Source organism: Halobacillus dabanensis (assembly GCF_900114165.1).
In the GTDB taxonomy this organism is placed as follows: domain Bacteria; phylum Bacillota; class Bacilli; order Bacillales; family Halobacillaceae; genus Halobacillus; species Halobacillus dabanensis.
This window is the reverse complement of sequence record NZ_FOSB01000004.1, coordinates 1-56761: the sequence shown is the minus strand read 5'-3', so window position 1 is coordinate 56761 and position 56761 is coordinate 1. Positions and strand designations below refer to the sequence as shown.

Below are 56761 nucleotides of genomic sequence, written 5' to 3'. Positions count from 1 at the left end.
ACCTGTCGCAGATCTTGCAGTGACTCGTTTTTATACAACGGCAAAGATCTATCAAGTGATGAAACGGATTCATGAATTTGACCGGGAACTACGCCGAGCCTTTGAACGTGGCGGCCATCACCGTGGTGTCGTATTCATTCAACGAGATTCGGGGGACTCTATCCTTCCATGCAGCCCGAACAAAATTTTGCTTTCAAGCCTAACCATGCTCAAACCTCATAAACGAATGTTACCAGTCGGGTTCCAGACAGGATATAAGACACATATTCATAAGACGGTCCGTGAAATTGACTGTATAGTTGAACAAGTACAAAGAAAAGCAGTGGAGTCAAAAGAAGGGGCAGTGTTAATTCCTTTATCAGTGGCTAAGCAGCTCCTGAAGCTTGTGCACCAAACGTTAGAGATGGAGGAAGGATACGATTTCCAGCTTGATGAATACGAAGGGGTTCTCAATTATTTGAGTTCACAATCCGATGAAGGTGCTTACGTTTGGCTGTTCATAAGGCACAAACGTCAGATACGGCGTTTTAAAAAAGATGGTAAATATGAAAATTCCCCGGACACTCCTGGTAAAGGAACTGGGGAATTGACGCTAGCCAGGAAGGTAGCACAAACTTTTCCCGCCTTAATCATGCTTCGTCAAGAAGGAAAGAAAGAGCATGGGTGGCGCGGGTCACCATTCTGGTGGCCTGTATTAGTCGCACAAGCAGAAATGTCCCCAACGGTTTACGCGAATAAAAGTGTTCAATAGAAGGACTTCTTATGGAGTGCAGATTTTTCTTTAGGGAAAGATTTCCCTTTTTCTTCACATCCTATTAATTTGGATAAGGTAGATTAAAAGAGATAGGAGTTTTTATAAAAAGACTCGGTGGTAAACCTTTTTCCGTATTCCATCGGTATGGTGCGAGGTGGAAAGAATAATGAGTGTGGACCTTCCCTATGGCAAGGTGGGGGAGCGTAGCTTGAGAAGGTTCAGCAAACGCCCGCGGAAATCGCCGTTGTAGACATGACTGGATAAGCAGAATATCCCCTCTCTTTAAAACATTAGTACCGTGAATTCTGGGTAACTCATACATTGAATAACAGCTTATCCAAAGAAAAAGGACCTGCATCGAGGTCCTTTTTCTTTTTATTATTTTGTTGTTTTTTCAATGGGTTCATCGAATAAGTCCGTGAATTTGGCGACGTTCTCGTAACTAAATTCAAACGCCATCCTCACTTCACCGAAGCCCGGTTGATAAATATATCCCTGGACCTCATACGTGCTTGCATTTTCCCTGACTTTAGTAAGGTGGAAATATCGCTGGATGAATTGTGCCATTTCCTCCAACTTTCTGTTCCGTACCTTTATCCATTGCCCTTTCAATTCTTCTGTGGGAAAATCAGTTTCCTTTAACATTTGCTCACTCCTCTACGGATATCAAAGCTATCAAACTGTTTGTTACCATTATACTATAAAAGCTACCCATTATTTTCAACTACTAACCGGAAATAAAAAAACATTCACCTTAAAGTCTTTAAAACTTATGTCTTCCACTTAAAAATTATAAGTCTATTTCAAAAATAACTTTACTTTTACGTTACGTCAACGTTTAAAGTGGACTTAGGAGAGGTGATTCGATGAGAATTAAAGAAGTGGCAAACCGATTGGGCACGACAACAAGGACCATTCGCTTTTATGAAGAAAAAGGGTTAGTCAAACCAGAAAAAGGTGCAAATGATTACAGAAATTATAAGGAAGAAGATGTAAAAGAGCTAAAAGGAATATTGGCTTTGAGGGAAGTAGGAATGTCGACGGTGCAAATCAAAAAGTTTTTAAAAGGAGAAGTCGATCAATTTTCTTTTCTTGATATGCAGAGATCTGTTTTATATGAAGAAATGATTCAAATCAGAGACATGATTGGCGTATTGGATAAGATGATGGAGGGAGACTTGACCGGCTCCGAAGACACTATGGAGCTTGCACAAAAGTTGAAGGAAATCAAACAGATGCGAAAGAATTGGAAAGATCGCTGGGACTTTGATGCTCAAGCGGAGCAATACGATGAAAATATTAAAACAACAGGCTATGGCTTTAATGTCCATCAGCAGTATGAGGAAGCATTGACAAGGGTCAGAGATTGTATTAATCCACTACGTCATGAGCTAGGACTGGATATTGGAGTTGGAACTGGGAATTTGGCGGAGCTCTTTTTAGATAGAGGTACACAGATGATCGGGGTGGATCAATCAGAAAGAATGCTGCGCGTCTGTCTAAATAAGCATCCCAATATCGATGCTAGACGGGGTCATTTTTTGTCATTGCCTGTAAGTGATAAGGGCGTTGATTTTGTTGTATCTAGTTATGCTCTCCACCACCTTACTGATGAAGAAAAAGAACTCGCACTGGCGGAAATGGATCGCGTCCTAATAAATGGAGGCCGGCTTGCGATTGCTGATTTGATGTTCGAAAATCAAGCCACGAAAAAATCTATTTTGCAACAATACTTAGATGAGGGAAATGATGAAGCCATTGATGCGATAAATGATGAGTATTATGCTGATCGATCCAGGTTAGTGTCTTGGCTGATTGATCGCGATTACAGGGTGGAAACCCATCAATTCAACCGCATCCTCCACCTTGTCTTTGCTTCGAAATAGGCAACAGATTTATACTATAAGATTGAAGTAGGGAGGTGGGAGAATGACCGGATATATTGAAAGGATGCGTGAAATGGTTGGTACTGAAACTTTGCTGACTGTTGGATGTGGAGCGATTATGGAAGATGAGTATGGCAGAATCCTTTTACAAAAAAGAACAGATCGTGGTACATGGGGCATTCCCGGGGGCTATTAGAGATTGGGGATACATTCGAATCTACAGTGAAGAGAGAGGTAGAAGAAGAGACGGGGTTAATGCTTCGGGATTTGCAGCTTTTCGGTATTTATTCAGGGGAGAAAGGTTATGCTACCTACGAAAATGGTGATCGAGTATTCAGTCTCCAAATTATTTTTTGCACCAAAGGATTCGAAGGGAAGCTAACTATCAATCATGAGAGTCAAAAACAACGGTTTTTCAGTAAAGAAGAAATATTTGAAGAGAAGCTGAATCCGCATCAAGCCCCTTTTATCAAGGATTGGATCAGTGGTTCAGCGCCGCCATTCATTAGGTGAATAATTCTTCAGATACTTTCCACAAATTTTCCACATTTTCTGTTTTTCTCTCTAAACACAATTAAAAATGCTGTCATGACGGGGGTTATGATATATTCTTCTTTTGATTCCTGTCTTCTTGCAGGGGGAGGGAGTGTTTACAGAATAGGGGACCGTGTTACAATGGCTAACACAACGATGAATAAAAGGAGAAATGACATTGAATAAAAAATGGTTATTAAGTTTAGTATTTGTGGCGTTTGTTTCTTTGCTAGCTGCCTGTAATGGTGATGAAGGAGCATCAGAAGATCAAGAAGGGAAAGCAAAACAAGAGGAAACAGAAAAAGAGAAATCTGAATCTGGTGATCAAAAAGAAGCACCTAAGCCGGATCTTAAAGGCGTACCAGATGTCGTAGCAAAAGTAAATGGTACAGAAATTAAAAAAGAAGAGTTTGAAAAGACGTATCAGGGCCAATTCCAACAAGCAGCTATGCAGTCACAAATGAGTGGTCAAGAACTGGACCAAGATCAATTGAAACAGCAGGTAGCAGAAAATTTAGTTGGTCAGGAATTGCTGATGCAAGAAGCAGAAAAGCGCGAATATAAAGCTTCTGAAGAAGAAGTTAACAAAATGCTGGAAGACCTAGCAAAGCAACAGCAGGCAGGTTCAGCGGAAGAATTCCTTACTGCTTTGGAAGAACAAGGCATGGGTGAAGAAGAAGTGCGAAGCCAACTGCAATCTCAAATTAAAATCGATAAGCTTGTAGCAGAGGAAGCTGGAGATGTCCAACCTTCTGAAGAAGAGATGAAAGAAGCTTACGATAAAATGAAAGAACAACAAAAACAAATGGACACAGAGCAAGAAGTACCATCTTTCGAAGAGGCTAAACCAACAATTGAACAACAGTTGACTCGTCAGAAAGAAGGCCAAGCTACGCAAAAGCTTGTTGATAGCCTGCGCGAAGAAGCAGACGTAACCGTTAATCTATAAAGCATTATTTAAACCAGACCTTCATTCGGAGGTCTGGCTTTTTTTAGTATGTTATTTCCTCAAATTGTAAGACCTGGTCACCCATAAAATGGGTGACCAGGTCTTACAATTTATGGTAAATTATTTTTATTTTTTGCTATGAACAACAAAAACGTCACTACCTAATCAAGGTAGTGACGTTTTTAATAATGTTCAGTTCTACTGAATTCAAGGAGCTTGGTGTCTTGTATCGGGATTCTCTGTTCCAACAAATGTCATGGTATAGTTTAATGTAGGGAATGGCAAGCTTCTCTAATTATTAGAAGGCACCAGATCCGCCACCGCCTCCCCCTACACCAGCACCGCCACCACTCACTCCGCCTGAAGAGGCAGAAACAGTTGCATGCTTATCTGCTGATTGAAAGCTTTCTTGTATGGAAGCCCCGAGAATGAGGAACATCATCCAATCCCCGTTAGATGGGGCCAGGGAAGGGGAGGTGGTTTTTAAAAGATCACGTTTTCCCATCCCGATCTGGTACAACAGGGCAGGAACTTGGTCTTCTTCTTCCCACGATTTCCAATCATCACTGATCTTTATTGGATATAATTGTTCTTTAATCATACGACCTTTCTCATTCAACGGACGGTAAGCGATACTGAATCCGGTAAAAAATAAAAAGAGTGAAATGGATACGAACATCCATAAAAATAAGTCGTAATAAGGAAACAGAAAGATAAATGGAAGAGTTACTAGTGCCGCTATTGCAGCAGTAAACCGGGGCACTGGTGCGTTTTCTACTAAAGTATATTGTTGAAGTTCCTGTTTCACTTCTTCTTTCCATGCGTTTATCCTTAATTGGTATTTTTCATGATTACTTTTATCTTCAGCATAAGTTTCAACGTCTTCAAGGTGAAGTGTATCACTAGAAGCTATCTCATCAAAAAGCCATGTGATCAGACGGTGTTCGTGCTTATAGTCTGTATCCCGGTGGACCAGTTTAAATTCTTCTTCTGTCACCTTTTCAATGTTACCTTTAAGCACAAGGTCTAATAGAGATGCGGTCAAAGCAGAAGTCGGCAGATGACCATGGTTGGTGAATGACATCATCGCTGGTAGACTCATCTTTTCTTTAGGAAATCCGCTCACACTTCTTCTTCGTCTATCAACTTCCCGTCCTGTTTCACTCCGTTTCCTTGCAGCTGAAATTAAGAGGGTGAGGACAAGGATAAAGAGGGCAGCACTGAAGTATAAAGCAAAGTTTCCCCACCGTTCACTCGTCTCTGCGCGTGCGGCTATAATTTCGTCCATTTGCTTTTTGTCTGCTTGAATTTCTTCTAACATCGGTTCAAAGCTTTTAACAGGAGCGTTAGAGAAAAGCGCAGCATCGTATGCTGCACGAATATCTCCATTCTCTCCACTGTCCACTGTTCCTAAGTGAAAAACGACCTTGCCGTCCTCAGTCGTTGAAACAGTCTCATAGGCTGCATCAAAACCATAAGCGGCCTTTATATCCGCAGGCTCGGGTGGCTCTATGGTAATCGTCATATTTTGGTAAGAGGATTCATTACTTTCATCAAAAAATGGCCAATAAAACTGTCCAACATCTTCAAATACTTCTACACCATTCTGTATTGTGTAAAACAGCTCAATGGTGATGGATTCATCTGAACCACTACGGTGGATTTTATACAAATTCTCTTCTTGTTCAACGGGAAGCTCTGTTCCATTTTCCGAAGCATGCACATTTGTAATTGCTGACTTTTCTTTCGGAATCAGCGTTCTGGTAATCCCATTGAATTCTCCGTCGAATTTGTAGGTATGGGTCTCTTTCACTTCGACATTTCCGTCTGAAAGGAGCTTAGCATGGATATCTGTATCCGCAATCGTGAATTCAACCGCAAAAGCCTGAGTCGGGAAGAAGACAAGGAGGATGAACAGAAAAGCGCCTAACCTTTTTTTCATTAACGTCACCTGCTTTCCCTTTTATCTACGTTCGAAATCGAAAAAAGGTTTCAAAACAGTCGACCCTTAGGACCCGGGGGGATACTAAGGCACCAACTGGGATCCGGAGGATAAAGAGGCAAGTAAGTAATACAAGGGATGATCAGGCTGGAAAAGTACTGGATTAACAGGTCGCTAATGGCAAGCCCACACGATCAGTAAGAAAGGGATTTTTTGCTCACTCGCACACGATATTAAACTTCTCTGCCGCCCTTAGTAAGTCATCCACCAGTGCACGAGACAGTTTTGGTAAAATACAAATAGTTATACATTTGGACCCGCTGTTTTATAACCATTTAAAAGGCATGGAAAGCTCGTAAATAGTAGAAGGAAGACCATGAAAAGGCGGATCGACATTAAACATTTCCTTATATCAGGATGTTTCTGGAATGTGTATTAGAACATAGGGGAATTACTACGAGGATATAGAAAGATGTTATTTTCCCTGATTAAATGTACATAATAGGAGTTTGGAGGTTGGTGATGAAAACATTGAAAAAAGCATTGCTCATAGTCGTCGGTTGGTTATCCTTTGCAATAGGAGTAGCCGGGATTGTCCTTCCTCTAATTCCGACAACACCGCTTCTTCTGTTAGCGGCTGCTTGTTTTATCCGTAGTTCTAACCGTATGTATAATTGGTTGCTATCAAACAAGTATTTCGGCAAATACATTCGTTATTACCGTGAGCACCGGGGAATTCCACTGAGAGCCAAATGGATGGGAATCAGTTTACTGTGGATCTCTATTTTATCTTCGGCAATTTTCTTCGTTCCATTGTTATTCGTTAAGATCCTTATGATTGGCGTAGCTAGTTATTTCACTTGGTTTATATTAAAATTGAATACGATTCGCTGAAAACGAACACACGTTTCATGTAATATACTCTACGTAAAAAAGTGCCCGATACTAATAACCTCCCCTTACCTCTCCGCCTTAGCTAATAGAAACGGTAAGATGAAGGTGCAGAGAACTAGGACATTATCCTGCCAAAATCCTTCATGTTACAAAAGGAGTAGGAAAGGGTACAATCATTCTACAAATAGACTGGCAAAAAACATTGACATACATAATCAAGGAGGAATTCACTCGTGATCATTGCGATCATTTTACTATTGTTTGTTTCGCTTTTCTTTTCCGGAAGTGAAACGGCGCTAACAGCAGCTAATAAAATGAAACTTCAATCTAAAGCTAAAAAAGATGATAAAAAGGCGGAAAAACTATTAATTTTAATATCAAAGCCTAGCGAATTCATTACTACGATTTTGATTGGTAACAATATCGCAAACATTTTATTACCGACATTAGTGACTACATTGGCTATACAATATGGATTCAGTGTTGGAATTGCTTCTGCTGTATTAACGGTGATGATCATCATCTTTTCAGAAGTTATTCCGAAGTCTGTCGCGGCTGCCTTTCCTGACCGGATTGCGATGGCAGTCTCCCCAGTCATTCGTTTTTTTGTTTTTATTTTCAAGCCGATCACTGTCGTATTGAACTGGTTGACTGGCTTTATTACGAGGGCTTTAGCTAAAGGGCAGTCCTATGAAACGTCCATCTCTAAAGAAGAACTGCGGACAATGGTCGATATCGCGGATTCAGAAGGGACTTTCAATGAAGCAGAATCCCATCGAATCAAAGGGGTACTAGACTTTTATAACTTGAATGTGAAAGACGTTCTAAAAACACCAAGAGTGGATGTAATCGCTATTGATAGTGAAGCAACATTTGAAGAAGTCCGTGATATGGTCATTCAACACCCGTTTACAAGATATCCAGTTTACGGAAAAGATATGGATGATATCATTTCTGTTTTTCACTCCAAGTATTTGATCTCCTGGGCTATGGAACCTGAAAAACCTCTGGAGAATTATACGTACAAAGACCCTTTAGTTGTCTATGAATTTCATAAAATTGAATGGGTCTTCCGAAAAATGACAAAAGAGAAAAAGCACATGGCGATCGTTCTTGATGAATATGGCGGCACAGAAGGGGTACTGACTCACGAGGATGTTATTGAAGCAATGATCGGATTAGAAATTGAAGACGAAATGGACATAGAGAGTGATTCGATTATTGAAAAAGTATCGGAGACAGAATTGATTTGTGATGGAAAAATCACATTACGCCGATTGAATTCTATTTTTGACACAGAAATTCCAGAAGAAGAGGATGTTCTAGCTGGATATTTATTAAAAGAGTTCAATGAATTCCCGAAGGAAGGGGATGTACTGGAGCGTAATAATTTGACCTTCAAGGTACTGGAAATAGAGGGACGCATGCTCCGGAAAGTCCAAATCATAAAGTAGGTTAGTAAAAAGACCAGAGTGCTGTTCCCATGCACTCGGGTCTTTGGCTCTCTTGTTTATTTTTTAACCGGAGCATTCAACTCATGATCTTTCACTTCTGCTTGAGGCAGTAATGTTTTTTCAAAATCGAATGCGTTCAGTTCTTCGCCATCTCTTACTTTGTGGGGTAAGTCCGGGTTCGCTAAAGCCCCGGTTCCGATTGCAATGAGATCTGCTTGCCCGGAATCGAGAAGACCTTCTGCTTTGTCCCGATCTTGCAATTGTCCATTGGCAATGACAGTAATCCCGCCATAAGTCTTTGCTGCGCCGGTAAGTGTTTTGGATCCCTCACCAAAGGAAGGAGCCGTCGCATCACCGTCTGTAACGTGGATGTAATCTAGTCCTGTCTTTCCTAAAGTACCGAAAATCTCTTCTGCTTCATTTTCGCCACCGGCCCATTTGTGTTCCTGATCGGCAACTTTCCCTTGGGATATACGAATACCAACGATAAAGTCTTCACCGACTTCTGCAATCACTTCGTCGATAACTTCAAGTATAAAGCGCAAGCGGTTTTCAACAGATCCTCCATATTGATCATCGCGCTTGTTCAGGTAATCTGTCAAAAATTGATCCAGCAAATAGCCGTTGGCTCCATGAAGTTCTACTCCATCAAAACCTGCTTCCTTCGCCCGAAGGGCACTGTTGACGAAATCCATTTTTACTTCGAGGAAATCCTGATCATCCATCGCTTTTGGTGTCTGAAATGGTCCAGAACCTCCATAAAAGCCTAACTGTTCCCCTTTTGGAGCAATGGCAGATGGAGCGATGGTTTCATCGGTATAAGCATTTCCCTGGCTTTGCCCACCCGCATGCATCAGTTGGGCAATCATCAGACTTCCTTCTTCATGGACCGCTTCCACGACCGGCTTCCAAGCGTCTGCCTGGATGTCTGTAGCCAATCCAGGTTGATTGTTGTACCCCTGGCTGAAGGATGTATCTGGATAAATCCCTTCTGAAATGATGGTACTAAAGCCACCTTTAGCAAAACGCTGATAATATTTTTTCATCCGATCATTGGCACGGCCGTCTGCTTCTGCACTGATCCGGGTCATCGGTGCAACTACATAACGGTTTTTCAGTTGTTTATTGTCTAATTTATAGGAATCAAAAAGCATGCTGCATCCACCTTTCCTTTCTTTGTCTGTTTCAGCATAAAATTATTTTGTCTCAGTTTCAAAGTAATTGCTCACTTACTCCTTAAAATAGAGTACCCATCCGATGGATTTCTATAAACCTGCACCCATGTGAGGATAAAAATTAATAGAAATTTTCTTCAGAAATTAAGTTGGTTGTGAAACAGGGAAGGGAAAGGGGATTTCATTACCTTCATAATATGTAAGACAGAGTGCAGAATAAGGCTCGTCCATTAGGATATCCTTGCAAACTATCGCGATAACATCGATTTTTCCAACGGGTGAATTTCACTGAGGACAATTGAAGATATCAAGAAGGTGATGTATTGTGCGGAAACAATACCAGCCCATTTGAGAAGAACTTAACAGTAGAAGGCTGATATAAAAATCACCCCCATCCATCTGGATTAAGGGGTAACTTTATTTATAAAGGAAGGGAGGGCAGCTCGTTTGTTCTTCTGAGGGTTTAACTTTTGATCGTTATCCATCGTTTTTCGTTTATCAGAATCCTGCATTGCCCGTGATTTCCTCCCTTTTCAACCACGTAAATTGACCAATACTATATATTAAAACTCCTCTTGGTTGAATCAGGAGTATATTTATAATTCATATAATAATTTCATTTAAACGATCATTTTTCTCATTCGGAGGTGAGAAAATGTTTAGGATCTCTTTTTACCGCAGCATCCGCCCCGTTTAACGGCACGCTTATTATTAGATGCCGACGTATTAATAACAATCGGTTCATTTGACTTTTTCACTGGACTGAGTCGTCCCTGTTTTTTCACTTCTTTTGCCTTCAAGAATATCTCTCCTTTTCTTTTATAATGTATTATAAGTACTTTTGGTTAAAAGGGAAGGGCTATTAGGAAGTTATGATGGAAAATGGGTATTGTTCATAGGTGGGAGCATTAATAGTGAAGCACCTTACTTCAGGAAGAGTTTTCTTGAACGATACAATAATCATTTTTATGTCTTCATCGGGATGATGGTGAATGTCTGTATAGGAGGGATAAGGTGCTGTCGTAGGGTGTGAGTGATAAATCGCCAACACCTTTTGTCCCCTTGATGCAATTTGTTTTAACGTTTTGCTGACTACCTTCTTACTTACATAATAACGAACTCGAGATTCATTTTCATTCTCAAGTGGCCAGACTGACAAAACATCATTTTGGTCATTTCCAGCGAGCAATCCACATGCTTCATACGGTAATTGTTTGTGTCCGTGATCAATCATTTGATCGTAAAGAGGTTTTGGAATATTCATGTTCATCCCTCTTTAATTCTTCTTTTGAAAAATCGAAAAGAATGAGGGGAATTCCATTTTTTTTGCTGGTTTTTCAATCGCTTCTTTGCTTTCCTCTTCCAATTCATACGCTACCGTGGATTCCGCATCAACCGGGTTTTGGTTTGAATTAATATTTTCCTCTTTTAGAATGGCTTTATTTTCTTTCTCCTGAGCGTTTGTTGAATAAGTCTCCATCGTACTTGTATTCTTATTCTCATTACTTGGTATAACCTCATTTGAGCCCGACTTTTCAGCATCAACATTGTTAGTTTCTTTTAGTGGCTCAGTGGGTTCATCGTCTTTCTTTTGTGAGAAGGTATCTTGGTCCTCGTTCTTCCACTCGACCGTTTCCTTTTCCGATTCCTTGTGCTTTTTGAATTGTACATTGACCTCTTTTTTATCAATAGAGCGGCTTACTGGTTTATCTAATTCCTGGGCGGATTCCTCAACGTTTTTTTTTGAATCCGTTCGGACGACGCTATTTTGATACATTTCCATTTGAGGGTTGATGTATGTGCGATTTTTGCTTGTCGAACCCCTCGATTTTCCAAACTTAGGAATTGGTGGTTCGGTGTGGTTTTTGTTTTTTCGTTGGAAAGTTGGCTGGTTAGGATTGTAGGAACGGTTTTGATTCATTGTCGGGTAATAATCATTTTTTCCAGGATTAAATTGCCTGGATGATTGCAACATATTTTGAAGTTTCCGGAAATCGGATGTTTTTGATGAAGTTTTTTGCCCCTGCTGTATATACGCTTCCTGAGCAGTCGCTTGCTGGTGAGTAGAGATCATTTCCTTTTTTAATTTTGCGAGTTCTTCTTTCAAATAATCGACTTCATATTCCTTTTCATTTTTCACGGGATGCTGTTGTGTGTCTATGATTTGATTCATCTTTCCTATGAGATCGTGGACTTGGAGACGATCCATTTTTTCTTTTATTAAAGCAATATCATTTTTCAAACCACTTACGGTTTCAGTGACAGACTGAATCTGTGCAGACAGTTGTTTTGTCCTTTCTTCAGATCCATAATGATAATCCTCCATTTTTTTCATTACTCCTTCTGAAATAATTTTAAATTCGTATGATTCTGTTTTTGATAGAAGGTAGTCTTCAAGTACGTTTCCTGACTTTATTGAGCGCAACATCCCTTTATAAATATTTAGTTTTTCCTTCATTGCTGTGAGTTCTTCCGTATCATTCAATCTGTATCGGTCCATCACTCATCACCCTTTTGCAGCACATTAATATACTATTGATGATTCACCAATACGTGACAAATGTGCCGGTTTTTAAATCCCTTACTAACAAGTGATCCGTCCATTCCTTTTATTTATCATTCTATGCTTGAACATCTTAAATATTAGACGTTTTCCGGGGGAAGGATTCACAAAAATCCGAGTAATGCATCTAATATAGGTGTTCGCACAAAATGTAAAAAAAAATCAAATATCAGCGATAGTACTAGACCCAACAGTATATCCGTTCATATGCTACGAATGAAAGAAAAAATCTTATTCGGAGGTGTTTGCAAATCATGCAAGCAAAAAATTTAACTGGGGGTCAAGAGCTCCTTTGTATCAACACAGAGAAAGTTTATGATTGGATTATTAATGAGGCATCGTTTGATCTTACTGTCGATGACTTAGAGTTGCCAGTCGGTCCTGATGGCACACCATTAGAGTGTGACGATATTGAAATTGACACGGTAACATGTACAGTAGCACCTACAGAAGATGATCCAATCGAAGTACTAGGGCGCGTAGATCAAGAACTGATGGTAGACGGTACGTTGTTGACACTACAAATTGTCAATATCCGTAAGAATTTCGAGGTAACGATCTTTGTCGATCTTGTACCTGAATTGGGTGGAGGAACAGTTGAAGTAGGAACAGCTACATTTACACGCTGTGAACAAGTGCTTCTTTGTGCACCGGAAGGAACAGATGTCGACGTCACATATACTGATCTTGACTGCTTTGTTTGTACAGCTACTTGTGTAGAAAACGGGACAGAAGCTGATGAACTTGACGTAACTGTTACTGTCCGTCTATGCCAAAGCATCCAATCCACATTTGATGTGACTCTAGAGTTGGTAGCAGACTTCTGTCAGCCAAGAGACATTCTTCCGATCCCACCTTGCCCTGCCCCAACAATCCCGCCACAATGCCCGGTATTGTTCCCTAATGGGGATGACGATAACGGTGATATTGGATAATCAATCGGCATAAGATTTTAGAGAGGATTCTTTCCTCTCTTTATTTTTTTGGAGGTGAAAAAATGGACCCTACCTCAAGGAAATTATTGGAATGGAGAAAGAAGAATATGGATCATATAGAGGAAATAAAAGAAAGGATTTCTCAATTAAAGAAGCAGACAAGAGGATTGAAGGTGATCAGTTTTTTTACATATTCGACTCACTTTTTCTATGATTCCAGCAGTGAAAGTATGATTTTCGGCAGTTACCATGTTCAAAATCTTGGTGATCGGCCTTTTATACAGCCATATATATGTTTGAAAATCTCTCCTGAATCTCCTTTTCATTTTTCAGGAAAGTATGTGTATAAGGATTCCATTCAAAAAATGAAAATGTCAGGGGCTTGGGAACGTTTGAACGAAGCGACAGAAAAAGAAGAATATTGGTTGAGACCTTCTGGTAAAGACAGCATTGAACCTGGTGAGACACTGACTTTTTCCAATTTCCAATTAAAGTGGACATCTGAACAAAAATACGCAGGAAGCATGATGGGATTCACCTATGGAGAGGAAGAAACAAGTGGCATTGCTGCCCTGAATAATATTAATGTTAGTGGGACACCTGTGGGGCGGGAGGAAAAATCTAATGAATGACCGCGAACTTCAACTCTTGTTGAAAAAGTGGCTTAAAGAGTGGATGAGCCAACAAGTAGATGATTTAAAAACGAGTAAGGATCAAAATAATCAGAGTTTCGCTTTTTTAGACGACCGTACACTACAAATGTTGTTGATGATGTTTATGATGAACAAAAACCAGACACAAGAAGGCGATAACAAGATGTCTTCTTCTGAGTCATCAGAGGATTGGGAGCAAGTCATGAAGGAGACCGAACAAGGCTTTAAACAAATTCTTGACCTTTTAGAGTAGATGATTTCTATCGTATTAGATTACGTGGTGGATAATTTGTTTGAGGAGGTTTGGGTATGGAGAAAGATACAATCTTATTACAGCAAAAAATCATCCATTTTAAATCCGAACTAGCCAAATATAAAGAAAAAGTCAAAGACTACCAGGAAAATTACCATTACGCTTTACTAGAAAAGTTGAAAAAGGAAAATGCAAAGTTGTTAGAAGAACAAAACGCATTGAAAAAAGATCGGAATGTGACCTCTCAAGAATTGAATAAGCGCATTCAAGGTTTAGAAGAACAATTGGCGAAGGCAGTTAAGCTTAAGGAAGAGCAGGTACACGAAACAAAACTCTGGAAAGAAAAAGCCAATCAGTATCAAGAAAATTATCAGGATGCTTCTCAAAGGGTCATTGTGCTGCGAAAGGAATCGTCGTATTTGCAGGACCAACTCAAACAAAAACAAGAGGAACTAAAAACAAGAGACGGAGAATTGCAGAACCTTCAACAACAGTCCAACAAAAAAGCAGCAGAATATCAATCATGCATACATGAATATGAAGAAGAATCAGTAAGTTTGAAAAGCCTTATAAATGAACTGGAAGCAACTATCAAGGAATATAAAACTATTAAACAAGAACAAGAGACTCAATTGGAGTATATTAATGAGGGAAAGAAACAATTAGAGCAGAAAAATGAAGAACTCTACCAAAACGTTCAACGTTTGAAAAAACTATTATCAGAAGCAGAAGAGGAATCAAACGAACAAAAAGCATTACAAACAGAAACTATTAAAAATGCAAATGAAGAAATAAATCAACTGAAGCAACGGAATCAAAAGCTAACGAATACCCTTGATGAGTGGAAAGAAAAACAATTAACGTTTCAAAAGCAAGAAAAGGCATGGAGCGAAGAAAAGAAAGCCTTAGAACAGAAACAAGAAGATTTGAAAGAGGAGGTAAAAGAGAAAGTTAATTCACTAACTATTCTTCAGGAAACGAATGAACAACTGAAAAGGCAAAATGAAAAAATCTTAGGGATCTATTCCGAAGGGGATGTAGAGGGGGAGTCGGGCGATCTACTTGCTCTCTTAGATCAACAAATGAAAAATATTCTAGGCCAGACGTTTGAATATGAAGAACAATTGGACTCTAAAATGGTTTTCATGAAGACGCTGGAAGAAAAAATAGAGCAATTAGGGGAAGAAATTTTGCTGATAGAGAAAAATGGTGAGGATGATTCAATTAGTGATGAATAAGAATATGGAGTGAATTTTCGGCTTAACACGCCTTTGTGTAGTTTTTTGTTGCTTAAGTAAATGCTTCTGCTGCTCCAAAATATGATACCGCCCCACCATAGAGGGGCGGTTCTTTTCATTTAAGCAAACTGTTGTAATGCACGATACATTTCCTTACCTTCGTCATTCAACACGTGTCCATTACCGTGGCAACGACCGCATTCCGTACTGTAACTCGTTTCTTCAATCGCTAGCTTCCATGCGTGCGTGTCATTGGCATGATTGGTGCGTTGATAATGATCCATGATCATGTTTGCTTTGCTGTCGTCATATTCCAGGTAGGCACCGTTTCCGTGGCAAAGGGGGCAGACGTTGTAAAGGTGGCTCACTGTTTTTGTATTCAAAAGAACACTTCCTTCTGATTTGATATAGTTAAATTATGATTGATTTTATGGAATATTCAGACTAATTGCAATAGATTTTATACATATAAAAAAGAAAAAAACTTTTCCGTTCACAATTCTGTTACAAACAACCTTTTAGGGTGACCTTTCCCACCAAAGCAGGAAGGAACAAAAAAAGCCACCGGAAATGGGCCCGGTGGCTCATGCTCAAAGCATCTATTATTTACCGATGAACATTTGAGTCCAGTAGTTACCGTTTTCGGCATGACCCACTCCAATGTGTGTGAAGTCAGGGTTCATGATATTTTCGCGGTGCCCTTGACTGTTCATCCAGCCTTCAACAACTTGTTCTGGGGATGTTTGTCCCATCGCGATGTTCTCACCAGCTGTACGGTAGTCTATGCCATAAGAATTCATCATGTCAAATGGAGAACCGTGGTTAGGACTGTTGTGAGAAAAGTAATTGTTTTGTTGCATATCGAGAGACTTGTCTTTCGCTACTGTACTTAGTTCCGTGTCTAATTTCAGTGGCGCTAGTCCTTGTTTTTCACGCTCCTGGTTTGTCAATTCAACGACTTGCTTTTCAAAAGCGGAAACTTCAGAAGTTGCTTGTTCTTGTGTGTTTTCTTCTTGTTGTACTTCCTCATCAGAAGACTGCTCTTGTGTCGGGGCTTGTTCAGCTTCTGGTTGGGGAGCAGGTTCTTCTTGTTTAGGTGTTTCTTTTTCAGGTTGTTCTTGTTTCGGTTGTTCTGGAGCTTTTTGATATTTTTGCACGTATTGATCAATGAAAGATTGGAAGTCTTCTTGCTGAAGGTTATTGCTCTTCAAAGCATTTTCATTTTTACTGATCCAGTCGTTCAATTGCCCGGAATCTATTTGAATAGTTTTTGTTTCTACTTGTACGTTTTGCTGTACTTCTCCTGTTGATGCTAGAGACGTAGCTGGAGAAGCTAGTAAGGATAGGGCAACTGCTCCTGTGATAATCAATGATTTTTTCATCATGTTAAAAATTCCTCCTTGAAACCTTTGTTTTTTGGAACGACTTAATCGTACCATCGGACTCTTGTAACAATGGAGGATATCTTTTCCATGTGATGATGGAGGAAGGAAATAAGTAATGTAAGAACCGACTTTAGTCCCTGAAATAAAAGCACTTTTCTGAAAGAGACTGTTTGCATTGAATTGGAATGAATATCCTACGGAAAAATATTTTGTTAGTTAAATAGGGTTGACAGACTTTTTAACAAGGTATGTTTTTTACGAGTGTGACAGGGCTTTTACAAATATTAGTTTCATATTAAAGCTCTTTCTAGGAAAGGAGTGGCAGATAAGGGTGCTGTGCTTCTTCAGGAATTCTTTTTAAAGACGTTTCCACGTGTGGTATAGTTAAAGAAAGAGGGAGGCTGGTATGATGAAAACGATTCTCTTAAGCAGTTCGCACAAGAAAAACGACCTATGCCTGACACCCGCCCGTGTTGTATTCTATGAACAAATGCAAGTAATAGAAACTTACGATGACCAAGCAGCATGTTATATGCTCTTTTTTTATAAGCAAAAGTTCCTCACAGCTGTGAAAACAAAGCGGATGAAAGTTCATTCCTATCTCGCCCGCTCATTCAGGGAAGGGACCGTTTATGAAGCCCCACATCCATTTTTACAAGCATTGGTTGATTCCAACACCCCACTCCGAAAAATCAGCTACCCTCAGTTGAAAAAGAAAATGGAACGTGATTTTTCCAGACAGGAACAAGCGAAAATCCTCACCTACTTTGAATCATTCATTCCTAAGAAACAATTATTCCAGGATATCAAAGCAATCTTCTATCACTATCGCCGAGAAGGAAGCATGTCCGGAGCTTATCGTATTATCCGGGTTTTAATCGATTTTGCACCGAATAATCGCTTCGTCAAAGAAGTGGCAAACGATTTGTCCTTCAGAAAAATTCAAGGATTATACTTAGAAGAATCAAAAACCATCTTCGAACGTGACTCATTATTTGCAGAAGCGAAAGCAGCCTATGATGACCGCTTGCTTCTCTTGGAAAAAGAAAAACGGTGGATTGAAGTGAGTGCGTACTTAATGGCTGCCCTTTATGATCATCCTACAAGTGAAAGGTATCAAGCGTATAGAAATTTTACACAAAAGTATTTCGATCCGGGCAGTCGCGCTTTGTTACTTGAACAGCTCTCTCGGTCCATTCCTGCTTTGGAAGGAGTGACGGAAGACCTTTTGCAACAGTACTTATTAGATGAAAAGTTGAAAGAGATTGCCTTCCTGTTTAAAGAGCGTGACGTGGTCCTGGATGAGAAGCAGCTAGGCAAGGTGGCTTTGTTGCTTGAGAAAGATGGTTTCCGTACAAATCCAGAACAGTTCTCTCCGATTATGAAGCGGTTGTACTCGGAAAATCCTGATCAAGCAGGAGTACTTTTTGAAAAGTATGTGGCTGGCCTTTTAGAGGTTTTGGAGCTAGAAGATGTACACAATAAACTTCAAGAGTTCCCGCAAAAATCTCCTTTAGCTAGAAAAATAGAGAGAATGAATCAAATTAGAGAGGATCTTGATTGTATGCAGGAACTAGGAGAACTATATTATGAATTCAATCAGTTAGATCGCGCTCTCGAATGCTTTCAAATGGAAATGGAATTGAAACCGAGTGACCCGGAACCTTTACGCTGGTTGTCAAAGGTTTATGCAGATAAACAGATGATACAGGAATCGAAGACTTATCAACAATTGTGTGTCGATGTGCAAAAATGGGCATAACCTCGAAAGCTTTCACTTAATTGTTTTATTGACTATTGGAACTGAATACTATATAAAAGACGAGAGAGAAATAGAACATTATTGAGAGTAAGATAATAGAAAGTGGGGAGAAGGGAATTAAACTGCGCCATTTTGTTGAACATAAAGGTTTTTCGCGATTTATCTTAGCTGTTATTTTGTTTAACGCAGTTCTTATCGGTATCACCACCGATGAAGTGATTTATGAAAACTATCAATCCATATTTATTTTTTTGGATGTATTGATTTTATCGATTTTCACAATTGAAATTATTCTTAAACTAGTAGTCTATCGCCATGAATTCTTCAAAGAAGGATGGAATATTTTTGACTTTGTCATCGTTTTCGGTAGCCTCGTCTTATATAACACTCATTTTGTTGGGGTGTTAAGGATTTTGCGAGTATTACGAGTGCTAAGGACGATTTCCATTGTTCCATCTTTAAAACGTTTGACGAATTCACTATTTTTAGCGATTCCTGCGATTGGATCCGTTACGATTCTCATGGGCATCATTTTTTATGTTTATGCGATTATCGGGACAAGTTTCTTTGGGGACATTTCACCGGAGTATTTCGGGGATGTGGACCTGAGTGTTTTGACTTTATTCCAGGTTTTCACATTAGAAAGTTGGGCAAGTGGCGTTTTTCGCCCTATATTTGCTGAAGTAACCTGGTCCTGGTTATATTTTGTGTCTTTCATTGTTGTATCCACGTTCATCATATTGAATTTGATTGTTGGTGAAATCGTCAATAACGCTCAACAGCTCTCAGAGCATGCCCGACAAGAGAGTGAGGATATGCAAAGGGTTATGAACGATTTGGATGAATTGAAACAAATGATTCGAAAACAAGATCACCAGCATAACAAAAGCAATAAAACAGGTTGAAGGAAAGAAAGACTGTATCTCATAACAGAGATCCAGTCTTTCTTTATGTATAGTGTGGAAAAAAATGTATGACCTGGTACGGATGAAAATTCCGTACCAGGTCATACATTTTTTTCCATAAGTAACCGCTAAAAAACCAGGTCGTATATCCACGACCTGGTTTTTTAGTTTATGGCTTCAAAATAACTTTAATATTTCCATCTTCTTTTTTATCAAAAATGTCATATCCTTTTGCGGCATCTTCCAATGGCATGCTATGAGTAATGATGTCTGTTGGGTCGAACTCATTATTTTCGACCATATTATACAATTTCGGCATTAGGTGAATGACGGGAGCTTGACCCATTTTCAGTGACACGTTACGGGAGAAAAAGTCACCAATAGGGAAACCGTTCGCTTCTGTTCCATATACACCGGTCAATTGGACCGTACCGAATTTTCTCACAGCTTGAGAAGCAGTTTTGATTGGACTGATTGTTCCAAACTGATTATCGAAATCTGAACCGAATTTTTCATCTTGAGGTACGGTACCGTCCATGCCTACACAATCGATGACGACATCGGCTCCTCCTTGCGTTTCCTCATGCAAGAGTGCCCCGATGTCATTTTCTTTTTTGAAATTGAAAGTTTCGACATTATTTGTGCGCTTGCCGTGTTCTAGGCGGTGATCAATCTGGTCAACACCAATCACTCGTTCGGCACCTTTTAACTTGGCAAATTTTTGAGCCATGAGTCCAATAGGTCCACTGCCGAGGATCACAACAGTATCGCCTTGTTTAACTCCACTATGCTCTACACTCCAATACGCTGTTGGTATGACATCAGATAAAAACATCACACTTTCGTCATCCAATTCGCTTTGCTCCGGTACTTTAAAAGAGGTGAAGTCTGCATAAGGAACTCTTAGGTATTCGGCTTGGCCACCTGGATAACCTCCGAACATTTCTGTGAAACCGAAGAGGCCACCTGGTTCTCCGTGGGGATTGGATTCATCGCACTGGCTTTCCATCTGATTTTTACAAAAGAAGCATTCGCCACAGCCGACGTTAAATGGAATGACGACACGGTCGCCTTTTTTTAAATTCTTTACGTCTGGACCGACTTCCTCCACAATGCCCATTGGCTCGTGACCAACGACATAATCTTCCTGAGGTTCGATTCCGCCTTTATACAAGTGGAGGTCAGATCCGCAAATCCCTGAAGCGGTAATGCGCACAATCATATCACTATTTTCCTGTATTTTTGGTGTTTCTACTTCTTTTACAGTCATTTGTTCTTTTCCTTGATAGGTAACGCCTTTCATGTTGATCCTCCTTTTTATGTTGTATGGAACTCTTTCCTTTTATTGGGTTTTTGAAACATATGGTTTAAAAGAAATGCTAGATTCTTCGATTCAATATCCAATATTTGTATGACCTGGTGCGGAAAGGATTTCCGTACCAGGTCATACAAATATTGGTAGTACAACAGCCTGAAAGTGGATATGTTGTTGTCAAAAGTTAGAAAAAGTAATATACTACATTACAACACTAATGTACCCATTCGGAGAGAAGGCGATATTTTGATTCTCGATACAGACGGCATGAAACCGATCTACGTCCAGATTGCAGAATGGCTGGAAAGCGAAATTTTGCATGGTAACTTCAAAGCAGATGAAAAAGTTTATTCCCAGTATAAACTTTCAGATTTATATAACATCAATCCAGCGACAGCAGCTAAAGGGCTGACAAAGCTTGCAGAAGAGGGAATCCTCTACGACAAGCGTGGGATTGGAAAATTTGTGTCTCCACATGCCAAACAGATGATCATGGATAAACGGAAAAATCAGACGCTTAAAACATTAATCGAAGACCTCGTCAGGGAGGCAGGGTATTTGGAACTGTCGGAGGAGGACGTCATTCGACTTGTAAGGGAAGCTTGGAAGGGAGAAAAAGGATGAAGGCAATTAAATGTGAAGCATTGACCAAGACCTATTATAGAAAAAAAGCACTCAACGATCTTACCTTTTCTGTAGAAGAGAATAAGATTGTCGGATTGGTTGGTCGTAATGGGGCAGGAAAAACGACGTTGATGAAGATCTTGTCTGGCTTTTCAAAAGCAAAAACAGGAGTTGTGGAAGTATATGGGAGAAGGCCCTTTAATAACCTTTTTGTTTCGGCGAACACGATCTATATCGATGATCAAATGAATTTTCCGACAACCTTGATGTTGAACGAGATTTTGGAAGAAGGACGCCGTTTCTATCATAACTGGGACCATGACCTTGCCCTCCGGTTATTCGAATACTTTGGTTTCCATAGGAAACAGCATCACAATGAATTATCAAAAGGGAAAGAGAGTACATTCAACATGATAGTGGGCCTTGCATCTCGTTCCCCACTTACAATTTTTGATGAGCCGACGACAGGGATGGATGCTGCTGTAAGAAAAGATTTTTACCGGGCATTGTTAAAGGATTATTTAGCACATCCTAGAACAATCTTATTGTCGACCCACCATTTGGAAGAAATGGAAGATGTTTTGGAAGAGGTGGTGCTCCTGCATGAAGGTTCCTTGCATTTACACATGTCCATGGATGACTTGAAGGAATATAGTGTGGGGCTATCCGGAAAAATTTCTGAAATGGAACCATTCTTACAAGGCAGAGATGTACTTTACAAGCAGAACCGTGCCGTGGATGATTGTTATGCTGTTATCAGAAATGACTTGACCGGCGGTGAATATCGACAAATGCAGCAAGCGGGTATTATCACGAGTCCGGTATCTGCAAGTGATTTATGTGTTTATATGACGAGTGAAACAAGTGGAAAGGGGAGTGTGGATGATGTCTTTGAACGAAGTGCAGACCGCTGAAATTGTAAAGCGGCAGATTGGGTATAAGTGGAGGGCCTATACCGGTGTCTTTACCTCCCTTGTCATCATCCAGCTCCTCGGGGTACTTTTTTCACTGAATGGCACTGGATCTATGAATAGTGGCAGAACAGGCTATGACATTAGTATCAGTTACTTTACTGCTGATATCGTCATAGGTTTCACGATTTTTTGGGGGTTCATTACCGCCTTCCTTTTGACAACGAAAGCATATCGGGAAGATGATTTTGCTTTTATAACTAATCGGAAAAGCAGCACCTTTTCTACTATTATTTATTTATTTCTATTATGTAGTATTGCATCGATCACAGCGCTTCTATCCAGCTTTTTACTAAAAGTTGTTGCGTTTATTTTTCTGCCTGGGGAAGAAAAGCTTCTCCTCAGTGGCGCAGAAAGCCCAGGAGTATGGTTTTCAGGCATGTTGGCTACCCTTCTGTTGGTATTTATGTTCAGTAGTATGGGGTATTTGGCGGGGATGATCATTCAATGGAACAAAATGTTTGTGATCTTGTTGCCGATCCTATTGTTTGGCTCGATGTTTCTGTTTTCAAAAGGCGATTATCCAATCCAGGTTCAATTCTTTAAATTTATTTTCGAGGAAAGTAGTTTTCTTATCTTTACACTGAAAACAATCGCGTTTTCAGCCATCTTTTATTCTCTTGCCACCCTGATTTCCAATCATTTAGAGGTGAGGCAATGATTATGATAGCGTTCATTCCCATATTAATGTTATTGGCAATTGTCACAATGCTTACGGTTCTTAATAATAAAAGTGTGAAAATCGGATTAGGTCGTGGGAAAACTGGAAAGTGGATGTTGATTGGTTATGGTGGATTGCTTTTATTGGCCACCACTACGTTCTTCTTGCTTCCTTTTGAGAAGACAGAGCTTGAGGCGAAGCAGGATGACGAAGCATGGGAGAAAAAAGCCAATGAATTTTATGAGGCAGTCCATGGAGGAAACCTTGAACAGTTATCAGATAAATGGCTGAAAAAAGAATGGTCTTTCTCCTATGACAAAGAAAAGCTATTCATTAACGCTCCAAGTAATGATGTGAACGGGGTCAATATATTCGTTGAACGTACTCAAGAACTCCAAGATTCTATTGATGTGAGCTATTACCAGACGCCAATTGTCGTGAATGGCTATGAAGTAGAAAAAGCGTACCATCCCGATGTAAACATGGAAACGACAGCGCTGGTGGTTTATCCAGGCACGACCCATCATCTGCAATACAAAATGTTCGGTACAGAATTTCCTTTCAATCAATTCAGTGAGGAGGGAGCCCATTGGGCAGACTCCACCGTTTCACATTGGAACGGAGCTGCTCTCTATATACGCATCCCTGCTCGAATCGATTTAGAGGAGGATGAATATACTTACACGATCGTGGAGCCATCATGAAAAGCTTGAAGTCTATGCTTCAAGATTCTTTGTAAGCTAGGAAACAATGAAATTCAACAATTGGATGTGAAATCTAAAAAGCAACGTTTGTCGCTCAATAAGTTGTGCTCATTTCGTGTCTTCTATAAAACATCTAGAACCCAGGTATGTGAATAGTCATTAGACTTTCTCTAAGATTCCATTTTGGAGAAGTGATAAATGGTGAATTCCTATCATAAAATGGACCATTGAATTTTTGTGATAAGGGGGCGAAGGATGTGAAGGAAAATATAATCCAACTTGAGCAAAAATTGATTTATTACCGTGCTGAATTGGACAAATATAAGAGAAAAGTGGAGGATTACCAGGATAATTATCACTACTCCCAACTGGAGAAATTGAAAATAGAGAATGCAGAATTATTGGATCAAATAGAGCAATCAAATAATCAGGAATCCGTTTTAAAAGGAGAATTATCCCGTAGAGTTCAAGGTTTTGATGAGCAAGTGGAGCAGTATGAAGAACAAGAAGAAAAATATAAGAATGAAATAAAAGATTGGCAGGATCGCTTCAATGAAGTGGAAAGAAAGAACGAAGAACTAACCGGTCAAATCCACGATTTGGACGGGGGACTGAAGGAGACTCGGCGACGTTTTTCGCAATCTCAAAGAGACCTTTCTATGTTGCAAAGAAGTTATGCAGAAATACAAAAGAGACTTCTGACAGAAACAGAAGCGCGGATGAAAGCTGTTCAGGAAGTTGAAAAGCTGAATAGCACTATGGCAGATACTAAAAAATCCTTTTCTTTAGAATTGGAAGACTTGGAGGATCAGCGCAATCAGTTAAAGGAAGCGTTAGACCAAAAGGAGCAAATGTTACTACAATACAAAAAGGATTTCACATTTTTGCAAAATACCTTTAATAATGAAAGGAAGGCAAGAATACAGGAGGAAGAGCTTAAAGAGAAAGCACTAAAAGAATGTCAGACCATCCGCGGTACGTTTTCTAAAAAAGAAGAGAAGTATTTGGAGGATCTAGAACATAGCAAGAATAAGTGTGTGGACCTGGAAAAACAAAGCGAGGTACTTCTGCAACGTTTTCGGGAAATTGAAAAAGAACTCTCAGAAACAAACGAGCGTCTGGCACGCACGGATACAGCTCTTTCAGAATTACAATCAACATATCAAGAAGAAAAATCCGAGCATGAAGCTTTCAAGAAAGAAGCAGAGCAAACGGTGCATGGGCTGAAGAAAGATTACCAATCATTAAAAGATGAAAGGGAGAAGCTAAAAACGTCCAACTCTCAATACCAGACTGAACAAAATAGACTGCGAACAGAAATGAAGAAAATCGCAAGTGAATCTGGGGAAAAGCGTGAAGAAAATGAAAAGTTGAAAAAGGAATTGGCTGCTTTTCAGTCACCTCCTTATTTAGAACAAATCGGAGAAGGGGAATTCTTCTCTCAAATGGTAGAACACATGAAGTATCTATTTGGCGAATCAGTAGAATGCACGGATAATAATGAAGGAAAAGTCGCTTTTATGAAAGTGTTGGAAAAAAAGTTAGAAGAATTGACGACCGATCTTGAAGAAAGCCATCAAGAAAAAGATTAATAGCAAGGAGCACCTCTTTTATGGTGCTCCTGTTTCATGTTCGGGGATTTCGATATGAATTTCTTTCTTATTGGACCCATCACGTTCAACGATCCAGTATTCATAATCTGGTTGTCTTCCAGCAAAATTGCGATCGACGGTTATGAGAAGCTGTTGAGAGTTTTGGAAAAACAGTGGGTTGCTGGCATAATCGTCAACATTGGTCGCTTGGGTAATGTTCTCCCCATCCATGTTCATGGTGAAGATTTCATATTGAAATGTCCCATTCTCCGTTTTTGATGCGACGTCGGCAAAGGCAATGACTTTTCCGTCCGGAGATAATCTAGGTGCCGACAACGCTGGGCTTTGAGCTTCTGAATAGTCCGATGATTCAGGGAGGATGGTTTTTGTCTCTTCTGATTGAAGGTCAAGAATTTTAATGCTGGAAGTTTCGTAGCTTGTGCTGTACATAAGTTTTTCTCCACCCTCGATCACTTGTAAAGAAGAAATGGAAACAGAATTCATATCCGTGATTTGTTCGGTATTTCCTGTATTTATATTCATCTTATAAATATCGAAACCGTTTGGTTGTGTTCGATCATTATAAGTTTCGGTATACTTGCTGTTTTTTACAAAATACAGGTGTTCTCCATCCGGAGCGAAATCTGCAAAAGGGACATATTCCTCTTTATCAAGCAGCGGGCGGGCATGCCCGCCTTCATAAAACATCAATTGCTTATGCAAATGCTCTTCTCCGTCCCACTCGCGTAGAAAAGCTAACGATTTTCCGTCTGGAGAATAAGCGGGTTTCAGGTCATCTTTTCCCTCCTCCGGTTCCAGGAGACGTTCTGCTTTGCCCCCTTCCACAGGTGCTGTGTAAAGAGTGCCATGATCATTTTCGAAATAAGTGAAAGCGATTTTCTCGTCGTTCGGAGACAGAGCTGGATCATGTCCGAGTCCTGTATGACCACCTTGAGAATCCGCGAACGTCCCGGTCCAATAGAGGGAGAGAAAAAGAATAAGCACGCCACTAATAAATAGGATATTTTTCTTTTTTAAGGACATTGATGCATTCACCTGCTTTCTATGTGATCTTTAGTCAGAAAGTTGAAGACGATACCAAAGAGCATGAAGATCACCCCATAGACACCCAACAGCAGGTGTTGAATCAGCCCGATGACCATCAAAAGGGCTCCAACCCCTGCCATTAATCCACTAGTAAGAAGAACAGCTTTCATCCGTTTGAACAGGAGTAGGGTAACATGGGTGATTAAGAACCCGATAAATACCGGCCACATGAGAATTTCAAGGATTTCTTCCATTCATAATCTCCTCCTTTACATAAATGCTGTCAAGATGGTAAATGGTGAGACCGCTACAGCGCCCATGAACAATAAACCAGTAAAAATAGCTAAAATAGGGTGTTTTCCGATAAGTGCCATTTGAAATTTATAGAAAATCAACCAGGCGATAATGACGCTTAGAGGGAGAAGGCTTCTCCATGTAAATCCTGTGAAAACTAACATACCCCACACCATAAATAGTGCTGCCACGCAAATCATGACGCCAAAAATAATATTTAGAATATGACTGATCTTCGTCATCGTTCTTTTCTTGGAATCGGTAGTTGTTTTTAATGAGGCAAAGTATGAATTACGACCGATGAAAATCAGGCACAGGACCACAAGGATGAATATATAAGCCATGAACAAGATGGCTTGCAGGGAATAAAACTGTGTGGTGATTACAAGGTTGAAGCCATTCCATATAGCTGTTAAGAAGACGATGACATTAATAGACCAAAAGTGTCTTCCTATCCAGGAAATGTTCATGGCAACTAAAGTTACCAGGCTGCCGGATACGAGCTGGATAAATAGCCAAATCGGTTCAGGTTCCCCGAAGGAAAAAGTCATGATCAGATAAATGAATACTCCTAATAATAGTGTTGCAATTCCTATTCCATAAAGAAGTCCGCGCTGAAAGGGATAAAGGCTCTCCTGTAATCCATCCCCAATCATAGCTGGAGCCCCGAAGTCTCTTATTGCACGCTTTTCTGCTTTAGTTTCTGTTTCTCCATTGTTGATGTAGTTCTGTTTGGCAGCTTCCAGGTGGGTCAACAGCTCTTCTTTAATTTCCTCGCGTTCGTCAGGTGGGCTTTGCATCTGGTCCAAAATTCGACTGACATGTTTTTCGAACTTTTTCATGTGAGATCCCCAGTCGTTTTTGTGATCAGGTCATTCACACTCTTCCACTCTTCCAGCTTTTGCTGGAGAATCGTCCTGCCTTCCTCTGTAATCCGATAATATTTCCGTCGTCCATGTTCGGTTTCTGTCCAGTAGGAAGTCATCCATTCTTTCTTTTCCAAACGTTTGAGAGCGGGGTAAAGTGTGCCTTCACTCATGTTGTACAATTGACCGCTTTCTTCTTTTAAGTGTTTCACGATTTCGTATCCATACATGTCACGGCGATTGACAAGGTTGAGCATGAGGATGTCTATACTTCCCTTCATAATTTCACGATCCATATTCACACTACCTTTCCAATAATTGTTACTAACATTGTAATACGATGTACATCGTGAAGCAAGGGTATAAGTTTTTCACACAAATAGGCGTTCACACATAAATTAGCTGTAGAGGTGGTGAGGATGAAAGAACATGAAAGGGATTCTGTCATCGACCCTTTACAAATGGAAAAACAAGAATGGAAAAAACGTCAGTTACAACACCGATTCAAACAATTATTGACGATTACATCACCGATTTTCATCGTACTATTGTGGGAGCTTTTATCGCGAACAGGATTGATTGATGCTCGTTTTTTCCCGCCGCCGACGGAGATTGTCGGAACGTTTTGGGCGATGGGAATGAGTGGAGAACTGTTTCATCATGTCGGTATATCGTTATATCGAATCTTTGCAGGTTTCTTACTCGGGGTCATCCCAGCGATCGGGATTGGTCTTCTGATGGGGCTTTATTCGCCTATCCGTCACTTTCTGTCCCCGCTCATCATGGCCCTGATGCCGATTCCTACCCTTGCGCTTCTGCCAATTATCATTATTTTGTTTGGAGTTGGAGAAGTTTCGAAAGTGGTCACCATTGCGGGGAGTGTGTTTTTTCCTGTCGTCATCAATACGGTCGCGGGTGTCATCAACATTGATCGTATTTATTTGGATGTGGCAAAGAACTATGGAGCGGATTCGAAGAACTTCTTTTTCAAAATCGCTTTGCCAGGGTCTCTGCCAGTCATGCTGGAAGGAGTACAGATGGGGCAGGCGATCGCTCTTTTGACGATCGTTGCCGCTGAGATGATGGGGGCGAACTCGGGGATCGGTTATTTGATCTGGACATCGTATAAAGCCTTTCTGATCAAAGAAATGTTTGTCGGTCTTGTGCTGATATCATTCTTCGGTTATTTGTTCTCATTGATGCTGAGGGGCCTTCAAACTAAATTACTGCCATGGCGATAGAGGGAGAAGGGAGAGGATGGAATGGGAACAAAGATTGCGATCAAAGACTTGACGAAAGTGTTTTACAAAAAAGAAAGTCGCGTGACAGCACTGGAAGGGATTTCGCTGGATATCGCTGATGGAGAATTTGTCTGTTTAGTCGGTCCAAGTGGGTGCGGGAAAACGACTTTATTACGCATTCTTGCAGATTTAGAAAAACCGAGTGGCGGAACTTTTACTATTGCCAAAAGTAAAAAAGAACGTCCTCTTCAGTCAATGGTTTTTCAGGAACGTGGAGTCATTCCCTGGCTTACGGTGGAAGGCAATGTCAGTTTCGGCCTGAAGATGAGACACTTACCTGAAGACGTCATCAAGGAACGAACCGCATATTATTTAGAAAAAGTAGGGCTCGACCGTTTTGCAAACCTCTATCCGAAGGAATTATCCGGCGGAATGAAACAACGTGTCAGTATCGCTCGTGCATTCGCGAATGACCCGGAAATTTTGTTGATGGATGAACCTTTTGGTGCACTTGATGAACAAAATAAATTCATTTTACAGGAGGAGCTTTTGAATATTTGGTCGGAAACGAAGAAGACGGTATTATTCATCACCCATAGCATAGATGAAGCCCTCCTACTTAGCGATCGAATCCTCCTGATGAGTTCGCAGCCAGGGACCATCATCAATGAGAAACATATCGACCTGCCGCGGCCGAGAAATATGGAACAAGTCAGGGCAGATCCCTCCATGGCTGAATATTTTGTGGAAATCTGGAATCATCTTCAGGATGAGGTTCAACGGTCACGGAACTAGATGGAGAAAGGGGATTGGAATCCCATGTTGAAAAAAGCGTGTCATATGCTCTCTTTTTTACTATTGACTTTAGTGTTGTTCGGGTGTGCATCCAGTAATCAGGAAGATGAGGTTGTGAGTGAAGATGCACCTTCTGGGGATCTTGCGCCTTTAGAGAAAAAAACGACGGTGGTGATCGCTGAAGATGGTGCTGCCTCGGGGGCTGGTTTTTATATTGCTGAGGAAAAAGGCTACTTTGATGATTACAATATCGACATTAAATTTACCACATTTGCCAACAGTGATGATATGCTTCCGGCACTAGCAGCTGGTGAAGTGGATATTGCCGGAGGAGTGTCTACAGCTTCTTTTTTCAATGCCATTGCTCAGGGAATTGATGTAAAAATCATTGCAGATAAAGGGCACTATTATGATGGCAACTCCTATTTCAGTTTCGTTATCCGGGAAGATTTGCAGGAAGAGATCAAAGACTACAGTGATTTGAAAGGAAAGCGGATTGCAGTATCTTCAAGAAATGCTGTCGATGATTACATTTTTCAGCGTATGCTTGAACATGCAGGACTAACAGAAGATGATGTGGAATTTGTCTTGATGTCCGATTTCGGAAACATGTTGGCAGCGATGGGGAACAAGTCCATCGACGCTGCTTTGCAAATTGAGCCATTAATCACGCAAGGTGAATCACAAAACTTGCATGTACGATTCGGTGATGCCACAGATTTTGCTCCTGACGCTCAAATCGCGATGGTGCTTGGATCTCCATCGTTCATTGAAGAAGAGACGGACGTTTCTTTAAGATTCATGGCGGCTTATTTAAAAGGGGTCCGCGATTACAATGATGCCTTCTTATATGATGAAGGATTGGATGAAGTCATCGATATTATGACGAAGCATACAGCATTGAAAGATCCAGGGGTGTGGAAAAAAGTAGGGGTCACTGGTCTTGACCCTAATGGAGAAATGTTCGTGGATGATATTAAGAAACAATTTGAAATGTATGATGCAAATGATGCGATCCGTGGAGATGTCGACTTTGATCATGCTATCGATACCTCGATGACAGAGAAGGCGATTGAAGTGATAGGTCGTTATGAGAGGTAACTTTTATGGAAAAGTACTTGTCAGATGAAGCTTTTTATTGTAAAGTAACGATTAACTCAATTGAATATTTCTTATCAAGAGAAGCGGAGGAACTGGTCCTGTGATGCTTCAGCAACCACCAACGTCGGTTGGCCGGTGCTAATTCCAGCAAGTAGTGACACTTGAGAGATAAGAAGGGATGAACGGATATGACAGAGAGCCTTCTTATTTATGTTAGAAGGTTCTTTTTTATTGTTTCAGTATAACCTTCTAATCTAAAGGAACACTTCTATTGATAAAAACCAACTATTCGGATGAGTTTAATATTTAAAGGAGGTAAGAAGATGGGGAAAACATCTAGTAACGCTTTGGCTCTTATTCCATTTGCAATCTTTATTCTGCTTTTTATCGGATCAGGGATCCTTACGGGGGATTTTTACAAAATGCCTGTGCTTGTCGCACTATTTGTTGCGATCCTCGTGGCGCTTGCGATGAATCGTAAGGCAGATTTTCAAACAAAGGTATCCCAACTGACCGAAGGGGGAGGGCACCCCAATATCATATTGATGGTGGTCATCTTTTTACTGGCAGGGGCTTTTGCGGCTGTTGCCTCAGGGATGGGAGCAGTTGAATCCACGGTCAATCTTGGACTCACTTATTTACCTGGCGGATGGATGGTTGTCGGACTGTTCGTCATCGGATGCTTTATTTCGATATCCATGGGAACCTCGACAGGTACCGTTGTAGCACTCGCTCCGATTGGTGTCGGAGTCGCAGAACAGACGGATCTTGGATTAGCTCTAGTAATGGGAGCGATCGTTAGTGGGGCGATGTTTGGGGACAACCTTTCTGTGATTTCGGACACCACAATTGCAGCTGTTCGTACGCAAGGGACAGAAATGAAAGAGAAATTCAAAGCAAACTTCTTAATCGTTTTACCTGCAGCTATAATTACAGCAGTAATTTTCGCAATCATAACAGCAGATGCCTCTGCAACGTTAGAGGAAAACTATACGTACAGCTTTGTGGAAATTCTTCCGTATTTAGGGGTGCTCGGGTTTGCGATTGCCGGTATCAATGTCATTTATGTTCTCATTGGGGGGATTATTTTCGCAGGGGCTGTCGGTCTTGCTCTTGGCAAATTTTCCGGGATGGAGTTCGTCACACTAGTTGGTGACGGGTTTGCGAATATGCAGACTTTAGCGATGATCGCGATCCTGTTAGGTGGCCTTGTAGAACTAATCCGTAAAAATGGTGGAATCGAATTTTTACTTCAAGCCGTGAGTAAAAGAGTCCGCTCTAATCGCGGAGGAGAGTTCGGCATTGCAGGAATCGTCGCAGCTGTGAATTTATCTACAGCAAACAATACGATTTCCATCATTACAGCAGGACCTTTAGCGAAGCAGATTTCTGATGAATATGGAATAGAAGGGCGTCGCTCGGCGAGTATTCTTGATATTTTCTCAAGTTCCATTCAAGGACTTATTCCATACGGAGGGCAGATTCTGGCAGTTGCCGGCGTGGCGAGTATATCGCCTGTAGCCATTGTACCGTTTTGCATCTATCCGATGTTGACAGTACTTTCCGGTTTGTTGGCAATCGTGTTCCGCTATCCGAAATTTACAGTTCATAAGAAAACAAGAAAATTAAAAAAGGTATCTTAAAACAAGGGAGCATCTCGATGAGGTGCTCCTTTTTCCAATATTAGACACACCAGGTCATCCAAATATTGGATGACCTGGTGTGTCTAATATTGGGTGTTGCTCTTTTCATGTTAAAATAGGTGGAGAATGATTTTGGAGGTTTGCCATTGGGTTTGGTGTTATACATAGCGGGATTTGTTATTCTCGTTTATTTGTTTTTTAAAGTTAGAAACTTAGAAGAAATGTTAGATAAACAGGAAGTTGAGCATAATGAATTAAAAGTTTCCTTGGATCAAATGCATGAAAAATTGGATCGAATACAAGAGGAGGAAAGAAAAGAATGAAAATCTATCAAATGAAAATAACGTTGGTAGGATTTGAGCCTGCTATCTGGAGAAGGATTGAAATTCGGAGTGATTCCACCTTTGCTGATCTCCATGATGCCATTCAAAGTGTGATGGAATGGGAAGGTTCTCATCTGCATACCTTCCGTGTTAAAAAGCCCGGTAAAAGTAAAAAGATGTTTGATATTAAACCTGAATTTCCAGATTCTATTTTGGAACCTGTTGGCGACGGCTACGATGATGAAGAGGAACAGATCGGTGAGTGGATGCTTAACCCAGGGGATGAAGCCATTTACATCTATGATTTAGGCGACGATTGGGAGCATCTCATCGAGTTAGAAGAGGTGAAAGAGCCTCAACCTCTTATGGCTTATCCGCGATGTGTCAAGGCGGTAAGAGTAGCTCCAGAGGAAGACAGTCGGATGGTCGTTATGCAGCAAATAGAGGAAGAAGGGCAATGGACACCTGATCGAGAAGTCCCCTCTGAACCTTTAACACGAAGGTTGAACGATGATTTGCAACAATCCCTTCCTTTATGGAGGTCGAAGGGAGAAGACGATGATCCTTTTAAGTTTTGAGGTGGGAAAGGGATGAAAATATGAAAAAAAGCCCATCCGTCAAAGGAGTAAGAGTAGATGAACAAACGCGGTGTGCCCATTACCATAGCGACGTAGATATTATTGCGATTAAGTTTTATTGCTGCCAAGACTATTATGCTTGTTATTATTGTCATGAAGCACAAACCAATCATCAGCCAATGAAATGGCCGCGGAAAAAGTGGGGAGAAAAAGCCATTCTTTGCGGGAACTGCCAAAGTGAACTGTCCATTGATGAATATATGAAAAGCACTCAGTGTCCACAGTGTAAGCATGTATTCAATGAAAAATGCAGTCTCCATTATCCACTATATTTTGAGATGTAACCTTCCGTCCTCTCAGGGGGCGGATTTTTTTCATGTTAAAGTGGTGGATAGGGTCCTAACTCTATTTGAAAGTTCCCTTACTACGAGGGAAAGTGACTTAACGAGGATTCACGATGATTTTAACCACCTTAATAAATTTACTTGTAATAGATTCCAAACTTTTTAGCGAAAACACTGTCTAATACATAGAAAAGAAAAAAGGGAGGGAGAATTGTTGGAAATTGCCATCATAGAGAAAGCGATCAGTGGTGATGACGAGGCATTTCTCGTCATGATGGGAACCTATAAAAACGATATTTATAAAACAGCACTCGCTTTTTTGAAAAATAAAGAAGAGGCCCTGGAAACTTTGCAGGAAGTGACAGTTCGAGCGTATCAAAAACGTCACCAGTTGAGAAAACCGAAATACGCCAAAACATGGCTCGTCCGAATTACCATTCATTATTGCCAGGACCTTTGTAAGCAAAAGAAGCGGGTCTATGTGCGGGAAGAAGTCGAACCTGACCAAGCGCTTGGAGATGAGACAGACCGAATCGTTTTAGAAGAAGCGATTTCCGCCCTCCAGCCGAAAGAGCAGGAACTTGTTTATTTGAAGTACTTCCATGGGATCACCTTCCGTGAACTATCTGTCCTGATGAAGGAAAAAGAAAGTACTTTAAAAACTCGTCTTTATACAGCGCTTGCCAAGTTGAAACGTGAACTAGGAGAGGAGGAGCATCATGAAAAAGCTTGATCAGGAGATAAATGAATGGAAAAAAAGGTATGACAAAATACATATGGAGGAAGCGCGTTTAGAGGATGCGGTGGAGTTTGGATTTCATCAGGCTACAAAGCAGCAACCGAAGCGTAAGTATAAAGTGATGTGGCCTGTCCTCTCTGCTATTGCCGTCCTCTTACTGTTCTTCGGTAGCGTTCGCGTTTCGCCAGCATTCGCTGAAAAAATCTCTCAAGTTCCTGGGATGGAAAAAATCGTTCAGTTAATTCAGGGCGATCAAGGGAAGCGAGCAGCAATTGATGCTAATCACTTTCAGCCACTTGGGATTACCCAGCAGAAAGGTGATCTGACTTTGACGGTGGAAGGAGTCATTCGTGATAATTACGGGATGGTGATTTTTTATTCTCTTGAGGCAGAAGGGGATCATAGAAATCTTCTTTTGAAAAACCCCATGTTCACAGCAGGCAACGGAGACGAATTGCCGGCAAGCTCGGTTTCTTATAGCGGGGGGCATGTAAAAGAAAATGACAATATGAGAATGATGGAAGTATATACACAGGATGGAATGAAAGGGATAGAAGATTTCAGGCTTGCCATGGAAGGCAGTGGAATCATTGATGGCTCATTTGTGAGTGAAGAGTTCTCCATAACTTTTGAAGCTCCTAATGAAGCTGAATCGAAAGAGTACCAAGTAGATGAGACAGTGTCGATAGAAGGTGAACAGTTCATTGTAGAGAGTGTGACGGTTCACCCGCTGCGTACGGCTATAAAAGTTCGCGAGCATCCTGATAATCAAACAGAAATGCTTTCCATTGAAGACTTGGAATTGAGAGGAGAAGATGGAGAGGTCTGGACTTCGATCAGCAATGGGGTCAGTGCAACTGGGGGACCAGAAAATGATGCTATCACCTTTTACTTGCAAAGCAATTATTTCGAAGATCCAAAATCTTTAACACTCGCTTTTTCTAAAGTAATGGTAGTGAATCCGGAAAAAGAATATATGGAGATTGATCTGGAGCAAGAAGAGATCATCTATCAACCGTCCGATTTTGCAGAATTAACCTATGCCTCTGAGGCAACTTTTGAGGTAGTGATGGATGAGGAAGTGGCGGAATCGATTGGTTTTTCTTCAATTAAAGATCAGTATGGTGATTCACTGGATATGGCGAGCCAACAGACCGAAATGTCAATGGAAGGACCTAAAACAATATACACACAACTTGATGAGGAGGCAGAGGGACCAGTGCGAATCGAATTCTCTCGGTATCCAGAGTGGGTAGAAAAAGAGGTGGAAATTAACCTGAAATAAAAAGCTGAGTCCGGTGGACTCAGCTTTTTCTAGGGTGCCGGCGCCGAATAGAAGCATAAACGATTTTATTCGGAGACCACAAATTCAAAGTTTCCTTCGAATTTTACATCTTTACCAAGCAAAACTCCTCCTGTTTCAAGAGCGGCGTTATATGTTAGACCGTACGCTTCACGATCGATTTTCCCGCTTACATCGAAACCGGCAACAGTACTACCGTCTAGTGGGCTTTTCGAAGTGCCATTGTATTCCACGGTGAATGTTTCTTCACGTGTTTCGCCTTTGATAGTAAAATCACCTGTGACTTTATATTCTTCCTCGGAAATTTTTTCGATGGATGTGCTACGGAACACAAGGTTTGGATACTGATCTGCTTCGAAAAAGTCACCAGATCGCAAGTGTCCATCACGTTGTTCGTTTCCTGTGTTGATGGATGTTACCGGAATAGTCACCACCACTTGAGCAGATGGTAGATCATTCAAATCGCCAGAGAATTCTACGTCAAAGGACTCGAATTCTCCTTTTGCTTTTGAAACCATCATATGTTTGATTTGAAAGTTCAAGCTACTGTGGACGTGATCTAAAGTTAGTTTTGTCATTTTTTATCTCTCCCTTTAATAAAATCATTTTGAATTCTAATTAAAACTATACGCTCTATTTATTTTGAAGTCAAGATATTTTACATCGAGGTAATTAAAAGTGGGAAGTTGTATTTTGGGGATTAGGGTTATTGCATATTATGGCAGTATTCTGGGAGACTCGATTTCGAGATTTTTATTGCGAATAAGGGTCGGTGGGGGATAAGTCGCTTTCCATGGGGTGGGCGCTGAGCCTCCTTAGGCTTTGCCTTCCGGGTTCTCACCTGTCCCACACACCCCATAGGAGTCTCGCCCTTCCCCTCCGCCCCTTTGCCATATCAGTATCTCGAAACCACTTCTGGGGGACTCTGCTTGTATGCTCAAGCGAAGGGGATAATATAAATCGCCACAGTTTGAAATAGAGCGATTTATATCTACTTATGAGTGAGGGGAAGACTCCATCTTAGTAGAGGGATTCGTTTCTCACCTCCAGCGTATGGGGTGGTGGGGAAGCTGGGAGACTCCCGTGGAAGAAGGAGGTAGGCGAGATCCCGCAGGGCGATAGCGAGGAAGCTCGCCAGTTCCCCCACAGGAAAGCGAGTAGCTTCCCAACCACCCATGACTCCTAATATGGCAAACGAATCCCCGGATTATCACAAAACTGAGTCTTCAAGAATAGGGAGCTTTTGTGGGAGAGTAGAAATTGTGAAAGTTAAAAGGAATATAAAAAAACCTGGACCTAGGGAGTCCAGGATTGCCTGTAAGTAAATTCATTTGTTCATTTTAAAATGGGCATTCAGTTGCCCGCGGAGCATTCGTTCCATCACTTTCTTATCCGACCCTTGTAAGTCTTTTCTGATCTCATAGGTTTGCACGCCTTCTTCCCGTTTATCAGCAATTTGCAGAAGGGTTTCTACATCAGAAAAGGAGTATTTCCTTGTTCCTCGTTTTGTTCGTTCGGGATAAATTAATTCTCTTTCTTCATAATAACGGATTTGCCTGAGGGAGAGACCGGTCAGTTCATTAACTGTGCCGATGGATATCACTTTTTTATGCTTATATGATGACATCACTTTTCCCCCTTGGCGGTGTTGTGCCACCCTTGCTAGGCTTAATTCTGGCCACTAAAGCTTCCAGTTCCGTCAAAGTAAGGGACTTTAATGAATCATCGGAAGCCTGATACATCCCAGCTTGTATAAGTTTTTGTATATAATGCTCTTTCATACTTTCAACGGCGTTCCTCAAGTGATTTTTCATTAAGGTTCACTCCCGTAGATGTGAAATTTAGTCTTAATCATTGGCACAAAAGGTTGGCTGACAAGAAAAACGTCCCTGAATTCTCCTCCTATTCTTACTGGTAAATAAAGAATACCTTAAAAATCCAATCAAGTCACTTTTTATGTAAGAAAATCTAACATACAATTTTGTGTTTGTTAAATTTGATGACATACAGATGAATATTTTCCCTGTTTTTTTCTCTATGACTGTAGAAAAAATAATAATATAATAATAAGTAAAAAGAATGGGATAAGGTGGGACATTGATGGCTGCATTAAAGACAGATCTAACGATGACAGCTGCGCTAAATAGTATAGGGGAGAACATATTATTAGCAGATCTAAATTATGATCTGGTATGGATGAATGATGAGGCTGAAAAGCTTTTCGCAAAAATCGCTCCTTTGTTCGGTTATAATGAGGCAGAAGATTTAATCGGAAAAAATATGGACACGTTCCATAAAACACCCTCAAGGCAACGCGAAATTATGGAAAACTTGACAAATAAACACAAAGTACGGATCAATATTAAAAATAAATTTATCGCTGACATTGTAATTACACCTCTAAATGACGATAATGAAGAGACACTTTACTACATCGTCATGCTTATGGATGTGACGACAAAGGCAGAAGAAGATGAGCGTAAAGATCATTTAATTGAATCTTTATCCATTCCAATTTTAAAAATATGGGACAATGCTGTGGCTGTACCCTTGATCGGAGATATCGATGATAGTCGGCTAGAGCAGCTTATTTCCTCCTTGCTGAGGGAATGTACAGAGGTAGATATTCAGTATGCTCTCATAGATTTGAGTGGTATTAGTACGTTCAACGCACAGATCAGCCATCACTTGAGACAATTGAACAAGTCATTGCAACTTGTCGGTACGGAATGTCTTGTAGTGGGGTTTACACCGAAACTAGCACTTTCATTTGAATACTTTGATCATGGAATGAAGACATTCAAAAACACTCATGCAGGGTTGCAATACATTCTTTCCTATAATCGTTGAAGCTTGCCAAAGGGCGAGCTTTTTTTGTTTTTAAAAAATCATTCGCTCCTAAACCAGAATAGAATGTCCATAATTGTATCTCCACTGCTTCAACTTTCCATGCTCATAAGGACTTAAATCCACTTTTACTGTTTAAAGATGCCCCCACAAAGCAGTATTAAAAGCATGTCGGGGTAAGCAAGGCACCTGTGCTTTTTTTATTATATTTGTTTATTAAAGGCTTTTTTAGTGAATGGATTTGGTAAAAGGATGGTGAAGGAACATGTGGATAAAGCAATCTTTTTTCAAATATATTACAGCAGCTATTCTCATTCTGATACTCTATTACTTTCTGGAAAAATTACATCTTCTCGAACCAGTCAAGACGATTTTTGGTACTTTGTTTTACCCTTTCTTGATCGCGGGATTCCTTTTCTATATCTTGCGTCCCGTTGTTCATTCACTAGGAAAAGTAAAATATATACCCGTCTCTGTAGCTATTTTAATTGTATTTGCTGCGATTGGTGGACTGATTTATGGTGGAATCCGTTTTCTATCGGATAAGATCCAACAGCAAGTGACTGATCTATCCGGGATGCCGGAGAAATTGAAACAGACAGCCGACGAGGCGAGGAAGAAGTTAGAAGAAAATGATATGGGGATGATGTCGGGAGTTTCTATTCAGCACCGGGTGACAGAATACTTTAGTGGTTTGACACAACAGATTGGTGATCATATCACTACAATATTTTCAACGATTGCTGGAGCGACGACCGTGTTGATCATTGTCCCTTTTGTTTTGTTTTTTCTATTGAAAGATGGTCACAGGCTTATTCCATTTTTAAAACAGGCCATACCTGAAAAGCATAAGCCTAGAGGAGAGAAACTACTGAAAGATCTTGATTACACCATCTCCTCTTATATAGTTGGTCAAGCGACGATTGCATTTGTGGATGGAGTGTTGATCTATATCGGTTACTTAATTATCGGTTTAGATTATGCGTTGATCTTAAGTATATTTGTGACTTTCACTTGTGTCATTCCTTTTGTAGGCCCAATAATTGGAGCGACACCTGCGGTTGTTGTTGCACTTATGCAGGACCCAACCCTGGCTATTTATGTCATTGTAACATTCATTGTAGTGCAGCAACTGGAGGGAAATCTTGTCGCTCCATTAGTTTTTGGGGAACGATTAAACATCCATCCATTGACGGTTATTCTCTTACTCGTCGTAGCTGCTCCGCTATATGGAATAGTAGGGATGATCATAGCTGTGCCGACATATTCAGTACTGAAAGTGTTGCTCAAGCATGGCTATGAATTTTACCGCCTGTACCACCCTCCTAAAGAGCATGGATAACCTAACGAGATTCTTCATAATCTAAAAAGGCCTAGGGAGACACTCCCTAGACCTTTTTTGTATGCATTATCGCAATGCTCTCACCAAACGCTCCCTGTTCCAGAAGCCATAGTCCGAAACTTTTGTCTGCGGGGATGGTGTCAAGGAAACAGATCGTTTACCGGCATGTGGTGTACTTCCCTTATTCACAACAAAAGTCTCGAATTCAAGTCCTCCAGAATATTGTCAGATAATGAAGCGTTTTGTGTGAAGAATTAGTTTTTATAATGAACGTTACTCATGATGAAACCACTCTTCGGTAGAGAAGGCATTTTCCTGAGACTGTAAGAATAGTCTTGCTTCGGAACATCATAATCTAAATGTTTGGTCATATAGCGGAAGCTTGCTTGAAGCACTTCAATCGTCGGCCATTCACCAGGGCAGCGATGACCTGAATAATAGCCGCCACCACCTTGAGGGATTAAGTCAAATAAACCTCCATCCCAATCAACGAAGCGCTCAGGATTGAATTCATCCGGATTCTCCCAAACTTTTGGATCATGGTTGATTCCATATACATCGATGAGCACAAGTTGGTCCTTTTCGAAATTATATTGTTGCCAAGTAAAATCATGGTCGACTCTGGCACCAAGAAATGGAACGAAAGGGTAAAAGCGTCTTACTTCCTGAGAAAACATAAATAAATACTCATCATCTAAGGAAACCCGGGTGTTTGTTTCAGGATATTCCTGAAGTGCGACAGCGCCGAAAGTAATGAATTTCGATATAGCAACAAGAGGGCGGATGATGTTTATTAATTCAATAGCAGCCATTCGTGCATCCAGAGGTCGACCATCCAAGTCTTTATGCATAGCCATTTCATAGATCGCTTTCCCTTTTTCCGCTTCCAGCTCTCCTTCGCGTACCTTCAAAATCAATTCTTCAATCCAGGCCTCTGTACGTTTTCTTGCTCTTCTGCTTTCCATATGTTTCGGTCCGATCGCACTAAAACCATCAATCATGTTGCTCAAGTCACGTGTCCGTTTTTGTACTTCTTTTTCTTTTAGCGGTACACCGGCCCACTCGCAGGCGGTTCGGCACAAAAGCTCACGCGATTCATCATAAAGAGTGACCTTTTTCATTTTGCTCCACTTTTTAGTGAAATGCGCCCAATATTTAGTGGTGATTTCATATAACTCTTGTAATGCTTCAGGGGTCATCAGTGACATGAAAAGCAGTTTTCTATGTTTGTGGGCCTCACCGTCCATCGTCTGTATGCCATTCTCTCCGAATAGTGTCTTCAATACACGTTTGGGAAGTGCGTTCTTTCGATTCATACGGGTGGTATCATAAAACAGTTTCGCCCCTTCTATACCACTTAACAAAGCTACTTTTTCTCCGAGAACTCTTGTTTCATACACATCCAAATGATGATTTTGTACTCGCTTCGGTATGAAGTTGTATCCATCTTTGAAAATCGCCAGCGTGTTATCGATCGTTTTGTCTTTCGGTACGTTAACGGTCATTATGTAGGCCTCCTCTATTACTATCCTTATAATGTTCCACATTCCTTTTTCTATGAAAAGGTAAACTGTTTTCGAAATCTTTCTGCAAACTATTGAATTTTAATGCATTAGATTGTATAGTTATTAACTATCAAATGGTGTTTATTTATACTATTATATGCATAATAATGACGAGGAGGATCATTCATGAGTATTCAACAAACGAAAGTGAGCACCACCCTAGAAGAATCAACATCGTATACAACAAAGCAATGGATGAAGTTTTTCATCCCCTCCTTCATCGGAGTACTTTTATTTCTAATACCAATTTCAGTCGATGGCCGCGTTACAATCGGTCTGGGTGTAATGGCGGAAGGTCTGCAAGGAGCTATAGGGGCCTATATCCCTCTCTTTATGACAACAGTCATCAGTTTGTCCGCCGTAGGTAGTTTGGCAGTTAAAGCGACCAATGGTCAGTTCAGAAGTCATCCTTTCATATCTAATGTTTTCGATGTTGGCGCTTTTTGGATTGTTTTGCGTTTTCTTGGAGCAGCATTTGCGATTATGACGCTTGCGGGAGTAGGACCTTCCTACATATCTTCCGAGCTTACAGGTGGCGTCGTTCTCTTTGACTTAATCCCTGTCCTGATGGTTTGGTTCTTATTCGCTAGTTTATTCATGCCGCTTTTACTAGAGTTTGGTTTGATGGATTTCATTGGAACCGTGGTAAGAAAAGTAATGCATCCACTTTTCAAACTTCCTGGTCGTTCTTCGGTTGATGCCATGGCTTCCTGGATGGGGAGTGGAACCGTAGGTGTTCTGCTAACAACTCAACAGTACGAAAATGGTTATTATTCAAAACGTGAAGCGGCTGTGGTTGCGAGTAACTTTTCCATCGCATCTATTGCTTTCAGTCTCGTTATCGCAAAGTTCCTATCTATTGATCACATGTTTGTTTCTTTTTACTTCACCGTAGTTGTGTGTGGTATCGTGGCTGCTATCGTTTGTCCGAGAATTCCACCGCTTTCCTGGAAAAAAGAATCTTATTATGAGCCAGTAGGGAAGAAAATCGATGAAGTGGTTCCGGAAGGGGTCTCCACATTCCGTTGGGGACTGGACCAGGCCGTTAGTAAAGCTGATCAAGTGAAAAGCGCAGGATCAGTGGTGAAAAAAGGGATTTTTAATGTAACAGACATCTGGTTCGGGTTGATTCCCCTCGTGATGGCGCTTGGAACGGTCGCCCTTGTCATTGCTGAATTCACGCCAATATTCACATGGTTATCCTATCCATTCATTCCATTATTGAATGTCCTGCAAATCCCAGAAGCAGCAGAAGCTGCACCTGCGATGATCGTCGGATTCGCTGACATGTTCCTGCCTGCTGTAGTTGGAAGTGGTATTGAATCTGAGTTGACACGTTTCATTATCGGTGTCATGTCGTTGACTCAATTGATCTACATGTCAGAAATCGGCATTCTTTTAATCAAATCAAAAATACCGATCAACTTTTTGGAATTGTTCATTATTTTCTTGCAGCGTACCATTATAACCTTGCCAATCGCAGCATTGCTCGCCCATATTTTATTCTTTTAAGGGTAGGCATGATTGGAAGGTATGTATCTTCAAACTTTATTATTCTGCTTGGAGGAAATAAAAAGGCGTAGCTGAAAAATCAGCTACGCCTTAATTATTTTACAATAGGGGAGGTCATTACTTTATAGTTTTCGCCCTGCTTTTATCATTTATGGGGGTTTTACATGGCTGTTTCTCCCACCGGACTTTCTATTTTTGTTTTCTGTTTTTTCTTCGTTCTACTGAACAGTCGATAGATGGCCGGGATGAGCAGCAGTGTGATGAATGTTGCAAACAATAGACCGGATATGATGACCGTCGCCATTGGAGCCTGATAGTTGCCGGCAGAACCTGAGGCGAGGGCAAGTGGTAACATCCCTCCGGCAGTGGTTAAACTCGTCATGAAAATTGGCCGGATCCGGTCTTTTCCAGACTGTATAAGCGCTTCTTCAACAGCCATGCCGTTTGTTCTTAACTGGTTTGTTCTTGTAATGAAAAGGATCGCATTATTTAAAACAATACCGATCAACATGATAATACCCATAGCAGACATCACGCTCAGCTCTCTTTGGGTCAGGAATAAGCCGAGAATAACGCCAACAACAGTCATTGGGATGACAGACATGACGATAAGTGGATGGAATAGATGGTTGAACTGGACCGCCATCACAAGGTAGACGAGGAAAATGGCTATCCCCAAAATAAGAAGCATCTCTTGAATGACTTGTTGTTGTGCCTCCAAGTCTCCTGCGGTCGTAACATCATATCCCGATGGAATCTTGAAATCTTCGACGACTTTCTGGACATCGCGGTTGATGGAACCAAGATCTCTTCCTTCAATATCAGCTGTCACAGAAATGTATCGTTCCCCATCTACATGATTAATTTCATTAGGTGTATCCACGGTCTCTAATGAAACGAAGCTCGATAGCTTTTCATTCCCAGAAGCTGTCGGTACGTCAATGTCAAAAAAAGCTTCTTTTGAATCTGTTGGATTATCCCAGGTTACTAGGAACGGAACGTCTTGTTGATCGATGTGAAGTTCGCCGATTGGTTGGTTCAGGAAAGATTGCTCGATTATTTGGCGAACTTGCATTTGATTGATTCCAGCCTCATTTAAAGCTTTTTGATCTAAGACGATGATTTGTTCCTCGATAGTATGGTCGATGGATGTTTGACTAGCGACGATTCCATCGATCTTTTCAAGTTCTGCTTTGAAGCTTTTCGCTAAGTCCTGTAATTGTTCGAAAGATTCTCCTTTTATGTTCACTTGGACAGGTGAACTTCCGCCTGCTTCCATAACACTCGCGACATTATTTATGGGATGCTCTTCTTCCAGGGAACGAAGGGACTTGAAAATTTGTTCGTTCACTTCTTTTTGTTCTGTGGTGATCTTATCACCTTTTGTCATATTGATGATGGTGTACATCATCCCACCATTATCCATTACATAGTTCGAGTCTACATCATCAATTTTGTTTAGTTCATCATGGACTGCACGAACGATTTCCTGCTTATCTTCTTGTGATAATCCTTCTTCGACGTCAATCATCAATTCCGCATAACGATTGAATACGTCCGGCATAATAGTCATCGGTATTTTTGTGACTAGCAAAAGGGAGCCGGCGAACATAGCTACGAATAGAACGAGAATGCTTAGACTGTATCGTTTTTTTCTAACAATCCAGGAGACTAAGCGCTCATAAAAATTCAAGATTGGTCCATTTTTTCTCCTCTGTTTATTTTTCGTGAGTTTTAAAAAATTCACTGCAAGGGATGGAATCAAAGTAAAGGATATGGCGACAGAACTGATTAAGGTGATAGCAACGACAATGGACAGGATAATCATAAATTGGCCCATTTCTCCTCCGAGCAGGCCGATGGGCAAGAAGACGACTATAGTCGTAAGCATCGAGGCAATGACAGCAGTAGCCACTTCCTTAATACCTGAAGTTACAGCTTCCATTCCTATCAGCCCATTTTCTTTCTTATTGTAAATGGACTCTAATATGACAATAGAGGAATCGACCATCATACCAATTCCAAGGCCGAGTCCTATGAGTGTCAACATGTTCAAGCTATAATCAAACATCCACATAGATGTGAGGGTGAGTAAAATAGATGTCGGGATAGATATGCTGATAATGAAGGTTGCTCTTAGATTGCGGAGGAAGATCAACAGAATAGCTATGGCGATCAGACCTCCGATAAGGATATTGCTTGTGACACCGTTAATCGAATCTTCGACATAGTCTGCTTGAGCTACAACTTCATTTAAATTAAACCCATCAAACAAACCTTCGTCTTCCATCGCTTTGATTTCTTCTCGTACCGCCCCGGCTGTTTCAATATCTGTAAAATTAGCAGATCCTCCTACTTGAGCAAAAAGAAACTCTTTTGCCCCATTTTTCCAGACATAGGATGATTGCTCTTGAGGTTGCAAAGTAATAGTTGCGATGTCCTGGAGGGAAATGGGTCCTGACTGAGTAGGGATACTGAGATTTTCCAAATCGCTCGTATTATCTATAGATAAGTCCCAACGGAGGGGAAGATCACCGGCTTCTCCTGACAATTCCCCAAGGGTAGCTTCTTCATCTATTTGTTGGAGTATTGGAAGTACTTGATCGATTTGTAATCCATTTTCCTGTAGTTTTTCACGATCAAATTGGACCACCATTTCATTATTTTGTATACCAATGATGTCGACGTCACGGACTTCGGGCAGTTCTTCAAGTCTTGGCTCCAATGTGTTAGTAGCGAATTCGCTCATCTTTTCCATATCTCCACCGGATAGATCCAGGAAAAACTGATAATTTTGTGTGGTCCCGTACTGACCGACTTCGACACGGTCGACATTTAACGTTGAAGTGAGCTGATTAGTGAGAGACTCCACTTCTTTAATGGCTTCGTCTCCCTTGCCGCGTTCGAAGGCGAGTTGGAGGGAGGTCCTTCCATCCGAAGAGGTTGAACGCACCTCTTTGATCCCTTCTATACTTTCTATTTGCCGTTCTAACGGTGTTGTGATAGTGCGCTCAACTTCGACTGCTGGTTGTTCTGCTGCTTCAATATTAATGTAGCCGCCATCCATGGAAAGCGGTGGCATGAGCTCTTCATCCATGTGGATCATCGCATAGCTACCGAGAATCAAGATGAGAGTAGTCACAAGGCCGATTAAAATTTTCCTTTGCAAAATAAATTGGATACCTTTCATTTCTTCCTTCCTCCTTTTTAACCACACAAAAATAAATATATTGTGAACTCATAAGAAAATGAGTATTTTTCTTTGTCGATAATCCATGATTGTTCTGCCTAGTAGTGGGCTCCTCAAAGTCTCAAGGAAACCCTCTTTAAAAAAACGCCTCGACATAAACTATCCGGGGAGAACAATGCGCGCTGTGTTTTATGTTCTTTCAATTGAAATTCCCCATTATATACTTAGGTGGGGAAATTAACCTTTCTTCTGGTACCTATCCATCATAATCTGTTCGGAGAGGTCTGCCCTTAAGCTGGAGATGTAATTCTTCTACGTCCCTGGACCTATTTCTCTCCAGGCTTAACAACTTGATATGGCCTATGTAAGTGTTGTAGAGTATGAAAGAGCTTATAAAAGAAAGAAGGAGTTTTCATGGAACAAAATGAAACGACCAAAGGGAATGGTTTGGCTCTGCTTCCGTTTGGTGTCTTTATATTACTTTTCATCGGATCGGGGATACTGACAGGGGATTTTTATCAAATGCCAGTCCTTGTCGCTATATTTGCTGCGATCCTTATCGCTCTTTTTATGAACAGGAAGACAGATTTTCAAACAAAATTACGACAACTGACAGAGGGGGGGAGGACATTCAAACATCATCTTGATGGTCATTATCTTCCTTTTAGCAGGCGCTTTCTCCACAGTGGCTGAAGGAATGGGAGCTGTTGATTCAACGGTCAACATGGGTTTGAGTATTCTTCCTGGCAATTTATTGATTGTCGGTCTTTTTCTTATTTCTTGTTTTATTTCTATATCAATGGGGACATCTGTCGGTACGATTGTGGCACTGGCTCCCATCGGTATGGGCATTGCTGAGCAGACAGACGTGGTGGTCGCCTTGACTATGGGAGCAATAGTGAGTGGTGCTATGTTCGGAGATAATTTATCGATTATTTCAGACACGACGATTGCGGCTGTTCGTACCCAGGGAACTGAAATGAAGGACAAATTTAAAGCCAACTTCTTTATCGTCTTGCCTGCTGCTATTGTAACAGCGGTCATTTTTGGCATCATTACAGCTGATGCTGCATCTACAGTTCCAGATGAACATCCATTTGATTTCATAAAGGTGCTTCCTTACCTTGGTGTGCTTATTTTTGCTGTATCTGGGATCAATGTCATTTATGTATTAATGGGAGGGATTGGTTTTGCGGGGCTGATGGGTCTTCTCATGGGCGAGTTCACAATCATGGAACTTGTAGTGCTCATAGGAGATGGATTTGCTGGGATGCAGGAATTGTCTTTACTTGTGATTCTGCTCGGAGGTCTCGTTGAATTGATTCGTCACAATGGTGGAATCGATTTTCTACTTCGCAAAATTAGTCAGGGCGCCCACTCCAGCAGAGGAGGAGAGTATAGTATTGCAGGGTTAGTGAGTGCTGTTAATCTCTCTACAGCCAATAATACTATCTCCATCATGACAGCAGGCCCGCTGGCAAAACAAATATCAAACCGCTTTGATATCGATTCGAAACGTTCAGCAAGTATTTTAGATATATTCTCCAGTTCTGTCCAAGGGCTGTTACCTTATGGGGCACAAATTCTATCTGTGGCAGGTGTTGCAAGTGTCTCCCCAATCAGTATCGTACCGTTCTGTTTTTATCCGATCCTGTTGGCTTTTTCAGGTTTTATCGCGATTCTGTTACGGTATCCAAAATTCACCATTCGAAATTAACGGTTCAGTAAAGTGAAGAGAGGGAATATTCCCAAGTACCAGGTCACTTAATCCTGGTACTTGTTTATTAAAGAGGTGATTTTAGCAGTCATGAAGGTAGAGATTACAGATATCAATACAAACCACTTAAAAGAATTGCATAAATGGGAGTTGGATGCGGAATTGCAAATAAAGACAGGGGTTGATGTTCCGCGGACTTATGAACAATTTAACAAGTCTTACATGGCGTATTTCAACGGTGAAAAACCAAATTTATTGTTGAAAGCCATTCAATTGGATGGTCGCCTTATTGGAAAAGTTGAACTTTATCGGACAAAAAAGCGGGACTATATTGGAATAGTCATTGCCCAAAAAAGAAATCATGGGGTAGGGACAGAGGCGCTGAATTTATTTTTGCTATACATCTCTGAAGAATTAGGTGTGGACACAATTTTTGCCGAAGTATATGAAGATAATGGTGGAAGCTTACGTTTCTTTGCTAAGAATGGATTTCTAGCGACTGGAGAGAGAACAGAAGAATGGTTTAGAGGGAAGCCTCGTACATTGGTGACATTGAAAAAAGAATTAAACTAAACGCCCTGATATCTTAAAGATATAATGGGCGTTTTTTAGTTATCTGAGAAATTATACCATTGTGAGCACAGATTTCATTACTTAATCCCTAGAGGTTTTAAGGCAATCATCTCTGTGACAAAAACGCCACGTCGAGTCTTGTCTTAAGCTTAATCGGGTGTGACCAAAGTGCTTGCGCTTTTATACGTTAATTTCGATTCGTTTTCTTTTTTCATGTGATAATGAGGCGACTTCGTTGACGAGTGTTAAAGCTTTGGCATCGTCTTTCGTGATAGTTGGTGTGTTTCGGTTTTGAATATCTTCGACCCATTGATCAAGGGGTGATAGCAATGGGGAGGGTAGTTCAGGGTGTGTCCACTCGTTCAGTCCATGTGTTTTGCTTTTCACCCTCACCTGGTCTCCTTCAATCATCAGCGTGCCTTCTGTGCCATAAAGCTCCAGCTGAAAAGGGCTCCCTGAAGAAACAAAACTGGACTCTAGGATAGCGAGTAAGCCAGATTCATACTCTACCGTTGCTACCGCATGATCGTCGACACCGAGGTCCATGAGGGACTGAAGGCGAGCGAAAACGGCTTTTGGCTGACTACCAGCTAGGCGGTTAGCCAAATAGATCGGATGAGCACCGAGGTCGATCAGTGTCCCGCCGCCGCATTGGTCTTTATCGAAGAAGCGATCAGGCAGCCAACCCCTGGGATGATCAACTGTCGGTACTGCTCCATTGTGTGCTACTCGACAACGAATCATATGGACAGTACCGAGCGTATTTTCATCCATCATTTTCTGTGCGAAAAGATAATAATCGGATGTTAAGCGAGGTAAGGAAATCATGAATTTAACATTTGCATCCTCAATATGTTTCAGGATTTCCGTATTGTCTCTATGTGTAAGAGACAATACTTTTTCTGTGAATATATGTTTTCCGTGACGGGCTGCTTGCGTAAGGATTTCTGTATGTCGCTCTGTTGCGCTTGTCAATATAACAGCATCGATTTCCACATCATTGAAAACCCTGCTCAAATCTTTTTCAAAAGGAACATACAGTTCGTCCGCCCATGCTTGTCCCCGCTCTGGGTCCTCATCCCAAACTTTTGCAATCTCCACACCAGGGTTTTCATTTGCTTCACGTGCGTAATCTGCCGCATGTACATGCCACTTGCTTAACAAAGCTACACGTATCATCACTAACCAACTCCTTATTGCTTGTCATTAATCGTGATCAGGGCCTGTTTGAGGTCATTGAAGGTTTCAAGTTCTTCGAAGTTCATCTCGGATTGGATTGCAGCGATCGCCATTTCTGTACGAATACCAGTCAGTACGGTTCTTGTACCGAGTAATTTTATGGTTTTCGTCAAATTGAACAAGTCGTTGATGAAAACTTCATCAAATGTCGCAATACCTGAAAAATCTATGAATAACAGTCGTAAACCATGTTCTTTGACTTTATGTAATGTTTGATCTTTGACTACATCAAACCTCTCTGGTGAAAATTCTCCTACAAGTGGAAGTACGGCCTGGAATTCGTCAATTAAAACGACAGGAGAGGACACAGCGTTCAAATGTTTTTCCATTTTTTCTTGCTCTTTCACCTTCATCTTATTATAGCTCTCCGTAGTAGCCCGGATTGCAGCATCAAAAGCAGCTACTACTTCTTCTGTCACGACAAAGCCTTCTTCAATATTCGCTTCTTTGATGATATTCGAATTGCGCATATGTTTGATCAAAGATAACCGGAAAATAGTAAGTACATCGACCGTCTGCTTTAAGAGAATTCCTTGTGAATATAGATAATTTTCCGTGTCATAGCCAATTTCAGCCGCACTTACTTCGCCAGGGTGCTGCAAAAGACTTTTCGCTACCCTATCCAGGAGCAGACGTAGCATTTCAAAATGGTAATTCAAATCCTCATCTGTATAAACGATTTCAAGCTCGTCCAACGTATGGGGTAAAAGCTCATTGACTAATGTTTTTTGATTATTTTCTAGATATTTGGCTAACCGCTTACTTAAACTTTCCATACCGTTCTCCCTTCCATAACGTTAACTTCCCTATTCCCGATTCTATACGAATATAACTATTATCTCTTTATTTATAAATATCTTACCAAAAAAATCTCCTTCCATGTTATGAAAGGAGGTATGAGGTCAAATTGTAGGATATTAAAATGCAGACCGAGGTAGATGAGGAGGGAAATCCGTTCCGATACTAAAAAAGCTGGCATTACTATTCACCTGTACCGGGTACGGAAAAATGGGCCAAGAATAAATTAATGAGAAGAGTCAGGATCCTTATCCATCCCAAGTATAGCAACATATTGATTTTGGAATAGCGTCTCGAATTGTTTACCATTCCATGTGAGAGGCGTTTGGATCAACCCTAGTCCATCAGCATTATATTGTCCGATGATCCGTTGGAAAGCGAACAGATCATAGACGCCATCGCCATCAAAATCAATGGGATAGAGGGTGTTTAACCCCAACACGGAACCTTGTAATGGTCCCTTTAATGTCCCATTCTCATTGTAAATTTCCGATAAATATTCAGAGTCACGATTACTAAGGTCTATGATGAAGGAGAGTTGTAGTGTTTTGTTTATGACTTCCACTTTGTATTGGTCCTTGTAGTTTACTTTGTAATGGAACATACCATCAAAGTTCTCATAATCAAACAGAAGTTTTGCTTGGTTGTTTAAGAAGGAATACAAATAATAATATCCGAACCCGCCGCTTCCACCTGAATCGATGCTGATTAGAATATCATCTACCCCATCGCCGGTGAAGTCTGCCAGGAAAAGACGGGGTTGGTATCCCATATTGGGTTTTAAAGGAACATAATAAAAGATATTTGTCTGTCCATCCTGGATGACTAGCGTAATATTTGTAACGTAGGGGCTGTCGGATGTTTGTTGACCGATTAGGAAAACTTGATCTTCCATATAGTCACCATTCACATCTCCTTGAGCAAATGAGAGGATGTTTGATACTCCTGAAGCTTGCTGACGATAAAAATAAGGGTGCGTGTACATAGAGACCTCCACCTTTTTTTATAACTTATGCTGAAAGGGGGATAGGTGACATTAGGCCATGAATATAAAAAAGAGCCGTATTAACGACTCTCTTAAACCATTTTTTAAATTTAAAGACGGCTGAACCCTTCCTGTTCCAAAAAATTGACTGCTTCTTCATAGGAGTTGAAGGTACCCTCCAGTTGTTCCTCAGCGTAAACGTTGAAGCCATCCTCTTCACGCATCAAGACAAGCGCTTGATCATTTTTGTTTAACCACTCTTCCATAACTGGATTTTTCTCTGCAGGGGAAAGAGATAAGGAATCGATTGCCTCACGAATTAACGAACGTAATTCCTCTTTATTCATATCTTTTATGTTTACCATTCCCTTTTCATCTGTGGGATAGTCTTCGATTTCTCCTGCATAAACGAAGCCGTTTCCATTCGGGTGTAGCCGGTATACGACAATTTTCTTATCGTATAAACTTCCTTCAAAATGGAAATTCAAACGACCGAGGGAAATTTCTTTTTTTTCGAGCTCTGGGAATTCTTCAATGATGTTTAGTTTTTCTTCAAATGTAAGCATAAGAGCCTCCTGAGTAATTTTGTAGCCCTAGTATAGCACAAAGACCTTACTTGAAATGTCTTGCAATACCACGCGGTAAATGGTATATTGATTTAGCGATGAGCTGTTTGTGTAAGACGAAGTACATGCTTCTTAGGAAGCTAAACGACGAATGTGGTCGTCGGTATATTCGCGACAAAAATCGAAAGCCTTTCCTCTTTCAGAGGGAAGGCCTTTTTGTTGTTATTCACGAAAACTAGAATAGTGATGATTTTTCACCAAAATTCATGTGAGTGTATCGTCCACGAACCATCTGATAAATTCCATACAAAATTAAACCGACAGCTGCAACACCTAATAAGACTTGGCCATGTGGTTGCTGAGCGATTTCCGATAATGCACCATCCAACCCTTTGGCTTCACTCGGGTTAGCTGACAATGCAGTTTGTATGAAGAAAAAGCCAATGAGACCGAGAACAATTCCTCTAGCCGATAATCCGAATTGACCAGTGTGCTTGGCCACTTTCCTTTTGTGTTTTTCCATTTCAGCTAAACGCATTCTTTTCATGAAAGTTCCGGTGCTACCATGGTAAAACTCATAAATACCGTATCCGATAACTATGACTCCAACTAGGCCTACCAGCCATTGTCCGAAAGGCTGAGATAATAGTCTGGCAGAAAAAGTTTGTTCAGTATCGCCTCCATCTGACCTGGTGTGGAGGGCGATTTTGATAGCATTCAATGCTAAACCTCCATAAATAATGGAACCCACGAGATAACCGATGCGAGAAATCAATCCTTTACCGTCTTTACCTTTATTCAAAGGATCGACCACGGCTTTAATAATCAGCCAAGAAATATAACCGAACAGTCCTATAGCAATGATCCAAAGGAGGATTTCACCGAAAAGGACTCCGGCAAGGGAGCGGAACATTCCTTTCGTTCCTGTTGCTTCACCACCTATACTAATGGATGCCATTAGTGTCAAAATTCCGATTAACATATATACTGTCCCTTTTGTCATAAAACCAAATCTAGCAAATCTGCGCACCCATGGTTTGATTTCTTCCTTTGTTTCTTTCAGGTCTGGGCTTGCAGGATTAGAAGAAGCCATTATGCTCACTCTCGCTTTTCATTAGGATAAGTGCCTTTTTCTTTTCCCTTTGTCTCCGAAGAAGAAACTCTAACTTAAATACAAAATAGATATTATAATAGGTACTACCACTTAGTTAACCATTCTGTTGTGATTTGTATCTTTTTGCGGTCTTAAATGAAATAGAAACGTAAACAAGAGTGTTGCACATCTCTACCGTCCTTAAGCTTTCAAGGCCTGACAAACACGTCTTCACACTTAAAAGGAAGGTGATCATCTATGTATATGACAATTAAAGAAACTGCTGAATACTTAGAAGTCCCTAAAGAATATCTCCATCATTTGATCCTTCATAATAAAATTAGAACAGTTCATGACGGAGACCAATATTTGATCAACAAAGATCAGTTTCAAAGTCACATGGAGCAAATGGAAAAGTACAGAAGAATAATCCAGGAGTACCTGAGTGAACCTCTTCCGGAAGATCCTGACGTAAAAGATGAAGATTGAACGCAAAACAAGCAGAGCTGGAAGCTCTGCTTGTTATCAGTATGCTTATACAAAAACCTTATTAATGATTGTTCACATCTGCTTATATGCTCAAGCGAGGGGAGGAGATAAATCGCCCCAATGGTCATCCCAAGCGTCAAAGCTTGATATAGATCGCTTTATATCTACTTATGAGGGAGGGGAAGACGGCCCGTCTTGGGAGAGGGGTTCGTTTCTCACCACCCCTGACGCCCAACACAGCAACAAACCCCGGAAACATCTCCAAACAGAGTCTTACGGAATAAGGAGCTTATATGGAAGATGGGGAGTATTGCACGTTAGTTTCTAGTGGCAACCGCTTCGATTTCTACCTTAGCCCCTTTTGGTAATTGGCTGACTTCTACAGCTGCACGCGCTGGATAGGGTTCACTTAAATAACTGGCATAAATCTCATTAACAATCGAGAAATTTTCCATAGAATCAAGGTAAATGTTCATCTTAACTACATTTTTAAAGCTCAATCCCGCTTCTTTTAGGATGGCGCTAATATTCTCCATTACTTGGGAGGTCTGCTCCTTTATATCATCTGACACGAATTCCATTGTTGCTGGATCCAAAGGGATTTGTCCAGAAATGAAAACTAGGTTACCTAAATCGGTCGCTTGGGAATAGGGGCCAATTGCACTTGGTGCTAGATCTGTTGATATTGTTTTAAACATTTGTATATCCTCCTATGTATTGTTTGAATTTATCCTATCATGTTTCTTGCCTTTGAGAAATGATTTACATTTCCCGAGCAATATCAACAAATCGGTAAGAAAGGCTTATGTTGAATTTACTAGAACCGATATAAAAGTTGAGAAGAACTTGGTAATTTCGAGAAGATAACAGTTTAGCTCAAGGTTTTTTGGGTATCGTACGTGAGAAGGAGTTGAAAAAATGAACTATAAATTCAGACTGGAGCAACAAATAGAGGAATTAAGAATGCGTATGTATGATATTTATGATAGCAATCCTACTGATGCGGAACTAATCAGAATATCACAGGAGCTGGATGATTTATTGAACAAATTCAGAAAGTATAATCGCTATCAAAGTACAGGGCAGTAAAAAAGTACATAATGATTCTAAGCTCCACTTGAAGAGCCATTTCTTTTATGATAATTTAAAACCAATGCCATCCTAGCAATCGAAACGACTGCGGGAAACTTAACCATTTCTATAGGATGGCAGGTTAAATATATTAATACATACACCTCCTACTAGCTTGTGGGAGGTTTTTTATATCTTTTAATAATTTGTCCTTAAGCTTGTCAGGGCTGATCAAGCCGTCTCCACACTTAATTATCATGTAATCGCTTTATTTTTAAGAAAAAAAAGATAAAAATATAAATATTCAGAAATTGGGTTGTGATTCGACAAATTCATCGCTAGAATACTTCTTACATTCAATCTTGAAAGGAGGCTCAGCGATGGTTACTTTTATCGCATCTATTGTTTTACTTATTGTCGGATATCTTTTTTATGCAAGGGTGGTTGAACGGATTTTCGGAATCAATGACAACAAAGTTACCCCTGCATACGAAAAGAACGACGGCTTTGATTACATGCCGATGAGCTGGTGGAAAGCGAGTCTCATCCAACTACTTAATATCGCTGGGCTAGGACCTATATTCGGAGCGGTTTTGGGAGCTCTTTACGGACCAATTGCATTTATCTGGATCGTAGTTGGATCGATATTTGCAGGAGCTGTCCACGACTACTTTTCTGGCATGCTATCGTTACGCCACAACGGAGCTCAGTACCCTACTTTAGTCGGAAAGTACTTAGGCCGTCCAGCTCAATCGGTCATCAACCTGTTGTCTGTTGCTCTTATGGTATTGGTTGCTGCTGCTTTTACAGCGGGGCCAGCACAATTGATGGCTGAAGTTACGCCACTAGGATTCTTTACATCTATATTAATCATATTTGCATATTTTCTGACAGCAACTTTGTTACCCATCAATAAGATAATCGGAAAGGTTTACCCAATCTTTGGGGCAATATTAATTTTTATGGCGGTTTCCATTGGAATAGGAATGTTCTTTTTCGACCATTCCATACCCAATTTGACTGTAAGTAATCTTCATCCGGGAGAATTACCGGTTTGGCCTATGGTGATGGTGACGATTTCTTGTGGAGCGATTTCAGGTTTCCATAGTACACAAAGTCCAATTCTTGCACGTACATTGAAAAAGGAAAGTGAAGGACGGAAAGTATTTTATGGAGCCATGATTGCAGAAGGAATTATTGCATTGATCTGGGCGGCTGCTGGTATGACGTTCTTTGGTAGTACGGGAGAGCTTCAGGCTGCCCTTGATGCAGGAGGGCCGGCTGGTGTTGTAAATGAAATCAGTAGTACGACACTTGGGACATTTGGAGGAATTCTAGCAATCCTTGGTGTAATCATTTTACCGATAACGACTGGGGATACAGCACTGCGTTCTTCAAGGATGATGCTTGTCGATTTTGCGCGACAGGTAAGTAAAAAGAAACTCGAAAGTAAATGGACGCCATTAGTGTTTGCTATTTCTGTCGCAGTCCCGACATTCATGCTTACACAAATGGATTATAGTTTCCTGTGGCGTTATGTTGGGTGGTCAAATCAGGTAGTAGCTACCGTCATGTTGTGGACAGGCGCTATGTACTTGGTGAAAAATCAAAAATTTCATTGGATTTGTAGTCTTCCAGCGTTATTCATGACAGCAGTGGTAAGTTCTTATATCTTTTATGCCCCTGAAGGGTTTGGGATGGAGTATTCTACGTCTATGATCATTGGTGCTGTTATTTGGCTGATTGTTGTTACTTGGTTCGTAAGGCAGTTGGTTAAACATAAAGGCCGGAAAGAAGAACAGATTATTACACCGAAAGCAGGATAATCAAAAAACCGCTTCCCTCTCAAAGGAAGCGGTTTTCTATTCTTGAAAGTGTTATTCAACAATATGGCAGTATTCTAGAAGACACGATTTCGAGATAACCGGGATGCGTTGCCGTATGAAGAGTAAGGGGTGGTGGGGAATGGCGAGACTCCTGCGGGAAAAAGATGCTTGGTGAGACCCCGCAAGGCTTTAGCCTGAGGAGGCTCACCGCGCTCCCGCGGAAAGCGAGTCATTCCGAGACCACTGAAAAAGTACGGTATTTTTTGTGAGAATACGGCTCAGCCCATAAAAAAACTCCCAAGGTCCATAAAAATGGATCTTGGGAGAGGCTGGTGGCCTCAGGTAGAGGATATTATCTTCGCTATCCTCTTCAAGTTAACCGCTATTGCCGTTAACTTGGTTTGTGAAGACACACTTCTTAGACCATACCCTTCGGCACGATCTAAACCATGGAAATTCTTCATTTCCCCATTCTTTCGTTCTTGTGCTGCACGTTCTTTGTATATCTCTTTAAATTCTTTGGTT

General features: G+C 40.8%; 57 protein-coding genes, 2 pseudogenes and 1 riboswitch (1 of these 60 cut by a window edge). Of the genes and pseudogenes, 35 read left to right on the top strand and 24 right to left on the bottom strand.

Annotated elements, in window-relative coordinates; translation table 11 throughout:
- On the top strand, nucleotides 1-751 hold the 3' portion of the coding sequence (locus tag BMZ58_RS08120; protein WP_075036060.1) for a Z1 domain-containing protein. Its footprint begins 1442 nt before the window's first position; the window shows 751 of its 2193 coding nt (coding positions 1443-2193); the start codon falls outside the window, past its left edge; the stop codon is at nucleotides 749-751.
- A 381-nt stretch (nucleotides 752-1132) separates the two neighbouring features.
- Here the strand turns inward: BMZ58_RS08120 and BMZ58_RS08115 are convergent, their stop codons facing one another.
- Entirely contained in the window at nucleotides 1133-1399 is a 267-nt protein-coding gene (locus BMZ58_RS08115; protein ID WP_075036059.1) for a hypothetical protein, read from the bottom strand.
- A 221-nt stretch (nucleotides 1400-1620) separates the two neighbouring features.
- Here BMZ58_RS08115 and BMZ58_RS08110 point away from each other — a divergent pair, with 221 nt between their 5' ends.
- The 4 genes from BMZ58_RS08110 (at nucleotide 1621) to BMZ58_RS08100 (ending at nucleotide 4123) form a co-directional block, all read left to right on the top strand.
- Complete coding sequence (locus tag BMZ58_RS08110) at nucleotides 1621-2640, top strand: MerR family transcriptional regulator (protein WP_075036058.1); 1020 nt, start codon at nucleotides 1621-1623, stop codon at nucleotides 2638-2640.
- 43 nt (nucleotides 2641-2683) lie between these two features.
- A complete protein-coding gene (locus tag BMZ58_RS21685; protein WP_341864770.1) occupies nucleotides 2684-2836 on the top strand; it encodes an NUDIX hydrolase in 153 nt (50 codons plus the stop codon).
- A complete protein-coding gene (locus BMZ58_RS08105; RefSeq protein ID WP_341864769.1) occupies nucleotides 2812-3153 on the top strand; it encodes an NUDIX domain-containing protein in 342 nt (113 codons plus the stop codon). The genes BMZ58_RS21685 and BMZ58_RS08105 overlap by 25 nt, the downstream gene beginning before the upstream one ends.
- A 193-nt stretch (nucleotides 3154-3346) precedes the next feature.
- On the top strand, nucleotides 3347-4123 hold the full coding sequence (locus tag BMZ58_RS08100; protein WP_075036057.1) for a SurA N-terminal domain-containing protein: 777 nt from the start codon (nucleotides 3347-3349) through the stop codon (nucleotides 4121-4123).
- Between the two features lie 298 nt (nucleotides 4124-4421).
- On the opposite strand, the gene BMZ58_RS08095 is transcribed toward BMZ58_RS08100, so the two are convergent.
- Nucleotides 4422-6065: a DUF2207 domain-containing protein gene (locus tag BMZ58_RS08095; protein ID WP_075036056.1), complete on the bottom strand. Its 1644-nt coding sequence runs from the start codon at nucleotides 6063-6065 to the stop codon at nucleotides 4422-4424.
- 522 nt (nucleotides 6066-6587) lie between these two features.
- Between BMZ58_RS08095 and BMZ58_RS08090 the strand changes: the two genes are divergently transcribed.
- Nucleotides 6588-6959: a YbaN family protein gene (locus BMZ58_RS08090; RefSeq protein WP_075036055.1), complete on the top strand. Its 372-nt coding sequence runs from the start codon at nucleotides 6588-6590 to the stop codon at nucleotides 6957-6959.
- Nucleotides 6960-7192: 233 nt separating this feature from the next.
- Nucleotides 7193-8413 carry a hemolysin family protein gene (locus BMZ58_RS08085; protein WP_075036054.1) on the top strand — a complete coding sequence of 407 codons (1221 nt, stop codon included), beginning with the start codon at nucleotides 7193-7195 and terminating at the stop codon, nucleotides 8411-8413.
- A 56-nt stretch (nucleotides 8414-8469) separates the two neighbouring features.
- Here BMZ58_RS08085 and BMZ58_RS08080 read toward each other — a convergent pair whose 3' ends face one another.
- From BMZ58_RS08080 to BMZ58_RS08070, 3 genes are all read right to left on the bottom strand, one after another.
- Entirely contained in the window at nucleotides 8470-9567 is a 1098-nt protein-coding gene (locus BMZ58_RS08080) for an oxidoreductase (RefSeq protein ID WP_075036053.1), read from the bottom strand.
- Between the two features lie 883 nt (nucleotides 9568-10450).
- Complete coding sequence (locus tag BMZ58_RS08075; RefSeq protein ID WP_075036052.1) at nucleotides 10451-10852, bottom strand: M67 family metallopeptidase; 402 nt, start codon at nucleotides 10850-10852, stop codon at nucleotides 10451-10453.
- Between the two features lie 12 nt (nucleotides 10853-10864).
- Nucleotides 10865-12088 carry a hypothetical protein gene (locus BMZ58_RS08070; protein ID WP_075036051.1) on the bottom strand — a complete coding sequence of 408 codons (1224 nt, stop codon included), beginning with the start codon at nucleotides 12086-12088 and terminating at the stop codon, nucleotides 10865-10867.
- Nucleotides 12089-12405: 317 nt separating this feature from the next.
- On the opposite strand from BMZ58_RS08070, the gene BMZ58_RS08065 reads away from it, so the two are divergent.
- The 4 genes from BMZ58_RS08065 to BMZ58_RS08050 all read left to right on the top strand — a co-directional run bounded on the left by BMZ58_RS08065 (nucleotide 12406) and on the right by BMZ58_RS08050 (nucleotide 15230).
- Complete coding sequence (locus BMZ58_RS08065) at nucleotides 12406-13086, top strand: BMQ_0737 family morphogenetic spore coat protein (protein WP_075036050.1); 681 nt, start codon at nucleotides 12406-12408, stop codon at nucleotides 13084-13086.
- A 62-nt stretch (nucleotides 13087-13148) separates the two neighbouring features.
- Nucleotides 13149-13718 carry a hypothetical protein gene (locus BMZ58_RS08060; RefSeq protein ID WP_075036049.1) on the top strand — a complete coding sequence of 190 codons (570 nt, stop codon included), beginning with the start codon at nucleotides 13149-13151 and terminating at the stop codon, nucleotides 13716-13718.
- The gene (locus BMZ58_RS08055; protein ID WP_075036048.1) at nucleotides 13711-13992 is read left to right on the top strand and encodes a hypothetical protein; all 282 of its coding nucleotides are present in this window, start codon (nucleotides 13711-13713) and stop codon (nucleotides 13990-13992) included. Before BMZ58_RS08060 ends, BMZ58_RS08055 begins: the two co-directional genes overlap by 8 nt.
- 56 nt (nucleotides 13993-14048) lie before the next feature.
- Nucleotides 14049-15230, top strand: coding sequence for a coiled-coil domain-containing protein (locus BMZ58_RS08050; protein ID WP_075036047.1), 1182 nt, complete (start codon nucleotides 14049-14051; stop codon nucleotides 15228-15230).
- 119 nt (nucleotides 15231-15349) lie between these two features.
- On the opposite strand, the gene BMZ58_RS08045 is transcribed toward BMZ58_RS08050, so the two are convergent.
- Nucleotides 15350-15613 carry a hypothetical protein gene (locus tag BMZ58_RS08045; protein WP_075036046.1) on the bottom strand — a complete coding sequence of 88 codons (264 nt, stop codon included), beginning with the start codon at nucleotides 15611-15613 and terminating at the stop codon, nucleotides 15350-15352.
- A 219-nt stretch (nucleotides 15614-15832) separates the two neighbouring features.
- A complete protein-coding gene (locus tag BMZ58_RS08040) occupies nucleotides 15833-16612 on the bottom strand; it encodes a CAP domain-containing protein (protein WP_075036286.1) in 780 nt (259 codons plus the stop codon).
- Nucleotides 16613-17021: 409 nt separating this feature from the next.
- On the opposite strand from BMZ58_RS08040, the gene BMZ58_RS08035 reads away from it, so the two are divergent.
- Nucleotides 17022-18377: a hypothetical protein gene (locus BMZ58_RS08035; RefSeq protein ID WP_139207313.1), complete on the top strand. Its 1356-nt coding sequence runs from the start codon at nucleotides 17022-17024 to the stop codon at nucleotides 18375-18377.
- 95 nt (nucleotides 18378-18472) lie between these two features.
- Nucleotides 18473-19282, top strand: coding sequence for an ion transporter (locus BMZ58_RS08030; protein WP_075036044.1), 810 nt, complete (start codon nucleotides 18473-18475; stop codon nucleotides 19280-19282).
- Nucleotides 19283-19451: 169 nt separating this feature from the next.
- On the opposite strand, the gene BMZ58_RS08025 is transcribed toward BMZ58_RS08030, so the two are convergent.
- Complete coding sequence (locus BMZ58_RS08025; protein ID WP_075036043.1) at nucleotides 19452-20585, bottom strand: zinc-dependent alcohol dehydrogenase; 1134 nt, start codon at nucleotides 20583-20585, stop codon at nucleotides 19452-19454.
- Nucleotides 20586-20843: 258 nt separating this feature from the next.
- On the opposite strand from BMZ58_RS08025, the gene BMZ58_RS08020 reads away from it, so the two are divergent.
- The 5 genes from BMZ58_RS08020 (at nucleotide 20844) to BMZ58_RS08000 (ending at nucleotide 25149) form a co-directional block, all read left to right on the top strand.
- Nucleotides 20844-21221, top strand: a complete 378-nt coding sequence (locus BMZ58_RS08020) for a GntR family transcriptional regulator (protein ID WP_075036042.1) — start codon at nucleotides 20844-20846, stop codon at nucleotides 21219-21221.
- On the top strand, nucleotides 21218-22135 hold the full coding sequence (locus BMZ58_RS08015) for an ATP-binding cassette domain-containing protein (protein WP_075036041.1): 918 nt from the start codon (nucleotides 21218-21220) through the stop codon (nucleotides 22133-22135). Before BMZ58_RS08020 ends, BMZ58_RS08015 begins: the two co-directional genes overlap by 4 nt.
- A complete protein-coding gene (locus BMZ58_RS08010; RefSeq protein WP_075036040.1) occupies nucleotides 22107-22853 on the top strand; it encodes a hypothetical protein in 747 nt (248 codons plus the stop codon). Before BMZ58_RS08015 ends, BMZ58_RS08010 begins: the two co-directional genes overlap by 29 nt.
- A complete protein-coding gene (locus tag BMZ58_RS08005) occupies nucleotides 22850-23557 on the top strand; it encodes a hypothetical protein (protein ID WP_075036039.1) in 708 nt (235 codons plus the stop codon). The genes BMZ58_RS08010 and BMZ58_RS08005 overlap by 4 nt, the downstream gene beginning before the upstream one ends.
- A gap of 257 nt (nucleotides 23558-23814) precedes the next feature.
- Nucleotides 23815-25149, top strand: coding sequence for a coiled-coil domain-containing protein (locus tag BMZ58_RS08000; protein WP_075036038.1), 1335 nt, complete (start codon nucleotides 23815-23817; stop codon nucleotides 25147-25149).
- An 18-nt stretch (nucleotides 25150-25167) separates the two neighbouring features.
- On the opposite strand, the gene BMZ58_RS07995 is transcribed toward BMZ58_RS08000, so the two are convergent.
- The 4 genes from BMZ58_RS07995 to BMZ58_RS07980 are packed head-to-tail and all read right to left on the bottom strand — an operon-like array spanning nucleotide 25168 to nucleotide 27652.
- The gene (locus tag BMZ58_RS07995) at nucleotides 25168-26193 is read right to left on the bottom strand and encodes a TolB family protein (protein ID WP_075036037.1); all 1026 of its coding nucleotides are present in this window, start codon (nucleotides 26191-26193) and stop codon (nucleotides 25168-25170) included.
- 8 nt (nucleotides 26194-26201) lie between these two features.
- On the bottom strand, nucleotides 26202-26450 hold the full coding sequence (locus BMZ58_RS07990) for a hypothetical protein (protein WP_075036036.1): 249 nt from the start codon (nucleotides 26448-26450) through the stop codon (nucleotides 26202-26204).
- A gap of 15 nt (nucleotides 26451-26465) precedes the next feature.
- Nucleotides 26466-27332, bottom strand: coding sequence for a permease prefix domain 1-containing protein (locus BMZ58_RS07985; protein WP_075036035.1), 867 nt, complete (start codon nucleotides 27330-27332; stop codon nucleotides 26466-26468).
- Nucleotides 27329-27652, bottom strand: coding sequence for a PadR family transcriptional regulator (locus tag BMZ58_RS07980; protein ID WP_075036034.1), 324 nt, complete (start codon nucleotides 27650-27652; stop codon nucleotides 27329-27331). Before BMZ58_RS07980 ends, BMZ58_RS07985 begins: the two co-directional genes overlap by 4 nt.
- A gap of 123 nt (nucleotides 27653-27775) precedes the next feature.
- Between BMZ58_RS07980 and BMZ58_RS07975 the strand changes: the two genes are divergently transcribed.
- The 9 genes from BMZ58_RS07975 to BMZ58_RS07940 all read left to right on the top strand — a co-directional run bounded on the left by BMZ58_RS07975 (nucleotide 27776) and on the right by BMZ58_RS07940 (nucleotide 35405).
- Nucleotides 27776-28597: an ABC transporter permease gene (locus BMZ58_RS07975; RefSeq protein WP_075036033.1), complete on the top strand. Its 822-nt coding sequence runs from the start codon at nucleotides 27776-27778 to the stop codon at nucleotides 28595-28597.
- Nucleotides 28598-28618: 21 nt separating this feature from the next.
- Complete coding sequence (locus BMZ58_RS07970; RefSeq protein WP_075036032.1) at nucleotides 28619-29392, top strand: ABC transporter ATP-binding protein; 774 nt, start codon at nucleotides 28619-28621, stop codon at nucleotides 29390-29392.
- A gap of 45 nt (nucleotides 29393-29437) precedes the next feature.
- A complete protein-coding gene (locus BMZ58_RS07965; RefSeq protein ID WP_139207321.1) occupies nucleotides 29438-30493 on the top strand; it encodes an ABC transporter substrate-binding protein in 1056 nt (351 codons plus the stop codon).
- A gap of 68 nt (nucleotides 30494-30561) precedes the next feature.
- Nucleotides 30562-30668, top strand: a riboswitch (SAM riboswitch).
- Nucleotides 30669-30816: 148 nt separating this feature from the next.
- Entirely contained in the window at nucleotides 30817-32136 is a 1320-nt protein-coding gene (locus BMZ58_RS07960) for a Na+/H+ antiporter NhaC family protein (RefSeq protein WP_075036031.1), read from the top strand.
- Between the two features lie 146 nt (nucleotides 32137-32282).
- Complete coding sequence (locus tag BMZ58_RS21055) at nucleotides 32283-32459, top strand: hypothetical protein (protein ID WP_167360051.1); 177 nt, start codon at nucleotides 32283-32285, stop codon at nucleotides 32457-32459.
- Entirely contained in the window at nucleotides 32456-33037 is a 582-nt protein-coding gene (locus tag BMZ58_RS07955) for a plasmid pRiA4b ORF-3 family protein (RefSeq protein WP_075036030.1), read from the top strand. Before BMZ58_RS21055 ends, BMZ58_RS07955 begins: the two co-directional genes overlap by 4 nt.
- Before the next feature lie 20 nt (nucleotides 33038-33057).
- Nucleotides 33058-33381 carry a CHY zinc finger protein gene (locus BMZ58_RS07950; RefSeq protein WP_075036284.1) on the top strand — a complete coding sequence of 108 codons (324 nt, stop codon included), beginning with the start codon at nucleotides 33058-33060 and terminating at the stop codon, nucleotides 33379-33381.
- A 214-nt stretch (nucleotides 33382-33595) separates the two neighbouring features.
- Entirely contained in the window at nucleotides 33596-34114 is a 519-nt protein-coding gene (locus tag BMZ58_RS07945) for a sigma-70 family RNA polymerase sigma factor (protein ID WP_083412619.1), read from the top strand.
- Complete coding sequence (locus tag BMZ58_RS07940; protein ID WP_075036028.1) at nucleotides 34101-35405, top strand: DUF4179 domain-containing protein; 1305 nt, start codon at nucleotides 34101-34103, stop codon at nucleotides 35403-35405. The genes BMZ58_RS07945 and BMZ58_RS07940 overlap by 14 nt, the downstream gene beginning before the upstream one ends.
- A 65-nt stretch (nucleotides 35406-35470) precedes the next feature.
- Here BMZ58_RS07940 and BMZ58_RS07935 read toward each other — a convergent pair whose 3' ends face one another.
- The 3 genes from BMZ58_RS07935 to BMZ58_RS07920 form a co-directional block, all read right to left on the bottom strand.
- Nucleotides 35471-36001 carry a YceI family protein gene (locus BMZ58_RS07935; RefSeq protein ID WP_075036027.1) on the bottom strand — a complete coding sequence of 177 codons (531 nt, stop codon included), beginning with the start codon at nucleotides 35999-36001 and terminating at the stop codon, nucleotides 35471-35473.
- A gap of 749 nt (nucleotides 36002-36750) precedes the next feature.
- Nucleotides 36751-37050, bottom strand: a complete 300-nt coding sequence (locus BMZ58_RS07925) for a MerR family transcriptional regulator (RefSeq protein ID WP_075036025.1) — start codon at nucleotides 37048-37050, stop codon at nucleotides 36751-36753.
- Complete coding sequence (locus BMZ58_RS07920; protein WP_075036024.1) at nucleotides 37037-37237, bottom strand: Fur-regulated basic protein FbpA; 201 nt, start codon at nucleotides 37235-37237, stop codon at nucleotides 37037-37039. The genes BMZ58_RS07925 and BMZ58_RS07920 overlap by 14 nt, the downstream gene beginning before the upstream one ends.
- Before the next feature lie 286 nt (nucleotides 37238-37523).
- Here BMZ58_RS07920 and BMZ58_RS07915 point away from each other — a divergent pair, with 286 nt between their 5' ends.
- A complete protein-coding gene (locus tag BMZ58_RS07915) occupies nucleotides 37524-38273 on the top strand; it encodes an STAS domain-containing protein (RefSeq protein WP_075036023.1) in 750 nt (249 codons plus the stop codon).
- Between the two features lie 262 nt (nucleotides 38274-38535).
- Nucleotides 38536-39612 (top strand): AI-2E family transporter, encoded by a 1077-nt coding sequence (locus tag BMZ58_RS07910; protein ID WP_075036022.1) that lies wholly within the window; start codon nucleotides 38536-38538, stop codon nucleotides 39610-39612.
- A 254-nt stretch (nucleotides 39613-39866) separates the two neighbouring features.
- On the opposite strand, the gene cypC is transcribed toward BMZ58_RS07910, so the two are convergent.
- A complete protein-coding gene (gene cypC, locus BMZ58_RS07905) occupies nucleotides 39867-41117 on the bottom strand; it encodes a CYP152 family fatty-acid peroxygenase CypC (protein ID WP_075036021.1) in 1251 nt (416 codons plus the stop codon).
- A gap of 186 nt (nucleotides 41118-41303) precedes the next feature.
- Here cypC and BMZ58_RS07900 point away from each other — a divergent pair, with 186 nt between their 5' ends.
- Nucleotides 41304-42689, top strand: coding sequence for a YjiH family protein (locus tag BMZ58_RS07900; RefSeq protein ID WP_075036020.1), 1386 nt, complete (start codon nucleotides 41304-41306; stop codon nucleotides 42687-42689).
- 160 nt (nucleotides 42690-42849) lie between these two features.
- On the opposite strand, the gene BMZ58_RS07895 is transcribed toward BMZ58_RS07900, so the two are convergent.
- Nucleotides 42850-45879 carry an efflux RND transporter permease subunit gene (locus BMZ58_RS07895; protein ID WP_075036019.1) on the bottom strand — a complete coding sequence of 1010 codons (3030 nt, stop codon included), beginning with the start codon at nucleotides 45877-45879 and terminating at the stop codon, nucleotides 42850-42852.
- Nucleotides 45880-46293: 414 nt separating this feature from the next.
- Between BMZ58_RS07895 and BMZ58_RS07890 the strand changes: the two are divergent.
- Both BMZ58_RS07890 and BMZ58_RS07885 read left to right on the top strand, forming a co-directional pair.
- Nucleotides 46294-47596 (top strand): annotated as a pseudogene (locus BMZ58_RS07890) (Na+/H+ antiporter NhaC family protein).
- A gap of 90 nt (nucleotides 47597-47686) precedes the next feature.
- The gene (locus BMZ58_RS07885) at nucleotides 47687-48169 is read left to right on the top strand and encodes a GNAT family N-acetyltransferase (RefSeq protein WP_075036018.1); all 483 of its coding nucleotides are present in this window, start codon (nucleotides 47687-47689) and stop codon (nucleotides 48167-48169) included.
- 180 nt (nucleotides 48170-48349) lie between these two features.
- Here BMZ58_RS07885 and BMZ58_RS07880 read toward each other — a convergent pair whose 3' ends face one another.
- The 5 genes from BMZ58_RS07880 to BMZ58_RS07860 form a co-directional block, all read right to left on the bottom strand.
- The gene (locus BMZ58_RS07880; protein WP_075036017.1) at nucleotides 48350-49348 is read right to left on the bottom strand and encodes a Gfo/Idh/MocA family protein; all 999 of its coding nucleotides are present in this window, start codon (nucleotides 49346-49348) and stop codon (nucleotides 48350-48352) included.
- Between the two features lie 14 nt (nucleotides 49349-49362).
- Complete coding sequence (locus tag BMZ58_RS07875; protein WP_075036016.1) at nucleotides 49363-50184, bottom strand: STAS domain-containing protein; 822 nt, start codon at nucleotides 50182-50184, stop codon at nucleotides 49363-49365.
- 248 nt (nucleotides 50185-50432) lie between these two features.
- Complete coding sequence (locus tag BMZ58_RS07870; protein WP_075036015.1) at nucleotides 50433-51191, bottom strand: spore coat protein; 759 nt, start codon at nucleotides 51189-51191, stop codon at nucleotides 50433-50435.
- Between the two features lie 110 nt (nucleotides 51192-51301).
- Nucleotides 51302-51757, bottom strand: a complete 456-nt coding sequence (locus BMZ58_RS07865) for a hypothetical protein (protein WP_075036014.1) — start codon at nucleotides 51755-51757, stop codon at nucleotides 51302-51304.
- Between the two features lie 235 nt (nucleotides 51758-51992).
- Nucleotides 51993-52850, bottom strand: coding sequence for a DUF1206 domain-containing protein (locus BMZ58_RS07860; protein ID WP_075036013.1), 858 nt, complete (start codon nucleotides 52848-52850; stop codon nucleotides 51993-51995).
- Between the two features lie 258 nt (nucleotides 52851-53108).
- Between BMZ58_RS07860 and BMZ58_RS07855 the strand changes: the two genes are divergently transcribed.
- A complete protein-coding gene (locus BMZ58_RS07855; protein WP_075036012.1) occupies nucleotides 53109-53339 on the top strand; it encodes an excisionase family DNA-binding protein in 231 nt (76 codons plus the stop codon).
- 317 nt (nucleotides 53340-53656) lie between these two features.
- Here the strand turns inward: BMZ58_RS07855 and BMZ58_RS07850 are convergent, their stop codons facing one another.
- Nucleotides 53657-54037: a RidA family protein gene (locus tag BMZ58_RS07850; RefSeq protein WP_075036011.1), complete on the bottom strand. Its 381-nt coding sequence runs from the start codon at nucleotides 54035-54037 to the stop codon at nucleotides 53657-53659.
- Between the two features lie 220 nt (nucleotides 54038-54257).
- Between BMZ58_RS07850 and BMZ58_RS07845 the strand changes: the two genes are divergently transcribed.
- The gene (locus BMZ58_RS07845) at nucleotides 54258-54428 is read left to right on the top strand and encodes an aspartyl-phosphate phosphatase Spo0E family protein (protein WP_075036010.1); all 171 of its coding nucleotides are present in this window, start codon (nucleotides 54258-54260) and stop codon (nucleotides 54426-54428) included.
- 362 nt (nucleotides 54429-54790) lie between these two features.
- Nucleotides 54791-56236 carry a carbon starvation CstA family protein gene (locus tag BMZ58_RS07840; protein ID WP_075036009.1) on the top strand — a complete coding sequence of 482 codons (1446 nt, stop codon included), beginning with the start codon at nucleotides 54791-54793 and terminating at the stop codon, nucleotides 56234-56236.
- Nucleotides 56237-56580: 344 nt separating this feature from the next.
- On the opposite strand, the pseudogene BMZ58_RS07835 reads toward BMZ58_RS07840, so the two are convergent.
- Nucleotides 56581-56761, bottom strand: a pseudogene (locus BMZ58_RS07835) (transposase); the annotation flags it as partial.

What these genes read in the sequence shown, in the direction of transcription:
- BMZ58_RS08115 (WP_075036059.1), bottom strand. Translation starts at nt 1,399, where the DNA reads ATGTTAAAGGAAACTGATTTTCCCACAGAAGAATTGAAAGGGCAATGG.
- BMZ58_RS08110 (WP_075036058.1), top strand. Translation starts at nt 1,621, where the DNA reads ATGAGAATTAAAGAAGTGGCAAACCGATTGGGCACGACAACAAGGACC.
- BMZ58_RS21685 (WP_341864770.1), top strand. Translation starts at nt 2,684, where the DNA reads ATGACCGGATATATTGAAAGGATGCGTGAAATGGTTGGTACTGAAACT.
- BMZ58_RS08105 (WP_341864769.1), top strand. Translation starts at nt 2,812, where the DNA reads ATGGGGCATTCCCGGGGGCTATTAGAGATTGGGGATACATTCGAATCT.
- BMZ58_RS08100 (WP_075036057.1), top strand. Translation starts at nt 3,347, where the DNA reads ATGACATTGAATAAAAAATGGTTATTAAGTTTAGTATTTGTGGCGTTT.
- BMZ58_RS08095 (WP_075036056.1), bottom strand. Translation starts at nt 6,065, where the DNA reads ATGAAAAAAAGGTTAGGCGCTTTTCTGTTCATCCTCCTTGTCTTCTTC.
- BMZ58_RS08090 (WP_075036055.1), top strand. Translation starts at nt 6,588, where the DNA reads ATGAAAACATTGAAAAAAGCATTGCTCATAGTCGTCGGTTGGTTATCC.
- BMZ58_RS08080 (WP_075036053.1), bottom strand. Translation starts at nt 9,567, where the DNA reads ATGCTTTTTGATTCCTATAAATTAGACAATAAACAACTGAAAAACCGT.
- BMZ58_RS08075 (WP_075036052.1), bottom strand. Translation starts at nt 10,852, where the DNA reads ATGAATATTCCAAAACCTCTTTACGATCAAATGATTGATCACGGACAC.
- BMZ58_RS08070 (WP_075036051.1), bottom strand. Translation starts at nt 12,088, where the DNA reads ATGGACCGATACAGATTGAATGATACGGAAGAACTCACAGCAATGAAG.
- BMZ58_RS08065 (WP_075036050.1), top strand. Translation starts at nt 12,406, where the DNA reads ATGCAAGCAAAAAATTTAACTGGGGGTCAAGAGCTCCTTTGTATCAAC.
- BMZ58_RS08060 (WP_075036049.1), top strand. Translation starts at nt 13,149, where the DNA reads ATGGACCCTACCTCAAGGAAATTATTGGAATGGAGAAAGAAGAATATG.
- BMZ58_RS08055 (WP_075036048.1), top strand. Translation starts at nt 13,711, where the DNA reads ATGAATGACCGCGAACTTCAACTCTTGTTGAAAAAGTGGCTTAAAGAG.
- BMZ58_RS08050 (WP_075036047.1), top strand. Translation starts at nt 14,049, where the DNA reads ATGGAGAAAGATACAATCTTATTACAGCAAAAAATCATCCATTTTAAA.
- BMZ58_RS08040 (WP_075036286.1), bottom strand. Translation starts at nt 16,612, where the DNA reads ATGAAAAAATCATTGATTATCACAGGAGCAGTTGCCCTATCCTTACTA.
- BMZ58_RS08035 (WP_139207313.1), top strand. Translation starts at nt 17,022, where the DNA reads ATGATGAAAACGATTCTCTTAAGCAGTTCGCACAAGAAAAACGACCTA.
- BMZ58_RS08025 (WP_075036043.1), bottom strand. Translation starts at nt 20,585, where the DNA reads ATGAAAGGCGTTACCTATCAAGGAAAAGAACAAATGACTGTAAAAGAA.
- BMZ58_RS08015 (WP_075036041.1), top strand. Translation starts at nt 21,218, where the DNA reads ATGAAGGCAATTAAATGTGAAGCATTGACCAAGACCTATTATAGAAAA.
- BMZ58_RS08010 (WP_075036040.1), top strand. Translation starts at nt 22,107, where the DNA reads ATGTCTTTGAACGAAGTGCAGACCGCTGAAATTGTAAAGCGGCAGATT.
- BMZ58_RS08005 (WP_075036039.1), top strand. Translation starts at nt 22,850, where the DNA reads ATGATTATGATAGCGTTCATTCCCATATTAATGTTATTGGCAATTGTC.
- BMZ58_RS07995 (WP_075036037.1), bottom strand. Translation starts at nt 26,193, where the DNA reads ATGTCCTTAAAAAAGAAAAATATCCTATTTATTAGTGGCGTGCTTATT.
- BMZ58_RS07990 (WP_075036036.1), bottom strand. Translation starts at nt 26,450, where the DNA reads ATGGAAGAAATCCTTGAAATTCTCATGTGGCCGGTATTTATCGGGTTC.
- BMZ58_RS07985 (WP_075036035.1), bottom strand. Translation starts at nt 27,332, where the DNA reads ATGAAAAAGTTCGAAAAACATGTCAGTCGAATTTTGGACCAGATGCAA.
- BMZ58_RS07980 (WP_075036034.1), bottom strand. Translation starts at nt 27,652, where the DNA reads ATGGATCGTGAAATTATGAAGGGAAGTATAGACATCCTCATGCTCAAC.
- BMZ58_RS07975 (WP_075036033.1), top strand. Translation starts at nt 27,776, where the DNA reads ATGAAAGAACATGAAAGGGATTCTGTCATCGACCCTTTACAAATGGAA.
- BMZ58_RS07970 (WP_075036032.1), top strand. Translation starts at nt 28,619, where the DNA reads ATGGGAACAAAGATTGCGATCAAAGACTTGACGAAAGTGTTTTACAAA.
- BMZ58_RS07965 (WP_139207321.1), top strand. Translation starts at nt 29,438, where the DNA reads ATGCTCTCTTTTTTACTATTGACTTTAGTGTTGTTCGGGTGTGCATCC.
- BMZ58_RS07960 (WP_075036031.1), top strand. Translation starts at nt 30,817, where the DNA reads ATGGGGAAAACATCTAGTAACGCTTTGGCTCTTATTCCATTTGCAATC.
- BMZ58_RS07955 (WP_075036030.1), top strand. Translation starts at nt 32,456, where the DNA reads ATGAAAATCTATCAAATGAAAATAACGTTGGTAGGATTTGAGCCTGCT.
- BMZ58_RS07950 (WP_075036284.1), top strand. Translation starts at nt 33,058, where the DNA reads ATGAAAAAAAGCCCATCCGTCAAAGGAGTAAGAGTAGATGAACAAACG.
- BMZ58_RS07940 (WP_075036028.1), top strand. Translation starts at nt 34,101, where the DNA reads ATGAAAAAGCTTGATCAGGAGATAAATGAATGGAAAAAAAGGTATGAC.
- BMZ58_RS07935 (WP_075036027.1), bottom strand. Translation starts at nt 36,001, where the DNA reads ATGACAAAACTAACTTTAGATCACGTCCACAGTAGCTTGAACTTTCAA.
- BMZ58_RS07925 (WP_075036025.1), bottom strand. Translation starts at nt 37,050, where the DNA reads ATGTCATCATATAAGCATAAAAAAGTGATATCCATCGGCACAGTTAAT.
- BMZ58_RS07920 (WP_075036024.1), bottom strand. Translation starts at nt 37,237, where the DNA reads ATGAAAAATCACTTGAGGAACGCCGTTGAAAGTATGAAAGAGCATTAT.
- BMZ58_RS07915 (WP_075036023.1), top strand. Translation starts at nt 37,524, where the DNA reads ATGGCTGCATTAAAGACAGATCTAACGATGACAGCTGCGCTAAATAGT.
- BMZ58_RS07910 (WP_075036022.1), top strand. Translation starts at nt 38,536, where the DNA reads ATGTGGATAAAGCAATCTTTTTTCAAATATATTACAGCAGCTATTCTC.
- cypC (WP_075036021.1), bottom strand. Translation starts at nt 41,117, where the DNA reads ATGACCGTTAACGTACCGAAAGACAAAACGATCGATAACACGCTGGCG.
- BMZ58_RS07900 (WP_075036020.1), top strand. Translation starts at nt 41,304, where the DNA reads ATGAGTATTCAACAAACGAAAGTGAGCACCACCCTAGAAGAATCAACA.
- BMZ58_RS07895 (WP_075036019.1), bottom strand. Translation starts at nt 45,879, where the DNA reads ATGAAAGGTATCCAATTTATTTTGCAAAGGAAAATTTTAATCGGCCTT.
- BMZ58_RS07885 (WP_075036018.1), top strand. Translation starts at nt 47,687, where the DNA reads ATGAAGGTAGAGATTACAGATATCAATACAAACCACTTAAAAGAATTG.
- BMZ58_RS07880 (WP_075036017.1), bottom strand. Translation starts at nt 49,348, where the DNA reads ATGATACGTGTAGCTTTGTTAAGCAAGTGGCATGTACATGCGGCAGAT.
- BMZ58_RS07875 (WP_075036016.1), bottom strand. Translation starts at nt 50,184, where the DNA reads ATGGAAAGTTTAAGTAAGCGGTTAGCCAAATATCTAGAAAATAATCAA.
- BMZ58_RS07870 (WP_075036015.1), bottom strand. Translation starts at nt 51,191, where the DNA reads ATGTACACGCACCCTTATTTTTATCGTCAGCAAGCTTCAGGAGTATCA.
- BMZ58_RS07865 (WP_075036014.1), bottom strand. Translation starts at nt 51,757, where the DNA reads ATGCTTACATTTGAAGAAAAACTAAACATCATTGAAGAATTCCCAGAG.
- BMZ58_RS07860 (WP_075036013.1), bottom strand. Translation starts at nt 52,850, where the DNA reads ATGGCTTCTTCTAATCCTGCAAGCCCAGACCTGAAAGAAACAAAGGAA.
- BMZ58_RS07855 (WP_075036012.1), top strand. Translation starts at nt 53,109, where the DNA reads ATGTATATGACAATTAAAGAAACTGCTGAATACTTAGAAGTCCCTAAA.
- BMZ58_RS07850 (WP_075036011.1), bottom strand. Translation starts at nt 54,037, where the DNA reads ATGTTTAAAACAATATCAACAGATCTAGCACCAAGTGCAATTGGCCCC.
- BMZ58_RS07845 (WP_075036010.1), top strand. Translation starts at nt 54,258, where the DNA reads ATGAACTATAAATTCAGACTGGAGCAACAAATAGAGGAATTAAGAATG.
- BMZ58_RS07840 (WP_075036009.1), top strand. Translation starts at nt 54,791, where the DNA reads ATGGTTACTTTTATCGCATCTATTGTTTTACTTATTGTCGGATATCTT.